General features: G+C 39.3%; 24 protein-coding genes (1 of these 24 running past the window's edge). All 24 read left to right on the top strand.

Translation table 11 applies throughout. The features are described from left to right. Positions 1–50: 50 nt before the first annotated feature. Positions 51–815, top strand: a complete 765-nt coding sequence (locus tag DHD80_RS13185; RefSeq protein ID WP_251741838.1) for an SDR family NAD(P)-dependent oxidoreductase — start codon at positions 51–53, stop codon at positions 813–815. A 291-nt stretch (positions 816–1,106) separates the two neighbouring features. Next, the gene (locus DHD80_RS13180) at positions 1,107–2,207 is read left to right on the top strand and encodes a glycoside hydrolase family protein (RefSeq protein WP_251741834.1); all 1,101 of its coding nucleotides are present in this window, start codon (positions 1,107–1,109) and stop codon (positions 2,205–2,207) included. Between the two features lie 513 nt (positions 2,208–2,720). Beyond that, entirely contained in the window at positions 2,721–3,209 is a 489-nt protein-coding gene (locus tag DHD80_RS13175; protein ID WP_251741833.1) for an alpha/beta hydrolase-fold protein, read from the top strand. Then, on the top strand, positions 3,140–3,532 hold the full coding sequence (locus tag DHD80_RS13170; RefSeq protein ID WP_251741831.1) for an alpha/beta hydrolase-fold protein: 393 nt from the start codon (positions 3,140–3,142) through the stop codon (positions 3,530–3,532). Before DHD80_RS13175 ends, DHD80_RS13170 begins: the two co-directional genes overlap by 70 nt. Before the next feature lie 6 nt (positions 3,533–3,538). Further along, positions 3,539–5,017 (top strand): sulfatase-like hydrolase/transferase, encoded by a 1,479-nt coding sequence (locus tag DHD80_RS13165; RefSeq protein WP_251741829.1) that lies wholly within the window; start codon positions 3,539–3,541, stop codon positions 5,015–5,017. A gap of 122 nt (positions 5,018–5,139) precedes the next feature. Beyond that, positions 5,140–6,801, top strand: a complete 1,662-nt coding sequence (locus tag DHD80_RS13160; protein WP_251741827.1) for a sulfatase — start codon at positions 5,140–5,142, stop codon at positions 6,799–6,801. Between the two features lie 183 nt (positions 6,802–6,984). Then, complete coding sequence (locus DHD80_RS13155; protein ID WP_251741825.1) at positions 6,985–9,783, top strand: heparinase II/III family protein; 2,799 nt, start codon at positions 6,985–6,987, stop codon at positions 9,781–9,783. Positions 9,784–9,790: 7 nt separating this feature from the next. Then, positions 9,791–12,946, top strand: a complete 3,156-nt coding sequence (locus DHD80_RS13150) for an alpha/beta hydrolase fold domain-containing protein (RefSeq protein ID WP_251741823.1) — start codon at positions 9,791–9,793, stop codon at positions 12,944–12,946. 8 nt (positions 12,947–12,954) lie between these two features. After that, entirely contained in the window at positions 12,955–14,355 is a 1,401-nt protein-coding gene (locus DHD80_RS13145) for an alpha-L-fucosidase (RefSeq protein ID WP_251741821.1), read from the top strand. Positions 14,356–14,405: 50 nt separating this feature from the next. Further along, positions 14,406–14,939, top strand: coding sequence for an SGNH/GDSL hydrolase family protein (locus DHD80_RS13140; RefSeq protein ID WP_251741819.1), 534 nt, complete (start codon positions 14,406–14,408; stop codon positions 14,937–14,939). A 319-nt stretch (positions 14,940–15,258) separates the two neighbouring features. Further along, entirely contained in the window at positions 15,259–16,635 is a 1,377-nt protein-coding gene (locus tag DHD80_RS13135; protein ID WP_251741817.1) for a sulfatase, read from the top strand. Positions 16,636–16,831: 196 nt separating this feature from the next. Then, a complete protein-coding gene (locus DHD80_RS13130; RefSeq protein WP_251741815.1) occupies positions 16,832–18,838 on the top strand; it encodes a GDSL-type esterase/lipase family protein in 2,007 nt (668 codons plus the stop codon). Positions 18,839–19,156: 318 nt separating this feature from the next. Beyond that, on the top strand, positions 19,157–20,845 hold the full coding sequence (locus tag DHD80_RS13125; RefSeq protein WP_251741814.1) for an FAD-dependent oxidoreductase: 1,689 nt from the start codon (positions 19,157–19,159) through the stop codon (positions 20,843–20,845). 6 nt (positions 20,846–20,851) lie between these two features. Then, positions 20,852–22,855 (top strand): hypothetical protein, encoded by a 2,004-nt coding sequence (locus tag DHD80_RS13120; protein WP_251741812.1) that lies wholly within the window; start codon positions 20,852–20,854, stop codon positions 22,853–22,855. 39 nt (positions 22,856–22,894) lie between these two features. Further along, positions 22,895–24,253, top strand: coding sequence for a hypothetical protein (locus DHD80_RS13115; RefSeq protein WP_251741810.1), 1,359 nt, complete (start codon positions 22,895–22,897; stop codon positions 24,251–24,253). Positions 24,254–24,289: 36 nt separating this feature from the next. Then, positions 24,290–25,882 carry a sulfatase-like hydrolase/transferase gene (locus tag DHD80_RS13110; RefSeq protein ID WP_251741809.1) on the top strand — a complete coding sequence of 531 codons (1,593 nt, stop codon included), beginning with the start codon at positions 24,290–24,292 and terminating at the stop codon, positions 25,880–25,882. Positions 25,883–25,913: 31 nt separating this feature from the next. Continuing rightward, positions 25,914–27,689, top strand: a complete 1,776-nt coding sequence (locus DHD80_RS13105; protein ID WP_251741807.1) for an alpha-L-fucosidase — start codon at positions 25,914–25,916, stop codon at positions 27,687–27,689. A 12-nt stretch (positions 27,690–27,701) separates the two neighbouring features. After that, entirely contained in the window at positions 27,702–29,171 is a 1,470-nt protein-coding gene (locus DHD80_RS13100; protein WP_251741805.1) for a sulfatase-like hydrolase/transferase, read from the top strand. Then, a complete protein-coding gene (locus DHD80_RS13095) occupies positions 29,168–30,127 on the top strand; it encodes a hypothetical protein (RefSeq protein WP_251741803.1) in 960 nt (319 codons plus the stop codon). Before DHD80_RS13100 ends, DHD80_RS13095 begins: the two co-directional genes overlap by 4 nt. A gap of 10 nt (positions 30,128–30,137) precedes the next feature. After that, positions 30,138–31,805 carry an FAD-dependent oxidoreductase gene (locus DHD80_RS13090; protein ID WP_251741802.1) on the top strand — a complete coding sequence of 556 codons (1,668 nt, stop codon included), beginning with the start codon at positions 30,138–30,140 and terminating at the stop codon, positions 31,803–31,805. A gap of 115 nt (positions 31,806–31,920) precedes the next feature. Next, entirely contained in the window at positions 31,921–32,529 is a 609-nt protein-coding gene (locus DHD80_RS13085; RefSeq protein WP_279347045.1) for an SGNH/GDSL hydrolase family protein, read from the top strand. Between the two features lie 522 nt (positions 32,530–33,051). Further along, positions 33,052–38,118, top strand: a complete 5,067-nt coding sequence (locus DHD80_RS13080; protein ID WP_251741800.1) for a PA14 domain-containing protein — start codon at positions 33,052–33,054, stop codon at positions 38,116–38,118. Positions 38,119–38,235: 117 nt separating this feature from the next. Next, on the top strand, positions 38,236–39,891 hold the full coding sequence (locus tag DHD80_RS13075) for a sialate O-acetylesterase (RefSeq protein ID WP_251741798.1): 1,656 nt from the start codon (positions 38,236–38,238) through the stop codon (positions 39,889–39,891). Positions 39,892–39,929: 38 nt separating this feature from the next. Further along, positions 39,930–41,310, top strand: partial view of a hypothetical protein gene (locus DHD80_RS13070; protein ID WP_251741796.1) — the 5' portion only. Its footprint extends 68 nt past the window's final position; 1,381 of the gene's 1,449 nt are visible here — the first part of the coding sequence; the start codon lies at positions 39,930–39,932; its stop codon lies off the right edge, out of view.

Here is a 41,310-nt window from a genome sequence, read left to right as displayed (position 1 = left end):
GGATTATGGTGATATGGATAAAGTAGCAGTTGACGAATTGAAATAAAGAAATTATGGACTTATTTAAATTAGAAGGAAAAACAGCTTTAGTAACCGGTTGTAAACGCGGAATTGGTTTTGCCATGGCTGAAGCTTTGGCCGAAGCCGGTGCCGATATCCTTGGCGTTTCAGCCAGCCTGGAAACCAAAGGTTCGGAAATCGAAAAAGCCGTTCAGGCTAAAGGAAGAAATTTCAAAGGCTATCAATGTGATTTTTCAGATAGGAAGTCCCTGTATGCATTTATTGACAAGCTGAAATCAGAGAATCCGCAGATTGATATCCTGGTAAATAATGCCGGGACGATTATGCGCAAACCCGCCGCGGAACATCCCGATGAATACTGGGACAAAGTTATTGAAGTAAACCAAAACGCCCAATTTATCCTTTCAAGGGAGCTCGGCAAGGAAATGATAAAAAGAGGGAGTGGAAAAGTGATCTTTACCGCCTCTCTTTTAACTTTTCAGGGAGGAATTACGGTGCCGGGCTATGCCGCTTCAAAAGGAGCCATTGGGCAATTAACTATGGCTTTGTCCAACGAGTGGGCTTCCAAAGGCGTACAGGTAAATGCCATCGCACCCGGCTATATAGCAACCGATAATACCCAGGCCTTAAGAGACAATGAAGAGCGAAGTGAGGCTATACTTGCAAGGATCCCTGCGGACCGGTGGGGTGAGCCCAAAGATTTTAAAGGTCCCATTATTTTTCTGGCTTCTAATGCCAGTGACTATATGAGTGGCGCGATCCTCACCGTAGATGGAGGTTGGATGGGCAGGTAATACGCAAGGTCATTATTGAAAATTTAAAGATAACATGATGGGTTGGATCCAATAAGGAAAAGTATAGCATAAACTTTTATACGCGCCTACCGAATAAATTGGGGATCATGAATATTCCGTGATTGGGCCCTGAGTATTCATGATGACTTGCGTTCATTTTTCATACGGACATTTGTCGCCAGTAGGGGCCAAACTTATAACAATCAAATCTTAAGCAAATTACGGATAGTAAAACTTCCAATTTTGTAAGTACAGATTATTTATTATAAACCAACTTTATGGATTTACAATATGAAATTACTACCTAAGCAAGTTATATATTTATTGCTGTGTTTACTACCTGTTGTGTGCCATGCACAAAATATAATTAGCAATAACCTTCAAGAAGCTCCGGTAAACGGAGGCTTTGAAATGGAAGACTATTGGGTTTGGGGAAGTGCTGTTATAAAGGGGGAGGATGGCAAATATCATATGTATGCCTCACGCTGGCCTAAATATTTGCCTTTTCATCCAGGCTGGATGATTGCTTCAGAAATTGTGCATGCGGTTTCCAATAGACCGGAGGGGCCTTACAAATACGTAGATGTAGCCCTAGGGGCAAGGGGTACCCAATTTTGGGACGGGAGATCCTCTCATAACCCAAAAATTGTAAAATATAAAGACACTTATATCCTCTATTATATGGGCTCTACCCATCCTTTCGAAGAAGTAACCACTGAAAATGTGGATGAGTTCACCCTGGCTAGTAAATGGTGCATTGCGGGGAGGTGGAGGAAACGTATTGGGGTAGCGACCTCTAAAACCCCTTATGGCCCGTGGAAAAGACTGGATGAACCTATTTTGGATGTAGCTCCCAATACATTTTACAGTTTTCTTACTTCCAATCCCTCGCCCTTGATCAAGGAAGATGGTTCGGTGGTCATGCTTTTTAAAGGACGCAGTTATCTTGAAGATGGGATAAAACACGGAGATATGGGCGTTGGTGTGGCCACAGCCCCTTCTTTTGAGGGCCCGTATACCGTACTTGGAGATGCACCTCTATTTTCTATGGATCGTTTTGGGGAAATTGAAGATCCTGCTTTATGGAGTGATAAAAATGGTTTTCATATGCTTGCAAAAGATCAAAGGGGTCTAATTACAGGACATGAAGGCGATGGGCTATTAGCTCATTCAGAAGATGGTATTCATTGGGTTCTTGATAATAATCCCCAGGCGTATACTAAAACTGTAAAATGGGATAACGGAAAAACCATCAAACAAGGACAGTTGGAGCGTCCTTTCGTTCTTGTTGAGAATGGCCAACCAACACACTTATTTTTTGCTACTATGGATGGCCCCGGCGGGTTTGGAAATGGTACTCAAACATGGAATATGGTCATTCCGTTGAAGTAAAAGGTTTAATAGGTTTTTGATGAAAAAATCGGAAATCAATAAAGCGGTGACTAAAAAAGTTGCAAGGCATCAGATCATCTCGACATCTTGAACTTGTTTCAATGTCTCCTCCTGACTTAGTGGGATGCTGAAAAATCCCGATAGCATCGGGACAGCATGACGAAAAATCTGAATATTACTTTTAACTAGTAATATTCAGGCTATTATAATTATTTTATGGGTAAAATGGCTGTTAAGTTAAAGAGCTCGAATTATAATTTATCTATTTTTCCAACTTCAAATTATAGATTGCATGTAAATCACTGTTTTAAATTAATCGTTTTTGAAAATTGAAAAAATGGTATCTATGGAATGGTGATATTGGCTTTAAGTGATAGTTGAAGATCAAAAGGGCAAATAAATGGAAACAGGCTTTAAAATTATTTTTGGGACGTGATGAATTGAGCGGGTTTAACCAAAGGTTAAAGCATTTGAGGAATCAAAGAAAATGATTTTAAAGGAAAACAAATAAGCATGACAAAAGCTATAGTTTTTATAGCAGCTTTCTTTTTTTACGGTAACCTTTTTGCATCGCAGGTAGATACGCTTTTGGTGTATAGCAAGGCCATGAATAAGCAGGTGAAAAATGTGGTGATCACACCAAATTCCTATACAGAAAAAGGAGAAGCTTATGCTGTTGTGTATTTACTCCATGGTGCAGGTGGAGACTATAAAGCGTGGTTAGGAAAAGCGCCAGATATAAAGACCTATGCCGACTTATACAATATTATTAACGTATGTCCAGATGGGGGTAAAACCAGCTGGTATTTCGATAGCCCGGTGGATTCTTCAATGAAATATGAAACATACATTTCAAGAGAATTAGTAACAGAGGTTGATAAAGCCTATAACACTTCAGCAGATAAAAAAGCAGGGCTATCTCGGGCTATAGTATGGGCGGTCACGGTGCATTGTACCTGGCCTTTAAGCATCAGGATATTTGGGGTACAGCGGCAAGCATGAGTGGTGGCGTAGATATTAGGCCTTTTCCAACACGTTGGGACCTCTCTAAACGCTTAGGTGAATATGCTGCACATCCTGAGAATTGGGAGAAAAATACAGTTATTAATTTAGTGCATTTATTAGATGGAAAACAGTTAAAAATCCTTTTCGATTGTGGTGTAGACGACTTTTTTTATGATGCTAATGTAAGGCTTCATAAAAAATTATTACAACGAAATATTCCCCATGATTATATAGAGCGACCAGGCGGCCATACCAATGCCTATTGGAATAATTCAATAAAATATCAAATGCTTTTTTTTAATGATTTTTTTAAACAATAAATACATATGAATTTTAGAGTAATTGGTTTCTTTTTATTTGCTCTAATGTTAGGAAATGTTTCTTGCAAAACAAAAGGAACTGCCAGGCCTAAAGAATCAAATAAGGAAGAAATTGTCAAACAGCCCAACATTGTGGTGCTTTTATGCGATGATTTAGGCTATGGTGATTTAGCATCTTTCGGGCACCCAATCATAAAAACGCCCAATTTAGATAAGTTGGCAGCAACGGGGATTAAACTGACTAATTTTTATTCTACGGCTCCGGTATGTTCTCCGTCGCGAGCAGGCTTACTTACGGGTAGAAGCCCCAATAAAGCTGGTATTTATGATTTTATTCCCGGCTATAAGAAGAGTGAGGATAACCGCGATTTAGTACATCTGCAGGCGCACGAACAAACTATTCCTGCATTATTAAAATCAGTAGGATATGCCACGTGTTTGGTAGGAAAATGGCATTGTAGCTCCAGGTTTAATTCTGATGCCCAGCCGCAACCAGACGATTTCGGATTCGATCACTGGTTTGCCACACATAACAACGCCGCCCCAAGCCATAAAAATCCGGCAAATTTTGTGCGTAACGGAAAAGAAGTGGGGGAAATAGAAGGATTTAGTAGTCAGATCGTTGTGGATGAGGCAATCACATGGCTCGATCAAAAAAAGGATAATAAGCCGTTTTTCCTGGAAGTAGCATTTCACGAACCTCATGAACCCATAGCTTCCCCGGAAGATCTGGTTCAGAAGTATCTTCCGAAATCCAGAAACAGGGAAGAAGCTGAATATTTTGCAAATGTTGAAAATGTAGATCTGGCTGTAGGGCGTTTGATAGCCTATTTTGAAGCTAATAATATTGATAATACCTTGGTGGTATTTAGCTCCGATAACGGTCCGGAAACACTTATGCGATATGATAGGGCCAAACATTCATACGGCTCCCCGGGGGAATTAAAAGGAATGAAATTATGGACCAATGAAGCTGGGTTTAGGGTGCCTGGTATTATCAATTGGATAGGAAAAGAAACTTTTACAGGAACTTCAGATAAAGTGGTTTCAGCCCTGGATTATCTTCCCACATTTGCTGAACTCGCCGGGGCCGATCTGCCTAACAGCGCAATTGATGGGGAATCTTTTACTGCCCTTTTGGAAAATGGTGAATTCGATAGGAGCAAACCTTTGATATGGGTCTTTTACGATGCTATAAATCAGCGTCGTGCAGCGATGCGTAAGGGTGACTGGAAAATCATGGCACGTTTGGTTGCAGATAATGAAGAGCTGCCTCGTATTCATAATTTATACGATGGAAACGAAGAGCTAGTTAAAAATGCCGAATTAACAGATTTTGTACTTTTTAACCTGAAAGACGATATAGATGAATCTGAAGACCTATCTGAGAAGAAACCTGTAGTATTTGCACAGATGAAGCAGGAGTTTCAACAGGAGTATAATGATTTACTGCAGGGAAGCCATATTTGGGTACGTAAAGAATAATATGGAAAATCAATATATTCCATGAAAATGGATTTGGTCTATAATGCCACCGAGAGATATTATAAACTATAACTATTAATGTTAAATACAAAGTCGCTTAAATATCAAATAATAAGATCATTATGAGAAAAATAACAGCTTTTAATATACTTGCTATTTTACTGTTTGCAGGATTCATATCCTGTAAATCAGAAAAGGAATCTGTAAAAAAAACACTCCCTGAAAAGCGACCGAATATCATATTTTTAATGTCTGATGATCATGCATATCAGGCAATTAGTGCCTATAGTGATAAATTAATCCAGACGCCAAATATAGATCGTATTGCAGATGGAGGGATCAAATTCACCAATGCGAGTGTGACCAATTCCATTTGTGCTCCTTCAAGAGCTACGATACTAACTGGGAAGCATGCGCATATACATGGAAAAGTGGATAATGTTTTTCCGTTTGACGAATCGCAATTGACCTTTCCGCAATTGTTACAGGAAGCCGGTTATCAAACAGCAATGTTTGGAAAGTTACATTTTGGAAATAACCCTAAAGGGATTGATGAATTTAAAATTCTTCCCGGGCAGGGTGCCTATTATAACCCCGATTTTAATACCAACGAAGGTCAGATCACCGTGGAGGGTTATGTTACAGATATTATTATGGATATGACTCTGGACTGGCTGGAAAATAGCAGGCAGGAAGATAAACCATTCATGTTATTCTCTATGCAGAAAGCACCGCATAGAGAATGGTTGCCTGCACCCAGACATTTTAAGGAATTCACCAAGAAAAGCTTTAAAGAACCGGAAACCCTGTTCGATGATTATGAAGGACGTGGTACTGCAGCTAAAACTGCGGAAATGAATCTTTTAGAACATATGAACTGGGCCGGGGATTCAAAATTATATCCTGAAATGATGGCTGAACTTGGTATTGAAGATAAGTCGGGATGGGATATTGATGCTTTTGAACGTGAAGTAGGACGTATGAATCCTGAACAGCGTGCCGTATGGGATTCGGTATATAAGCCGATTATGGAAGAATTTAAGGAAAAGTATCCTGAAATGAATGAAACCGAATTGATGAAATGGAGATACCAGCGTTATATGCAGGATTATCTGGGTTCCATCGCTTCGGTTGATGAGAATGTTGGACGTTTACTAGATTACCTGGAAGAAACCGGACTTGATGAAAATACGATCATCGTTTATACTTCAGATCAGGGGTTCTATTTAGGCGAGCACGGTTGGTTTGATAAGCGCTTTGTGTATGACGAATCTTTTAAAACACCTTTGTTGATTAAATGGCCGAACGTTATTACAGCGGGTACTACAAATACCGAAATGGTCCAGAATCTTGATTTTGCCCAGACCATCCTGGAGGCGGCCCATGTTGAAGCACCGTCTGATATGCAGGGGGAAAGTTTAATTCCTCTTTTGCTGGGGAATGAAGAAGAGTGGACCAGGGATGCCGTGTACTATCATTATTACGAATACCCGGGAATTCACATGGTGAAAAGACATTACGCCATTGTAACCCAGGATTATAAACTTATTCACTTCTATTATGATGTAGATGAATGGGAGCTCTATGATAGGAAAAAGGATCCTAACGAAATGAATAACGTGATAGATGATCCGGAATATGCGGAAGTGGTTGTGAAATTGAAAGAGCAACTTGCCGATTTACGTAAACAATATGGTGACAGTTCAGAGCTGGATCAGGAAATACTTAGAAAATATCTGGAAGCAAAAGATAACCCCGATATCGAAACAGTGCCTTTGCATTAAAAATAATGACAGGGAAGCATTATTAAAAAAAAATTGAAACTGAAGATGGGGCTAAAGATTATGGACTATTCTATTAGATAGGTACTATTGCTATTCTTCAGACAAACCAATTATAATTTAAATTAAAAAAAGGAAAAGCAAGAGAATATCCCGCGGGCTATAACATTGAAATTAAATAATTAAATGAAAAGTGTAAAAGTAATTCTAATAGTTTGTTTTTTAATTTGTTCAAATTTCTCTTTTGGTCAGGGAACGGGTCACCCCAGAATTTATATAACAAATGAAGCTAAAAATGATTTTGTAACAAGCATTGAAAAGGTAGCATGGAAGAAGAACCTGGTCGAAAAGAAGCAACAAAACCTGGAGAAATACCTTGAGAGTTGGGAAAAAGATCCAAACTGGCTGGTTTCCAGGTTACAAATGAATTGGAAAACAAAACACGACAAGGTCTACCTAAAAGGCGGTGATTTTTCCCATTCTGAGGGGACAGCGCCAGTAGCGACGGTTAGATACTCAGGGACAAGGGATTGGGCTTCAGATTATAAACGTCCAAAACTTGAAGACGTGGAACCCTATTTTGATGACCCCAGGGGTTTATTTTTAGAAAATAAAAACACGGGTAAAAAAGAATGGATACACCCGTCTCAGGCAGGTTTTGCGATTGAAACAATCAACGAACAAATTATGGGCTTAGCGGAAGATGCCGCTTTTCTGTATTGGCTTACCAATGATGAAAAATATGCGGAATTTGCCGCCCCTATATTTCTAACCTATATGGATGGCATGCATTATAGGGACGCCCCTATAGATTTGGAAAACTCCGTTCAGCAACATATTTCGGGATTAGCAAGCTTTGAGGTGATTCATGAAGGGATTGTAGTGTCGTTGGTATCGACTTACGATTTTTTATATAATTACTTTGAGGCCAATAACACAAGCCTGGATAATGCCGTTGCGGTGTTTCAGAAATGGGGCGACCAAATCATAAAAAATGGTATTCCTGATAATAACTGGAATTTATTTCAGGCTAGATTCCTGACTTATATAGGTCTGGTTTTAGATGAAAATGCTACCTATAAAAATGGAAAAGGCAGGGAGTACTTTTTAGATCATACTTTCAACACCTCCACCGATAGACAGTTAGCCATAAAAGAATCCCTTTTAGTGTATGATCACGAAAATGGTATTTGGCCAGAATCGGCATCTTATTCGGTACATGTGATCACCACGCTTTTAAGAATATTTACATTATTGGACCATGCCACCAACAAAAACGAATTTTTAAATTATCCTATTGTAGAAAAGGCGGCTTTGGCATCTTTTCAATATTTATTCCCTAATGGGTATACCGTGGGTTTTGGAGATTCCAATCATAAAATATTACCTCCGGAAAATTTTGAGCTTTTAATAGCCAATTATAGAAAGTATGATTTACATGAAAAAGAACTCTTGCTTTCTTCTTTATTAAATAAAATTATTTTAGAGGATTTATACACCCGGGAAGCAGATGATTTTTTTCAGTTGTTTTTTTATGTGGATGATTTAAAAACTAATGACAATAAAGAAACTCCTTCCTTAAAAAGCCTCACCTCGCCAACATTTTATGCTTCTAATGTAAGTATGTTTAACCAGAGAATGGGATTGGGCGATGATGCTATTATGGTATCTACCGTAGGCTCCTTTGGGAACCACGCGCATGCCAATGGTATCTCTATAGAGCTATTTGCTAATAATTATGCTTTGGGTGCGGATATGGGTAAAGGACCGAGCTACTGGCATCCAACCCACAGAGAGTTTTACTCCAGGTTTCCCGCGCATAATACGGTGATTGTTGACGGAAAATCAGATTATAGTGCCATGCGTAGCTATAATCCGTTTAAATTAGATAATTCTTATCCCAAATCTGGTGAAACGCCAGATTTTAAAACGCTCACATTTTCCAAAGTATCATTTGTAGAACCGGAAACAGTATCCGATCAGCAACGTTTTACGGCCATTATAAAATCTCATACCGCTAAAAGTTATATGGTAGATATTTTCAGGTCAAAAAAGCAGCAGGCGGGCAACCAGAAACATGAGTATATTTATCATAACCTGGGCCAGTCCCTTAATTTATATGATAAAAAGAATAAGCACTTAGAGCTTGCGCCAACCGAAGAACTTTCTTCGAAAAACGGAGAATTAAAAGGCTACGATTATTTTTCAGATAAGTTTAAAACAGAAACATCACGAGATATACGGGCAATATTCACCTTAAAAAGTGAGGGTAATCCAGATAACTTAATGAAACTATGGATAAAAGGAAGCCCAAATCAAACAATTTATAGTGTTAAATCACCAAAATCAAATGCGCTTAGTAAGGGAACGGCCCCGGCAGAAGTTGTGAACGAACCGCTTCCTACCTTGATATTGAAGAGAAATGAGGCAGCATGGGAAAATCCATTTTCGGTAGTATTTAATCCATATATCGAGGGGAGGGAAAACCCTGTTGAGAATGTGTCTTTTTCGTCATTTGAAAAATATCCTCATACCCAAATAATAAATGTCTTACTGCATGATAAAAAGACAACAGATAGAATAGTGGTAAATGCCTCTGAAAATGATGTGGCGGCAGAAAAATCTTTCCATCAAAAAGGTTTGCTCTCCATCACCCGGCAACTAAATGCAAGGGATACATTTGATTTTCTATTTCTTTCAGGGATGTATAAATATGAAAATAATGGTTGGGATATTGTCTCTTCCGGGGAAGCATTTACCTTGTCTATCGAAAAAACAAAATCGGGCTATTTATTACATAATGATCATCCAATAACCATTAACATGCCGTTTTCAAAAGGAAAAGAACCGGCAGAATTAAGGTTGTATCAGGATGGGAAACTTGTTTCCCAACGAAAGGGAACGACGAACAGAAATAACGCTGAGCAATTGGTGTTCAAGTTGGAAAAAGCTTATGATAAGGCGGTTATTGTTTTTCCTAATTAAAATTAATATGAAACTAAATAATATCATAACAGCAATATTTTTAATAGTTTTTACCACGGCTATTTCACAGGAAAAACCTGGGCCGGTGCCTCAGGAAGCCATTTATAAGATCATCGATGGGGATACCCTGAAGTTACAATTGTATCAGCCTCAAAATTTTAAGGATGATGAAAATTACCCTGCGATTGTATTCTTTTTTGGTGGTGGTTGGAATGGTGGTAGTATCACCCAGTTTAAACCTCAGGCGGAATATTTTGCCTCCCGCGGGATGGTAACTGTTCTGGTGGATTACAGGGTTAAAAACAGGCATGGTACAACCCCTTTTGAGGCCGTAAATGATGCGAAATCTGCCATCCGGTTCCTGAGAATACATACTAAGGACTATCATATAGATCCGAATAAAATCGTGGTCTCAGGCGGTTCTGCAGGCGGACATCTTGCTGCAGCTACCACATTATTACCAGGCTTAAACGAAGAGGGAGAAGATTTATCTATAAGCACAAAAGCAAATGCCTTGATCCTTTATAACCCCGTTATAGATAATGGCCCGGATGGTTACGGATATGAGCGGGTTAAAGAGCGATATAAAGAAATTTCACCGATTCATAATATTGAAAAAGGAGCACCTCCCACCTTGTTTTTATTGGGTAGTGAAGATGCTTTAATCCCGGTTTCTACAGCTTATGAATTTAAAGATAGAATGCAAGCTGTTGGAAGCCAATGTGAAGTTATAATTTATGAGGGGCAGCCACATGGTTTTTTCAACGATTTCAAAAGTATTGAGCATTATAAAAAAACTACCCTTGCCGCAGATAAATTTTTGCAATCCCTGGGATATTTAGAAGGAGAGGCAACCTGTTGTGGACAGAAGGAAGTTGTAAATCTCCTGGTGACTAAAGAGGATATTTCTGAGGATACAAATAATACGACATTTAACCGACTTGAAGCGGCTATTGCCAGGGCCAGGGAACTACGAAAAAATGACCCTGAAATAGAAATTGATATTGAATTGCAAGCGGGCGATTATCATTTAGCTGAACCCATAGTTATACCGGCTGAGCTAAGTGGCATTAGCATCCGCGGGTCTGATGCTTCAGAAGTTAGCATAAAAGGTTCGATTCCTTTAAAACCGGAATGGCGAAAACATAATAAGAATATTTATGTAACTGAGGTAGATGGGAATCTTGATTTTGATCAGCTGATTATCGCCGGAAAAGCCCAAATTTTAGCACGTTATCCAAATTATGATGAAAATGGGCATTACTGGCAGGGGCATGCTGCCGATGCGATTTCAAAAGAACGTTTAGCTTCATGGGAGAATCCTAAAGGAGCATTCTTTCATGCCTTACATAAAGGAAGATGGGGTGGTTACCATTTTAAAATTACAGGAATAAACGATGACGGGACGGCCATTTTAGAAGGCGGACACCAAAATAATCGCCCTTCCAAACCTCACGATGAATACCGCATGGTAGAAAACGTGTTTGAAGAACTGGATAGCCCGGGGGAGTGGTTTTTAGATAAAGAACAACATGCTTTATATTACTGGCCCTCAGAAAATGTAGATATTGCAACGTCTGAAATTGAAGTTTCCGCACTTAAAAATTTGATTCAGGTGGTAGGCACTCTGGAGAATCCGGTGCGAAATGTAAGTATAAGCGATATTTCTTTTGAAAACAGCCGGCGCACGTTTATGGAAGATTATGAACCCTTATTGCGTAGCGACTGGACCATTTACCGGGGGGCAGCTTTATTTTTTGAAGGAACGGAAAATTGTACTGTAAAAAACAGTTCGTTCACGAATTTGGGAGGAAATGTGATTATGGCCAGTAAATACAATAAAGGCCTGGAAATAAAAGGGAATCATATATTCAACTGTGGGGCAAGCGCCGTATCTTTTATCGGGGATCCTTCGGCGGTTAGGTCCCCCTCTTTTAACTATGCTGAATTTGTATCCATGGCCGAAATGGATACCCTGCCCGGTCCCAAGAACGAGTTATACCCGCGCGAATGTTTAGTAGAAAATAACCTTATTCATCGCATAGGAAGGATTGAAAAACAAACGGCTGGAGTACAAATTTCTATGGCTATGGATATTACGGTACGTCATAATAGTATATATGACGTGCCCAGAGCCGGAATAAATATTGGGGATGGTACCTGGGGTGGTCATATTATCGAATTTAATGATGTATTCAATACCGTATTAGAAACCAGTGATCACGGTTCATTCAATTCCTGGGGGCGTGATCGTTTCTGGCTTCCTAATCGCAGGAAAATGGATAGCCTAACCACAGCCAGGCCGGATATGTATAAATGGGATGCGGTTAAAACAACCATTATTAGAAATAACCGTTTTCGTTGTGATCATGGTTGGGATATAGATCTGGACGATGGCTCTTCCAATTACCATATTTATAATAACTTGTTGTTGAATAGCGGACTCAAATTGCGCGAAGGTTTTGATCGTGTAGCCGAAAATAATATTATGGTAAATAATTCCTTGCATCCACATGTCTGGTTTGCTAACAGCCGGGATGTGTTCAGGCATAATATTGTAGGCGATGCTTATCAGGATGTTGGCCTGGTAGGTTGGGGAAAGGAGCTGGATTATAATTTTTTCCCTACGGAAGAAGCTATGCTGAAGTCCCGGATTTATGATAGGGATATGCATAGCAGCTATGGGGATCCCATGTTTAATGATCCTTCAACGCTGGACTTTTCGGTTGCTGAAGATTCTCCCGCATTAGAAATAGGATTTGAAAATTTCCCTATGGATAAATTCGGTGTGCAAAAACCGGGATTAAAAAAGATTGCCAAAACACCGAAGGTACCGGAGATCAAAGACCCTTCAGAAAGTAAAGGCAGCCCGGTAGTTTCCTGGTTGCGAAATAACTTAAAAAGCGTGGACTCCTCGCAGGAGCAGTCGGCATACGGCTTAAATTCAGCCGAAGGGGTCATCGTATTACGTACCTGGAAACCCAGTCCCGCCGTACAAAATGGAGGCATTAAAGAAGGGGATGTAATTCTCCAGGCAGGCGGGAAAAAAGTAAAGGATATTCAGGATTTTTTCAGGATAAATTCAGAAAATAAAACGGATAAACTGGATATTTTAGTCATGAGAAATCAGTCAGAAAAAAAATTAACAATTAACGTGAAATAAGTATTTATATGAAAAGGATAGCTTTAAAAAAATTATTAGTCATTCTGGTTGCAGTGTTTACTGCACAGCTGGGATACCCGCAGGGAGGAGAAAAAGTAGAAAAACTCTCTGATGACGAGCGAATGGAATGGTGGCGTGACGCAAAATTCGGGATGTTTATCCACTGGGGGGCATATTCTATCATTGGAGGGGAACGCGGAGAGCAGATAGCAGGGGGTGGTGCCGAATGGGCCATGGATAAGCTGGACTATACCATTGAAGAATATGAAAAATTCCCCGCTATGTTCAATCCGCAATTGTTTGACGCTGATAAATGGGTGAGCATGGCAAAAGATGCGGGGATGAAATATATTGTTCTCACCTCGAAACACCATGATGGTTTTGCGCTTTGGGATTCGAAGGTATCAGATTATGATATAATGGATGCCTCCCCTTTTAAACGTGATATTGTTAAGGAATTGGCCGAAGCTTGTAGAAAGCAAGACATTAAATTTGGCCTTTATCATTCTATTGTAGATTGGCACCACCCGCAGGCACAGGGGAATTTATTTCCTAATTATAATGCCGGTCAAAAAGATCAATCCGTGGTAAATCCGGAATTCCCAAAGTACTATGAAAATTATTTAAAACCTCAGGTAAAAGAGTTATTGACTAATTATGGAGATGTAGATATCGTTTGGTTTGATGGAGATTGGATTGCCGATTATACTACCGAAATGGGTAAAGATATGTACAGTTTTATACGTGAGATTCAGCCAAATACTATTATTAATAACAGAGTGGATAAAGGCCGAAATGGTATGGAAGGGATGGACCGTGAAGGTAATTTTGCGGGAGATTTTGGTACACCGGAGCAGGAGATTCCTGCAACCGGGATAGATTCAGATTGGGAAGCCTGTATGACCATGAACGGGTCTTGGGGCTACAAACCATCTGATGAAAACTGGAAAAGTAGTGAAGATCTTATTGAGAAGTTAGTTGATATTGTTTCAAAAGGAGGTAATTTCTTATTGAATATTGGTCCTGATGGATATGGAAGATTCCCGGCAGAAAGTATAAAACGTCTTAAAGAGATAGGAGAGTGGACTGATGCAAATGCAGAAGCTATTTATGGAGCCAAAGCAAGTCCGTTCGAAAGACCGGCTTGGGGACGCTATACCGAAAAAGATGGTGTGGTGTACGCACATGTTTTTGACTGGCCTGAAGATGGAAAATTACTTCTTGATAAAGATATTAAACTTAAAAAAGCCTCTTTACTAACGGGTGACCAGTCTAAAATTAAAGGAGAATTGACTTCTGAGGGGCTGGTTGTTAACATACCGGAAGAGGCTCCAAATGCCTATGTCTCGGTTATAAAGTTAGAATTGTTGTCTAAGGAAGACTGGGCTCAAAAAAAAAATACCAACTAGAGAATACTAAACTGGAGAGCTCACCAAAAAAGAATAATAGCGTAGTGTTTATGGGGAATTCCATAACCGAAAAATGGGTGCAGTTTGATCCGGAGTTCTTCAGTAAAAATAATTATATAGGAAGGGGTATTAGTGGGCAAACCACCTCACAAATGTTGGTGAGGTTTAGGCAGGATGTTATTGATCTAAACCCCGAAGTAGTGGTGATTCATGCAGGTACAAATGATATTGCCGGCAACACTGGGCCTATTACAGTTCCCGAAATAGCAGCTAATATTTTTTCTATGGTAGAACTGGCACAAGCCCATGATATAAAAGTAATATTGGCTTCGGTATTGCCTGCGAGCAGTTACTCCTGGAGTCCTTCAATCAATCCAATTGAAAAAATAGGCCAGCTAAATGATTTTATTAAAGACTATGCAAAAAAGAATAATGTAATTTATTTAGATTATTATTCTGCTATGGTAAATGATGAAAAAGGTTTAAAAAAGGAATATGGTAGGGATACGGTACACCCAAGCTTAAAAGGCTATGAAGTAATGGCACCATTGGTTAAAGAAGCTATTAAAAAAGCTTTAAACTAATTGTTGCCACATAAAATATTGAAAACGCCCCATCCTGCTTTTTATTTATGAAATCAGTGTGGGACGTACTATGTATAGATGAACGGGATCAAACTTTTTGATTTGAAGTGAAAATTTTTCATTGTGTGTACAATTGAAGGCATTTTTGTTTTGCCCGGCAGGGCGACGAAAGAAAAAAGGGCGAAAATTGCCGAAAAAAGGTAATTTTTTGACCCATTGAAAAATTTAAACGAGTTTAATTTAATCCTTTAAATTAATGAAGTACAGTATTTTATTGTTGTTCTTGTTAGGGTTGTTTTCATGCCAGAAAGCAACAGAAATGCCCAAAAACGTACTGCTTATTTGTATAGATGATTTGCGCCCTGAATTGAACTCGTTTGGGGCAACCTATATCAAATCTCCAAATATAGACCAATTGGCAGCTAAGGGAGTTTCTTTCAGCAAACATTATGTCAATGCACCCAGTTGCGGCCCCTCCCGTTACACCCTATTAACAGGTCAATATGGTGTTCAATATAGACGGCATTCTAACCGGCCTTTATTTTCCAGGGCTGAAGAAAAACTACGTAAGCCGGGGAAGGTAGCACCCAGTATGCCGGAGTGGTTTAAAAACCATGGTTATACTACGGTTTCAGTTGGAAAAATTTCGCACCATCCCGGAGGCAGGGGTGGCGATAATTGGGATAATGATACCATTATAGAAATGCCGAACACCTGGGATAGGCATTTGATGCCCGTTGGCGATTGGCAGCATCCCAGGGGTGCCATGCATGGGCTTGCCTATGGGAAAATACGAACTCCTGATCAAAGAGATGCAATTGAAACCGTGGATGGTAATGATAAAGCATATCCTGATGGACTTATAGCTGAAGAAGGGCTAAAGCAGTTAGAAGAGCTGGCATCATCCAATCAACCTTTCTTTTTAGCCATAGGATTAATAAAGCCACATTTGCCTTTTGGTGTGCCAAAAAAATATTTGGATTTGTATGAAGGTGTAGAGATGCCTCCCATACAGCACCCAGAAAAACCAGAAGGAGAAACTACCTGGCACCGCTCCGGGGAGTTTATGGCTTACGATCATAAAGGAAAAGACCCCAGGTTAGATATGGAATATGCCATGCAACTAAAACGCTATTATGCGGCCTGTGTGAGTTATGCGGACAAGCACGTGGGCGATATATTGAAAAAACTTAAAGAAACAGGAGCCGATAAAAATACCATTGTTGTGTTGTGGGGCGACCATGGTTGGCATTTAGGAGAACACGCTATCTGGGGAAAGCACAGCTTGTTTGAAGAATCCCTTTTGTCACCCCTTATTATTTATGATCCCGGAATGACAAAAAACAGTCAAAAAATTGATGAGATTGTAGAATCACTGGATGTTTTTCCTACCCTTTCAGAGTTGTGCCAATTGCCCAGGCCGGAGTTTGCAAGTGGTCATTCCCTGGTTCCATTAATGCAGGGGCGAGCAATAGAGAATTTATCAGCCGTAGCTTATACGTCTAGTGCCAGCACCATCAGAACCGAAAAATATCGATTTACGCAGCACGAAAGTGGAACTGAAGAACTCTACGACCATATCAATGATTCAGGTGAAACTAAAAATATAGCCGGGCAAATGCCCGAGCTTGTCAATAGATTGCGGGAAGAACTCAATAAAAAATTAGAAAGTGAAGCTTATAATTGGAATCCCTAATAGAAGGTTTTGTTTCTGCGGAAAGTAAATTCATGTTAATGATGAGATATCAAAACCGAAGATTCAGAAAAATTTATTCTGCACTTTTTTAGATAACCCTAGGAAATTATTTCAAAAAACATGTTTTTGATTTGGTTTCTTTTCACTAAAATCCCCTCCATACAAGAATCAAAATAAAATTTAAAATTTCTACAGAATGAAAAAAATAATTAGCCTGATATTTTTAATAATGGCGGTTTGTTCAGTTAATGCCAAAACTACTTCACGCGATACCATTTTCATCAATTCAGTAGAGAAGTTGGCCGAATATGCCAAAAAAAGCAATGTCCTGGTTAAAATGAAACCCGGCGAATATGCTATAAACTCTATTGAAATCGGAAAGTTAAGTATTTTTAAACGAGAGAAAAGCAGTAAAAAGAAAGGTGATTTTCGTATAGGTTCACTCATTCATTTCTCAGGGAATAATAGTCAATACTATCTATCTGGAGTTACTTTAAATCTCGATGGAAAACTGCATAAACATTATGCAGATAGTGAGTTTAGTGAATTCCTGGTCAGTGGGAATAATAATTATATTGACGGTTTAAAAACAAAAGATATAGGTGATGTGATACCGTCAAACCGTGTACAAATGTTACGCATCATGGGCGATTATAATACCATTAAAAATGCCAATTTATTTGTACAAGGATCTTCGCCGTATGGTTACGGACATTTATTAGGTAAAGGAGGAGGAGCTTTAGTGGCTAACCATAAACATTCAGTGTTATTGGTAGAAGGAACCAATACAAAATTATTAGGTTGTAAAGTGGTTTCTCATGCTTTTGGTCATGGTATTTTTTTGCAAGGCGCTGTGAATACCTTAATAAAAGATTGCTATGTAGAAGGAAAAATGAGAGCTACTAACGAGATGTTGGCAGAGACCTCGGGACCAGCATTTAGTGTGGGCTTTAAAAGCGATTATCCACCAGGGAAAATTCTACCAGATGAAATAAAATCATTATCAGAAGATGGTATTAGAACGTATCCCCAAGGAGGATTAAACGGCAGGAGAACGCAAGGGGTTACGGTTATTAACTGTACCGTGAAAAACATGCGTTCGGGGTTCGATTTAAGTGCCAATTTACCTCCAACTAAAATTGTGGGTTCTACCGCTATAGGTTGTCAGGAAAAAGGATTTTCTATTGGAGATCATGGCGTTATTGAAAATAGTAAAGGTGATGCTATGTACGGACCACTTATCACCTTTGTTGGGAATAATATCAAAAATTGTAAGGTCGATTTAGAATTAGTGGATACCGTTAGCGAGTATGACGTGCCTCGATTGGCAGAAATTAATGGTTCAGGACATAGCATTACTATTCGAAATTATCAAGGAAAAAAACGAAACATCGAATCGCCTATAGTGTTTGGAGAATCGTTTTGGGATGATGTACATCGTTATAGAAATCCCGATAAACCAAGTGGCACTTATGCAGGGGCTAAAAATATTCAGTTATTTAATTACACAGGTATGCCTGTGAAGCTGAACGATTTGGCCGCTAATTGTACGATAACCAATTCAGAAGAAGAAAAAAGTGTAATTAATGCAGGAATTGGAGGGAACACAACCCAAGATTTGTTAAAAAGAATTGATAAAGATGTATTGGCTAAAAGTCCCGATCTAGTCATTTTAATGGTGGGAACCAATGATATGTTGAATTCTAAAAAAATGATCGACTATCCAACCTATACATCCAATTTAAAATCACTAATTAATAAAATTAAGGATAGTGGAAGTGAGTTGTTGTTAATGAATCCTATTCCGGCAGACAGTGCTTATTTGTTTTTAAGACATGATAAAAGCTTGTTTCCAGAAACCCCAAACCAAAAAATAGATAAAGCAGGAAAGATAGTAAAGGAGTTAGCCAGACAGAATAAGCTTTATTTTTACGATTTAAATGCTGAGTTTAAAGCCTTACATATACCACAACACAATCAGGATTTATTAATTCAGAATGAAAAGAATAGTAGGAAGAAAGATGGCGTTCATCCAACTGCCTTGGGTTATCGGTTTATTGCTCAACATGTCTACCAATTTTTAGTTGAAAATAATCTACTAAAAAAGGATCAAAAAATTATATGTTTTGGTGATTCTATTACAAAAGGTAGCACAAAAGCTGCAAATTATCCGGCTTATCTTAATGAACTGATTATACGTTAAGAGACTTCGGTTAAACTTGTGAATCCAGCGAATTCAGAAGTTCATACCCTTCTGTCATTTAATTTTTCTCTTAATCTGAACTCTATACATAGAGAGTCTGAAATATGTAATAAGTTGAACGGGGTTGATACTCACTTTCTGAATTAATACCCATAGTTTATAGATTATGGGTAATGGTTTATATTTTTTCATTGGGTCAATGAGTAGTATTGTAGAGAGGACCCAAATGTTCAATTCAAAAGTCCATTTTATAAGTGGTCTCCAATAATTCAAAGATCAGTTCTAATTAGAAATTATTATATCATAAATAGAGTATCAATGATGAAATGCAGCTCAAGCTTTAATGCGATTTCCAATAATTTAGTACGTTTTCTTCTACTAATGCTTCCCATTCTACTTATGTGTGCATGTGATTCCAATGAAAAGGAAGAGGATTTTGATGCAGACGTGATCATATACGGCGGAACATCAGCAGCGATAACTACCGCCGTACAATTAGAAAAAATGAATAAGTCAGTATTAATTGTTTGCCCTGAAAAACATATTGGCGGCTTATCTGCAAGTGGACTTGGTTTTACTGATCTTGGTAACAAGGAAGTTATTGGAGGGATCTCGAAAGAGTTTTACCATAGGGTTTATAATCATTATCGGGATAAAGATGCCTGGAAATGGCAGCCAAGGGATGAGTATGGAAATGTAGGACAGGGAACTACAGCTATAGACGATAGCCTTAAAACCATGTGGACTTTTGAGCCTCATGTGGCAGAAAATATTTTTGAAAACCTGGTCGAAGAACATGATATTAAAATTTTACGAGATAAATGGCTCGACAGGGAGAACGGAGTTAAAATGGAAGATGGGAACATCGTTTCTATAACTATGCTGGATGGGGAAACCTATACCGGGAAGGTCTTTATTGATGCTACCTATGAAGGTGATCTAATGGCCGCGGCTGGGGTCAATTATCACGTGGGAAGAGAGGCAAACAGCGTGTATGATGAGCAATGGAATGGCGTACAGAAAGGAGTATTTCATCACAGTCATAATTTTGGAGACCTGAACATAAGTCCGTATGTAATTCCAGGTGATTCCACCAGTGGTGTGTTACCGCGTATTTCCACCGCTCCCCCGGGAGAACAAGGTTCTGGTGATAAGCGGGTACAGGCTTATAATTATAGATTATGTACCACAAATGCAGAGGGGAATGTGGTTCCTTTTGAAAAACCAGAAAATTATGACCCGGCAGAATATGAATTGTTGAGAAGGGTATTTAAAGCCGGCAGACATGCCATGTTTGGTGGCGGGAAAATTCCGAATAAGAAAAGGGATGTTAACAATGTAGGGCCTTTTAGTTCAGATAATATCGGGATGAACTATGACTATCCGGAAGCATCTTACGAAGAAAGAGAAAAAATACTGGAAGAACATATCAATTATCATAAAGGCCTCTTATACTTCTGGGGACACGATGAGAGTGTACCAGAAAACCTGAGGGATAATATCAATAAATGGGGATTAGCGAAAGATGAGTTTGTAGATAACGATCACTGGCCGTATCAAATTTATGTAAGAGAGGCTAGAAGAATGGTAGGGGAATTTGTAATGACAGATAACGAAATCCTTGGAAAAAAGGAAGTTTCCCAACCTATTGGGATGGGGTCTTATGCCATGGATTCTCATAATGTTCAGCGTTATATTACCAAAGAAGGTTATGTTCAAAATGAAGGTGATTTAGGTATAGATCCAGATCAACCCTATCAAATTCATTTAGGTACAATTCTTCCGAAGCAAGAGGAATGTAAAAACCTTATTGTTCCCGTGGCTGTATCCAGTTCGCATATTGCATTTGGTTCTATTCGAATGGAGCCCGTATTTATGATCCTGGGACAGAGCGCTGGAACACTGGCAGCTCTGGCCGTTAACGATGAAGTGGGAATTCATGAAGTTCCTTACGAGCAGTTAAAAGATAAGTTGATTGAAGATGGTCAGATTCTGGAATATAAATAGTTTAAAATGAATAGAATAATTTCTTTAGACAAAGCTGGTTTTGGTTATATAAGTGGAAAGAGCCTGATTAGAATGTTTTTTTTAGGCGCATTATTTCTGCTGGCCTTCATAAGCGCTTATGGAGCTGATAATCCTTCCGAAAAGGAAAAAACATCATTGGATATCAGAGCCTACCTGGAAGCGGGTGATAAAGGTGCAATTTATCCAAATAAAATACAGCTTGAAATGTTGAGATCTATTGTTCCGGCTGAAAGATTTCAGCCCGCCCCATCCATAATAAATAGAAATTACTGGGATAAATTTGGAGCGAGTGAGCTTGGAAAAAAGTACTTAAAAGAAGCTTTAAATGCCGTAGAGACAGAGCCGGAAGTACCTATTTCAGATGAGATTTACAGAAGAGCTAATAAAGAAGGGAATAGGAAGATCTATAAACCGCGTTACTACAGGACGATGGATCGCCTGGAGCATTTTATTTTAGCCGAATGTATTACCAATAATGCCAAATTCCTTCCGCAAATTGAAACCTACATCCGCGCCATTATGGATATGAAATCATGGGTGCATCCCAATCATGACGATAGTGAAAATACTGTGCTCGAAGGAAAAAGGGTTACCATAGATCTGGGTGCGAGAAAATTCGGATTGGTATTGGCGCTGGCAGATGAGTTGTTGGAGGACAAACTTTCTGCAGGTCTCAGAAAGGAAATTTCTGAGCAACTGCAATGGCGTATCACAGATTCCTATTTAAAATCTGCCAGAGAGGATGATCCTGAGAGTAATAAATGGATCCGTAGCACCAGCAACTGGAATTCTGTTTGTACCAGTGGTACGCTATTTACGATTTTAACAACTTCAGAAGACAGGGAAAAAAGGATCGCGGCGATAGGCAGTGCTATCAATAGCATGGATTATTACCTTTCCGGTTTTGGCGAAGATGGTTATTGTTCTGAAGGTACGGGCTACTGGAATTATGGCTTTGGGCATTATCTTTACCTCGCGGAAATACTCTATGATTACACCGATGGAAACATTGATCTTTTTACCTTTGACAATCCCGAAAAATTGCAAAAAGTAGCCAATTTCCCCGAAAATTATCAAATCCATCCCGGCCTGTATGCACCATTTTCAGATGGGGTCACCCGGGTAAAAAAGGGGGGTGACAATTTTGCCTATATCATGGCTGCCAAATATTATGGCGCTAAAAAACCGGAAAATTTCGTATCAGACGAGGCTGTTCAATCCCTGATTGTATGGTCAGATATTGAAAAATACACTCAGCAAGACCAGGATTATAGCCCATTACCGCCCGTTACTTATTTTGATGATTATGGAATCGTAATTTCCCGCGGCCAGCAAAGAATACCTTTATCCATTGCTATTAAGGCAGGTCATAATGCCGAGAATCACAATCATAGCGATGTGGGAAGTTACGTAATTGCCTATGGAGATGATATTGTTTCAGGGGATATTGGGGCTCCTTCTTATATAGCCGGCGCTTTTTCTGAAGATAATCCTGCCAGAAGTTCATGGGGGCATCCCGTGCCGAAAATTAATGGTAAGCTGCAATCTAATGGAAAGGAATTCAGGGGAGAAATATTGTCTACTTCTTTCACTGCAACATCTGATAAACTTACTATGAACATTGAACCTGCTTATGAAGTTCCGCAGATAAAAAAGTTGACCCGTTCGGTTGAAAACACGAAGTCAGGCGATGGAAGTATCAGTATTGAAGATCATATACAGGCTTCAGCTCCGGTTAGCTTTGGGATGGCTATTATGACATTATCAGAATATGAGATCGTTGATCCTAATACGATTATTTTAAATGAAAACGGACAAAAATTAAAAGTGTCAATTACTGGAAGTGGCGGCAAATTGAAGATCCAGGATGAAAAAGTTCCCGTGGAACATTTGAGGGAAGGAGGCCCGGCTTTTAGAATTGGGATAGATTTTACCAGGCCTGTTACCGAAGGAACAATAAAGCTTCAATATGAACCGGTAAAAAATTAAAATGAAATTTATTACTGCTTATAGAGCAATTCAAAACACATGAAATTAACTATTAAATATTTCCTGATCACCACCTTCTTTTTTCTATGGAATGCTATGATTGCCAAAGATATAAAGATCAGCAGCCTTGGGGAATTAGCAAATTATGCTTCAAAAAGCGGGAATGTGATAAGTATGGCTCCCGGAACTTATCATTTCAAAGATTATATATCTGAAGAAGCCATGAAAGCAAAGCATGACAATAAGCAGTTTTATTTCATGAAATTCAACGGGAATAACAATATTTTTAAACTGGAGGGCGTCGAGATTATTGTAGATACGAAATTGCGGGAAGCTCTTGATCCGCCCATCCATACTAATGAATTTGTGCTTTCAGGAGGAAACAATACCCTTGAAGGTTTACAAATAAAATATATTGGAAACGGAACTTCCTCCGGAGGGGCAGCTTTTGAAGTTTCAGGCGAGGGAAATGTGCTTAGAAATCTCACTTTATACGTGAAAGGCTCCAGTCCTTACGGCTATGGCGATCTCTTCGGAAAAGGCAGGGATTATGTGATTCGGCACGAAAAACATAGTGGTCTACTGGTAACCGGGAGCAATACTAAACTCTACGGATGCAAACTTTATATGCGTTCTTTTGGACACGGTTTTTTTATTCAGAATAATGCCGAGAATATTTATTTTGAAGACTGTTATGTAGAAGGTGAAGTACGAGAAACAGATGAAATACTGGCCGAAACTTCGGGTCCTGCTTATGATGTAAATTTTAAAACCTGGACTAAAAACCGGGAAGAAAAATACGTTGTCACCCCTGGTTATATGAAATCACTGGTAGAAGATGGTTTTCGCACATACGGCAATATCAAGAATATACATTTTAAGAATTGTACCGCTAAAAATACCCGCGCTGGTTTTGAACTTAGAACAAATGGGGGAGTAAGACTTGAAAATTGCACTACGATAGGTACTGAACGGGCTTACTGGATTGGGGATGATGCGGTGGTAAAAAACTGTAAAGGCGATGCGAATTACGGACCTCTTATGTTTGTTGAAGGCAGTAACGTTGAGGTAGATCTAACGGTAATTCCTGCTGAGTCTGACAGGTTGGTACATGCCCTGGTAACCATTCAGGGAAGCAATAATAAAATCCTATTGAAATCTGAAAACGGGAAAAAAAGGGAGAAAAACCTTCCTATTCTTGTGGGTTATACACATCCTGAGCATGGAGAGGCGATGTCCCCTTACAGTGAAGGAGAAACTAGCAACTTAAATTTAAGAAATGAAACCGGAATGCCTATTGAAATAGGAGCTAAAGTCAGCCACAGTACGATTGAAACCAATGGTGAAATTATCGAAAATAGAAGTGGGTCTACTGAAGTGAAGAAAATTGAAAACTAGTTTTTTTAATCCTGTTAAATATAAAAAATAGAACTTATGCCTGGGACATATATCATATTAATACAAGGCGTCTTCAGTTCTTCTGAAAGAAGTTTACTGAAATGGATTTCCAAATTTTTATTTCTGTTGTTGCTGGTTTTGTATTCAGCCGGGCTTTCTGCACAAACTGCTGAAAGACCTCCTAATATCATTTTTTTAATGACAGATGATCAACGTTGGGACAATATGGGGGCTTATGGTAAACCTGAGTTTAATACACCCAATATCGATAAACTGTCTGAAGAAGGTATTACTTTTGATAAAGCATATTATGCGGTGGCTATCTGTATGCCCAGCCGTGTGACCATGATGACTGGACGGCATATTTCCAGCCACAGGGTCGGGTTTGTAGCTCCCAACGATTATACATTATCACAGGCAGATTTTGCCAAATCTTATCCCGCTATGCTTAAAAATGCCGGTTATCGTACCGGTTTTATAGGTAAGGTTGGTTTCACGGTAACAGAGGAAGCCACACGGCCAAGTACACCTAAGGAACATCATTACAAGAAACAAATGGGAGAGATGTTCGATTTTTTTGCCGGAAGCGAAACCCACGATAGAAATGGAATTGTAATGTGGCCCAAAGATGATCAAAAATTACAGGAGATTTATAAAGAGGGAAGGCAGAATTCGGGAAGAACGCTGAGAACGGGAGAAGCAATGCTCCATTTTCTGGATACGCAGCCAAAAGAACAGCCTTTTTGCCTGTCCGTTAGCTTCTATGCCGTAAAGCATGATAACGATAGGGATGTTTACTGGCCACATTACAAACAATTTGAGGATGCTCAAATGTCTGTTCCGGAGAATTGGGTGGAAGGCGGTAATCCCGATTTACCCGTAGTGGTGAAAGAAAATGCACGGGGTGTGTATCTACACAAACAACGATCATCCACCCCCGAACTATACCAGCGATTGGTGCGTCGTTTTGCCACCCAGGGTTATACGGTAGATGAACAGGTAGGATTGTTAGTGGAGAAGCTAAAGGAAAAAGGAATACTGGAGAATACCGTTATTATCTATACGAGTGATAATGGACGTTTCCATGGCTCCCACGGACTTTTCGATAAAGCCCTGCTCTATGAGGAATCGATAAAAGCGCCTTTGATCGTTTATGATGGGCGCAAACGAGCATCCACTTTTCCGCGCCGTGAGGATGCTTTAATTTCTTCAGTAGATATGGCACCCACGATCGTCTCCATGGCAGGTTTAGAACCGCCAGCGAGTATGCAGGGCAGGGATATTAGTGGGATTTTAAATAAAACTCAGGATATGTCTCAATGGCGAGATGCGGTCTTTATGGAAGATCTGTTTCTTGTGGATATGTTTCAGGAACGCTATAAAAATAATGTTGATGAAATCAATCAAAACCTGATAGATGCTAATAAATCCTACCGGGCCAGGGGAGTACGTACTGAGAGATATAAATATTTTGTCTATTATGAACATGACCCGAAAATCGAGGAATTATATGATCTGGAGAATGACCCGATGGAACAAAATAATCTGGCAGGAAATACGGAGTACTCTGATGTTTTAAAAAACTTGCGTAAACTTACCGAGGAGATCTATTTGGAAGTTGTTCGTTAGAATTTCAGGATTATAATAAAATATTTCGGTAATGAAAATTAAGGATCAAATGAAAAATGTACAAAAATGGCTTATGTTAATAATGGGGATAATCCTGCTTTTTACGAGATGCTCTGAATCTAAAAGCCAGGCTAAAGCAGGACAAAAGGAACCGCTTTCAAAAGAGGAACGCATGGAATGGTGGGAAGAAGCGCGTTTCGGAATGTTTATTCACTGGGGAATTTATTCAGTTCCTGCGGGATTTTACAAAGGCGAGGCACAAACCAATAGTGCCGAGTGGATCATGAATAAAGGCAAAATTCCTATTGCCGAATATGAAAAATTTGCCGATCAATTCAATCCAGCAAAGTTTGATGCCAATAAATTTGTGGCTTTAGCAAAGGAAGCAGGTATGAAATATATGGTGATTACCGCCAAGCATCATGATGGGTTTTCCATGTTCGACTCTAAAGTAAATCCTTATAATGTGGTTGATGCCACGCCGTTTAAACGGGATGTGCTAAAAGAGTTAGCAGAAGCCTGTAAAGAACAGGGATTAAGGTTTGGGTTTTATTATTCGCAAGCCCAGGACTGGCATCACCCGGGAGGCATGGGTAATAATTGGGATGAGGGTATAGAGCGTGTGAGCAGTGATGAATACGTCTATGAAAAAGCGCTTCCGGAAGTTGAACAATTATTAACCGAATACGGGCCTATTTCAATTTTTTGGTGGGATACTCCAAGAAAAATGACCAAAAAGGTGGTTGATAGTTTATACCATATAACCAGCGCCTTACAACCGGGGATTATTACCAACGACCGTTTAGGGGAAGACTATCCGGGCGATCATAAAACATTTGAACGAAAATTACCTAGTGAGAAACCTGAAGATAGATATTGGGAAATTTGCCAGCCTATTAGTGGTAGTTGGGGGTATAGGAGTGATGATGATAATTTTAAATCGATTGAAACACTTATTCGTAATTTGATTGATGCAAGTAGCAAAGGCGGAAATTACCTTTTAAATGTAAGCCCTACACATGAAGGTATATTGAGACCTGAGGCCACCACAAGGCTAAAAGCTATTGGAGCATGGATGGATAAAAATAGCGAATCCATTTATAAAACTCAGGCAAATCCGTGCGAAGAAGAACCGGAATGGGGCAGAATAACGATGAGACAGGAGGGAGAAAATTCGACCTTATATTTACACGTATTTGACTGGAAATCCGGAGCTAAACTTCCCGTAAAATTAAAGAATGAGGTAGTTTCCAGTTATTTGTTAACAGATACCTCCAGAGTTTTTGAAACCACAACTTCTGAAGATGGCATAACAGTTAATATAATGGGGCAGGCTCCAGATTCTATAGCTTCGGTGGTGGTTTTAAAAATTAAAGGAGCTCCAAATGCTATCCCGCGTAAACCAATTAGTCAGGATGAAAAAGGGTCTATTGCTTTGGTCGCACAACGCGCGCAATTTCAAAATTTGCAAGGCCCGGGAGCCGAGTATAATAAATCTAAGGACCATATAGATCACTGGACCAGCGATAAAGCCCGGGTGTACTGGAAGTTTAGGGTAGAAAAGCCCGGTACCTTCAGTATACACTCAGAAATAGCTAATGAAAATGATTCAGAATTATTAGTAACACTTAAGGAGAAATCTGTTCCAGTAAAAATTCCGGCTTCCGGCAGATATGGTGATTTTAATTCAATTGATTTAGGCACATTCACTATAGATAAACCCGGAGACTACGAATTATCCCTTATGCCGGTTTCTGAAAAATGGAATCCTTTGAATTTGAAGAATGTTCAACTTACATGGCAATAAAAATCAACGTTTATGAAATTAATTAAATATTTAGTGATAGCCTTTCTTGTAATGCTTTGCAGTTGTAAAGAAGCCGAAAAAAAACAGGAAAGAAAAAGAAAGCCGAATTTTCTATTCGTATTGGTAGACGATCAGTCACCATTCGATTTACAAACCTACGATTCGAAGTCTATTTTAAAAACCCCAACTATTAGTAAGCTTGCCAAAGAAGGTATTGTAGTAGAGCAAGCACGCCATATGGGGTCTATGAATGGGGCTGTGTGTACACCATCAAGACATATGATCATGACAGGGCGTAGCTTATGGCATTTACCACCTAGCGCAGAATTTCAGCAAGACACCATTCCGAATGAATTAGATGAGCAAACCATTGGTGCTATTTTTAACAGGGCTGGTTATAAAACCATGCGTACCTGTAAAAAAGGCAATTCTTATCCGGGGGCCAATAAACAATTTACAGTGGTGCACGATGCTACAAAACGAGGAGGGACAGAAGAAAGCGGTAGTGCCTGGCACTCGAAACAAGTTTTAAATTATTTAAACGATAGAGAACAGGGAAAAGAAAAAGATCCGTTTTTTATCTATTTTGGCTTTTCACACCCACATGATATGCGTAACGGCACCCCTGAATTGTTAGATAAATACGGTGCTATAAATCATAAAGATGAAAATAGTGTTCCGCCTTTAAATGAAAAACAACCCCAATTACCAGATAATCACCTGTTAAAACACCCATTTTTTCACGGGCATCCGGGATTGCGCGATGAGGAACGCGTAAGTGGTGTTTGGAAAAATAGGGATGAAAATACCATAAGAAATGAACTGGGGCGCGAATATGCATGTTCAGAGAATATTGATATCCAATTGGGTAAAGTATTGAAAAAACTGGAAGAGACCGGCGAATTGGACAATACTTACATTATTTATACCTCCGATCACGGGATGGCAATTGGAAGGCATGGGTTACAAGGCAAACAAAACCTCTATGAACATACATGGCGGGTACCATTTATTATTAAAGGTCCCGGGCTCGAGGCAGGTAAGCGTGTTAAAGGGAATATGTACCTTCTAGATGTGCTGCCTACTTTATGTGAATTAGCAGGAATTGAACCCCCGAACACTGTAGAAGGTAAAAGTGTTGTTTCTGTTTTAGAAGGGGAGCAGGAAGTGGTAAGGGATGTTATGTACGGCGTTTATTCGGGAGGTACAAAACCAGGGATGCGTGCTGTTAAGAAAGGAGATTGGAAATTAATTAAATATGATGTGATGGATGGTGCGGTGAGAGAAACTCAATTGTTCAACTTAGCCGAGAATCCCAATGAATATCTACCTGAACACGCTAAAACAGGTGAAATGGAGACCGATTTAGCCGAAAATCCAAAATATGCCGATAAATTAGCAGAGATGGAAGCACTTTTATTGGAGCAAATGATAGCAAATGAGGACCCGTATCGTTTATGGGATCAGCCTAAAACAGAATGAAATATAGCGTTTTAATACTTTTTTTAATATTGGCAAATCCCCTTTTTTCCAAAGAAATTTTTATTTCCCCTATTGGGAATGATACCGGTGCAGGGACTAAAGAAAGTCCGTATGCCACGATTCCCAGGGTTTTGGAAGAAGTGAAAAAGTTGGCCGGTAAAGAAGCCGTTAGGGTCTGGTTTAGTGAAGGAAGTTATTATCTTGATAAAACCATTGAATTAAGCAGCGATTATTCGGGAACTCCCACAAAGCCGGTAGTTTTCTCAGCCTTACCCGGAGCTAAAGTAAGTATAAAAGGTTCTAGGCGTTTCGAAAATTTGCATTGGAGCACCTATAAAGAGGACATATATGTAACTCAACTGCCGGAAGGGCTGGTATTCGATCAATTGTTTATTAATAATAACAAACAAGTCCGGGCACGCTTTCCAAATTACGATTATCAAAATCCGCTTCGGGATAGCAATGGATATCATCAGGTTACAGACGGAACAAATCAGCGTTATGATAAATGGTTCTCATTTGAACCAAAAAGCTTCACAGATAAGGAATGGAGCAATCCAGAAACGGGAATCGTACATGCTTTTCAGAGCCATAACTGGGGCAATTTGCAGTATAGGATTAAAGAAATCAATCGCAAGGAACATAAAATATACCTTGATGAAGGCGGTTGGCAGTTACAGAGGAGTTATGGTATTGGCGGTAAAGGATCAAAATCGTCATTTTATTTTATTGAAAATATATTTGAAGAATTAGATGTTGCCAGAGAATGGTTTCTGGATACCCAATCTAATTTACTTTACTACTATCCACCGGCAGGAGTAAAGCTTTCGGAAGCTGTGGTGGAAATACCTGTTTTAAAAGACTTAATTCACTTAAAAGGTACAAGCCAGGCTCCCGTAAAAAATATACACTTTAGGGGTTTTCAGTTTACCCACGCTACTTATAAAAATCAATAATATAAAAGTAATGATGCAGAAAAAACCTAAAATTCTAGTACTTATCTTAAACATATTGGTTTTTCAATTAGGATATGGAGTAAACAATCCCCATGGAAAACAGAATGCCGATGTCATCATTTATGGAGGCACATCTGCAGCTATTGCTACGGCCGTACAATTGGCCAGAATGGATAAATCAGTATTAATTGTATGCCCGGAAGAACATATAGGAGGCTTGTCTGCCAGTGGTCTTGGATTTACCGATCTGGGTAACAAAAAAGTGATCGGGGGAATTTCAAAAGAATTTTATCAGGAAGTGTATAAACACTATCAAAATGAAGAAGTTTGGAAATGGCAGCCCAAAGATGAATATGGTAATGTTGGGCAGGGAACCACGGCTATAGATGACCAGTTGCAGACTATGTGGACCTTTGAGCCACACGTAGCGGAACAAATTTTCGAAAAGTTTGTAAAGGAAAATCATATAAAAATACTGCGGAATAAGTGGCTTGATAGGGAAAATGGTGTTAAAATCAAGGATGGTAAAATAGTTTCGATCACCATGTTGGATGGCCAAACATATACGGGTAAAATCTTTATCGACGCCACTTATGAGGGAGACCTTATGGCTGCTGCAGGTATTGGCTATCATGTAGGTCGCGAAGCCAATAGCAAGTATAACGAACAGTGGAATGGTGTACAAAAAGAAGTTTTTCACCATGGACATAATTTTGGGGACAGAAAGATAAGCCCTTATGTAATCGCCGGCGACTCCACCAGTGGGGTATTGCCCCGTATCTCCACAGAGGATCCTGGAGAACAGGGGGAAGGAGACCATCGTGTTCAGGCTTACAATTACAGATTATGCGCGACCAACGCAGAGGGCAATGTGGTACCTTTCCGAAAACCTGAGAGCTATGATCCCTGGCAGTATGAACTTCTGGCAAGGGTCTTCGAAAGTGGCTGGCGAGGGATGTTCGGTGGGGGTAAGATACCCAATAATAAAAGGGATGTTAACAATGCAGGCCCTTTCAGCTCTGATAATATAGGTATGAACTACGATTATCCTGAAGCGTCTTACGAAAGAAGAAAAGAGATTTTGGAGGAACATAAAAACTACCACCAGGGAATGCTGTATTTCTGGCGTACCGATGAACGTGTACCGGCAGATATCAGGAAAAAAATAAATTCCTGGGGACTTGCCAAAGATGAGTTCGGTGATAATGATCATTGGCCCTACCAAATTTATGTGCGGGAAGCCCGGCGTATGATCGGTGAATTTGTAATGACCGAGAACGAGATCATGGGACGTAATAAAGTGGACCAACCTATAGGAATGGGATCGTATACCATGGACTCCCATAATGTGCAAAGGTACATCACCAAAGAGGGATATGTGCAGAACGAAGGGGATCTAGGTGTGGAGCCTGAACAACCTTATCAGATACATCTTAGTTCCATTTTGCCTAAAAGAGAGGAATGTAGCAATCTTATAGTTCCTGTAGCTGTTTCAAGTTCACATATTGCTTTTGGTTCTATTAGGATGGAGCCTGTATTTATGATTTTGGGCCAAAGTGCAGGGACATTGGCAGGTTTGGCTTTGGAAACAGACAATGATATTCACGGAGTGCCCTATAAAGAATTGAGCATGGAACTAATTAAAAACGGACAGATTCTGGAGTATAATGTGGAATAGTTTGCCTACTCTGATAGGAAAAATAGTATTTGTGGTATTACTCATGGTAGTACAGGCATCGGCCGCACAGGTTATAAATGCCGGGGTTAGCGGCCAGTAAGGATCTTCTAAGAGGCTGGATGTTGACGTATTAGAACATCACCCTGATTTAGTAATTGTGATGGTAGTTACTAATGACATGCTTAATTCCAACAAGATGATTTCTTACGAATTATATGAAAGTAATTTGACTAAGATTGTAAACAGAATTAAGGAAAGGAAAAGTAAGGTGCTTTTGATGGCTCCCCCTCCGGTTGATACTACCTATCTGCTCCAAAGACACAATAGGAATGCGTTTCAAGAACTTCCTGTTGAAAAACTGGAAAAAGCAAGAAGAATTGTGTCCAGGCTTGCCCAAAATGAGGAAGTTGAATTTCTTGACCTTTTTCAAATATTCAGGGATAAAAATCTTCCCCGACATAATGAGTACCTGTACTTTAGGAATGAAAAAAATAACGGGGTGCCTGATGGAGTGCACCCAACGAGTTTGGGTTATGGGTTTATTGCAAAAAAAGTCTTCGATTTTCTTAAAGTAAACCAATTGGTCCATAAGGAAATGAAAATTGTCTGTTTTGGCGACTCCATAACCTATGGGACAGGAGTAAAAAAAGGTGGAACCGCCAACGGTAAGAGTTACCCGGCCGTTCTTTCCGGTTTGCTCGATGAGCAATATAACCACAATTGAAAACTATTAAATGTTGGCATAGGTTCCGCTTATTATTTATAGGAAAGACAAATTAAATATAAAAATTCCGGTCCCGAAGAAGTCGAGATGGAACCGGTAAAATACCTGTATGGTTCTGCCTCAAGAAGAGTTGGTTTTAAGAAATTCTTTATTTCCAAGCTGAGCAACAACATTGGCCGATTCAAAATTCTACCCAAGGCCTCTCGATCAGCATGGGCTTAATTCTTTTATTTTTCACAGTCAGAAGCCTGAAAGAAGTAGTTTATAAGAAAAAGGCTTTTAAATTATAATAAAAGCACTATGATTTATAAATCTTCCCCTATATATATAATAATATTATATCACGAAATGAAATTTTTTCAAAGGCATTAACCTTTGGGTATTTTCCTATCAATTGCTGAATACAACGGCAATATATTAACTGTTAGGTGTAAATAACTTTGACCCTCGAAAAATTAACCAGAAAAAGCTAAAATCAACTCAAAGAGTTTGAGGTACTATATAACCAAAACCAATTATTTCATGAAAAACAACTACGTTTTGAAATTTGCAATAATGATTATTGTATTTATTTCTATGCCTAATATGTTGAGGGCATCTGATGAAACAGTCTTGCCGGGAGATGATATTCAAGCGGCCATAGATAACGTTGCTGCTAGTGGGGGAGGTACTGTTACACTTGCTGCTGGAACACATAATATTACTACACCGGTTAGAATGAAAAGCAATGTAACCCTTCAAGGTGAGGGTAATTGGGCGAGTTTACTTAAAACTACGGTAAATATGAAGATGATTATTGCCGATGCCGAAGGGCTGGTAAACCTCACCATTCAAAATCTTGCCATAGAAGGAACAAATGCTTTAAATGGAGGTGGAATCGAAATAGCTTCTTTAGGCGTAGATAATGAAAACATCAAAATTCTAAATGTACACTGCTCTAAAACAGGTTGGGGCGTTCATGTTAAGGGCGCGAAAAATCTTTTAGTTAAAGATTGTTTATTTGAGGAAAATGGAACTGTAGGTAAAGAAGGTTATGCCCATAATATGTATTTGCGAAGAGTTTATGGTGCTGAAGTAAGGGATAGCCAATTTTTGAATTCAATTTCTGCTAATGGCGTCAATATCTCCTATAGTGAGGATATTAAAATTTACAATTGTGAAATGTCCGGTAATTATTTTAGAGGTGTTAGGGCAGCCAATACCGAAGGATATTTAGTATATGATTGTATTGTTGAAAACAATGGAAACGTTGGTATTCTGGCTAATTCTGAAGGGGTACCAACAACTAATATAGATATTAGACGGAATTGTGTTTCCAATAATACCTTGGAAGGGATTCGGGGAGTAAACGGGGTAACAGGAATTGTTGCAGATAACAACTCGTATGCTAATAGTACCGATTATAGCTTGCCAGGTACAGTTACACAATCTGGAAACATCACAGATGCTAGCATAGATTGTGAATATGCAAAAGGCTTAACAAGGGTTTTGCTGAATGCTGATCCAGAAACAGAGGGAGTAAAACTTAGTTGGGTATTTGAAAATATAACGGTAACACGGCAGGATATTTTTAGGGATACAGATTCTAATGCAAGTGGCCGTGCTTTAATAGCCAGTAGAGTAAACGGAACTTCGTTTACAGATAATACAGCTGTAGCAGGAACGCCGTATTGGTATTGGGTGAAGGTAACCGATGCTTCTTCCCAAACTACCAATTCTAATGCAGCAAGTGCTACATTGTCTGGTGGAGATCCTAGTGTAACGCTGAACGCTACATCGGGGGACGGATTTGTTACCTTAAACTGGGATATTGAGAATATTAATGCGGAGGTTGTAGGCCTTTTTAGAGATACCGATGATAATGCGAGTGGGCGTAAATTAGTCGCAAATTATTTAAACGGATCCACCTATACAGATAATTCAGTAGAGAACGGAACTGAATATTGGTATTGGCTTAAAGTAACCGACGATACCTCAACCAACTACCAAAATGATCCGGCAACCTATGCTTTCCCTGGTGCTTCTTCATCTGCCCAGGCGCAATTTGTACATCCGGGTATATCCCATAAAAAATCAGATCTGGATAGAATGAAATATATGGTAGAAGCAGAAATTGATCCTTGGTACACTTCATATCAAAACATGGTTGCAGACTCTAAATCCAGTTATAATTATGAGGTGAGGGGAAATGAAAGTTTTACCGAACTGGGAAGAGATTCCGGAGTCAATTACGGCGCGTGGAATAGTGACATTAGAGCGGCATATTATAATGCCATTAGATGGTATATTACGGGAGATACCAGGCATGCCGATAAAGCTGTCGAAATCTTTAAAGCATGGTCAAATCTTACTTCAGTAACCAGTGGCGGAACTGAATCTTTGAGTGGGGGTGTTGCTTATATTATGATTGAAGCTGCAGAAATTATTAAAAGCACTTATCCCGGGTGGTCTTCCAATGACATTCAGGCATTTAAAGATATGTTGGTATATCCTGGATATTCCAATACAACTGTACCTGAAGATGTTAGGAACAATGCAACTTTCTATTGGAAATCATATCAGGGTGATCCTGTGCGCCATGGAAATCAAGGTCTATCGGGATGGCGTACTGTGATGGCAATGGGGATATTCCTGGATAACGAGATTATGTATGACCGTGCCCTTAGATATATAAAAGGACAACCACATCGTCCGGACGATTTGCCTTATCCTCCCGGACCTAACACGAGTACAACTCTTAAATCTTCGGGGGAGCATGCCGATACTTACAATATTTCTAGAGGCAGCTCGATTGAAGATTATGGTTATAATGAAGTAATGACCAATTATATTTATGAAAACGGACAATCTCAGGAATCTTCAAGAGATCAGGATCATGTGCTTTTTGGTCTGGGATTATTAAGCTCAATGGCTGAAATGGCCTGGAATCAGGGAGAGGATTTATACAGTCATGAAGATAGTAGATTACTAGAAGGATTAGAATTCTCATTGCGCTATAATGTTTCCTATCAGGCTTCCTATCCAGATCAGACTTCTCCCTGGGAACCAACTAATTTTATTCAAGGTTTTGATAGAACAGGCAGGTGGTATTCTAAATCTATGAGTCCTGAGGGCAGAGGTGATTTTACTAAAAATCGACCTAGTTGGGAAATGTCTACCGCACATTATATTGGAAGAGGTATTAAATCTGAAAATGACGCGAAATGGACGCAACGTGCACGTGACAAATCAATAGAAATAGATGGTTACGAAAAAGCTGGATGGACCAATGATGCTATTGGCTGGGGAGGGCTTACTTTCCGAAGACCAGAGGGATGTTATGGGGATCCTATTAGTGGGTTTTCTTCAGGATTTCCCAATTATAATATGAATATCCTGTCAGGTACAATTGAAGCTGAAAATTTTGATTACTCTCCTGTAAGTGGGGAAAGTCGTATTTATAAAGATAATTCCTCAGGGAACTCTGGGGGAGTTTATCGAGCAGATGAGAATGTGGATATAAGCAAACATGCAGAGGGGGGATATATTTTAGAAAATATAGAAGCAGGTGAATGGATAACTTATACGGTATATGTACCTGTAGATGGGACCTACGACATTTCACTAAGATATGCCGCAGCCAATGCTAATGGCAAGATAAAATTCAATTTTGGCGGAACGGATGTTACAGAGGAGCTGGCGATCCCTTATGGTGGATCAAATTCAACCGGCATTTCCAATTGGAAAGATTTTACCGTTGCCAGCGATATAAATTTGACCCAGGGTGTCCAGCCTATGAAGATTATGTTTAGTGGAGAAAGTGAGTCTTTTAACCTTGATAACTTTACAATTTCCTTAACGGGAATCGCATGTCAAACGGCATCTTCTTATGATACACCTGTTTCGGGGATTAATTATCGATATTATGAAGGGAACTGGGATCAACTTCCAGAATTTCAATTTCTTACCCCGGTTAAAACCGGAGTAGCTTCGGCAGTCGACTTAAGTGAAGCGGAACGTACTGATAATTTTGGGTTTGTTTTTGAAGGTTATATTAAGGTTCCAACCAACGGTGATTATACGTTTTATACCACATCTGATGATGGTTCAAGCCTAAGCATTGATGATATTGAAATTGTAGATAATAATGGGGTTCATTCCGCACAGGAAGCTTCAGGGAATATTTGTTTGGATGCAGGATTTCATAAAATAAAAGTAGCATATTTCCAGGCAACTGATAGTCATTCCCTTGGAGTTCAATATGAAGGACCGGGTATTTCAAAAACTACACTTTCCAATCTTTATGCAAGTCCGGTAAATCTGGCGCTCAATGGTATAGCGACCCAATCCTCAACAGCCTATAATGGTCCTCCAGAGCTGGCTATTGACGGTAATATCGATGGAAATTATGGTAATGGCTCGGTAACCCATACCGAGAATGGCACCACGGGTTCAAATACCCTTAAATGGTGGCAGGTAGATTTAGGTGCTGATAAAAATATTACAGAGATAAGAATTTTTAATCGGTCACAACCCTATAGCAATAGGTTAAAGAATATTGTAGTATATGTATACGACTCTAAAGGAGTAGAAAGATTTAAAAAAGTATATACCGACGGCTATTATCCAAATCCAAGCGAAATAATTTATACAGATGGTGTTGTAGGTAAAATTGTGAGAATAGAGAAAACGTCAGACTATGGTATGACACTGGCCGAAGTTGAAGTTTACGGAGGCGCTTTACCTGAATTGGAAGCACAAATTTCGGCTGGGTCAGAGATTATCTGTAATGGTTCTGAAACAGATTTAGCAGCAAAGGTTGAAGGTGGTGTGGTTCCTTATACTTACCTCTGGAGTAATGGGGAGACTACGGAAACAATAACAGGTTTAGGTGCCGGGACATATTCTGTAGAAGTCCAGGATGCACTTGAGAACACCGCGACTGCAGAAATTATTATTGAAGAATTTGAAGCTATTTTTTTTGATTTAGGAGAAGATCAAACCTATTACCAGGGATACGACGATAGTACGATTAGCCTTATGGTAGAAAATATAACCGGTGGTTCAGGAACTTATACCTACCTGTGGAGTACCGGTGCTACCACAAGGAATATTGAGGTAACTCCCGAAGAAACTACCACTTTCACCTTAGAAGTTACTGACGAAAACGGATGTACTGTTTCCGATAATGTAACGGTAAATGTTCAGGATGTGACCTGCGGAAAGAGCAGCGGGGATAAGAAGATAGAAATTTGTTTCAATGGAAATTCTCTTTGTGTAGCCAGGACCGCAATTCCTATATTTTTGAATAAAGGAGCTTCCTTAGGAAACTGTGATGTGGAGAAGCCAGTAGTTATACAGGAATTAGAAGCTTTACCGAATCCAACAAACGGCCCTGTAGAGCTGAAGATCGTTTCCGCAAGAAAAGAAAAGGTATCAATTGAGGTGTATAACCTTTCAGGGATAATGGTAATCCATAACCAAATTCAACTTTTAAAGGGAGAAAATTTACATCATCTCAACCTAGGACATGAGATTAATGGAATTTTCATTGTGTTGGTCAAAGGCTCAGGATTTGTAACAGATGCTGTGAAAATTATAAAGAATTGAATCCAGAAAGGGTAGGATCAAACTTGTGATAGAGATACGTTCTAAAAAAACGGAAATATGATTTGATTTCCTATAAATAGGATATTTTAAGAATACTTTAATCTGAAAATTAATAGAATGATAAATAGATTTAGAGAGTTCAATTGCGATAAAAGAGAGTTTCTGAAAAAGAATTCGATGTATTTATCTCATAAAATAATACTCGTTTTAATAGTAATATTACCTCATACGGTCTTGGCCGATGTGGTGTTGAATACCATATTTTCCGACCACATGGTTATTCAAAGAGAAACGGAAATTCCTATTTGGGGTTGGGCAGATCCCAGCGAGGATATAACTGTTAGCGGGAGCTGGGGTGAAGGGGCTAAAGTGGTTGCCGCAGCAGATGGAACCTGGCGTGTTGACTTAAAGACTCCAAAAGCAGGAGGGCCGTATTCAATTACTATTTCCGGTAAGAACATTATTCATATTAAGGATGTTTTATCGGGTGAAGTCTGGTTGTGTACAGGGCAGTCTAATATGGATTTTGCTCTGGATAAATTTTTAAATGATTCCAGAGAGCCTCAATATCAACCCTTAGTAGAATATATCAGGGAAGAGGTCTCCACTGCTAATGATGACCAGATTCGTCATATAGAAGTCCTGCAAAATACCTCACTCTATGAAAAGAAACCTGATTTTCAGGGGCAATGGATTAGTGCTACTCAGGGACAAATAGGTAAGATTACCGCAACAGGATATTTTTTCGCAAAAGAACTACGAAAGGAGTTAAATGTGCCTATAGGACTGGTAGAATGTTCCTGGGGTGGTACCCGTATTCAACCTTGGATTTCTGCGGAAGCTTATTTAGCAGATGAAAACCTCAAAGATTATTTTAAAGCCAATAGAAAAGAAATTAAAGAAACTATTGAAAGGCTAGATGCTGAAGATTATAGAGACACCATCTATGAGTCTCAATTGGCAAGCTGGAAAGAAAATGGTGAAAAAGGGCGTAAGCCCAGACCAACCGATCATCCAAGAGAAGACAGACAAGTTCCCGCGACCTTATATAATGGGATGTTGAATTCAATAATTCCTTATGCTATAAAAGGAGCCATATGGTACCAGGGGGAAAGTAACGCAGTTTATATGCCAGAGGAGTATGAAGATTTTTTCACCACTATGATAAATAGTTGGAGGGCAGATTGGAACCAGGGCGATTTTTCATTTTACTGGGCTCAATTGGCTGCTTGCCAAAGGGGCAATGAGGAAGCTGATGATGGTTGGGCTACCGTTAATAATGAATTGCGAAAAAGTTTAAAACTTCCAAATACCGGAATGGCGGTTCTACATGATATAGGGGAAGCAAAAGACATACATCCCCATAACAAAATAGATGCTGGAAAACGTTTAGCGCTTTGGGCTCTGGAGAAAGATTATCATAAAAAGGTAGCTGCGGTGAGTGGACCATTATATAATTCTCATAAAGTAAAAGGAGATAAAATTCAGGTGGACTTTAGTGAAGCAGGTTCTGGTTTAATGGTAGGGCATAAACATCTTTTAGATGAAGCGGTTACGGTGAATGAACCATTAAAATGGTTTGAAATCCTTGGACAGAATGGGGAATGGATTCCTGCTGAAGCAAAAATTATTTCTAAAAATATAATAGAAGTCTGGAATTCTTCAGTATCAGATCCCGTACATGTACGTTATGCCTGGTCTGGAAATCCACAAGGAGCAAATTTATATAATAAAGAAGGATTGCCCGCGGCGGTATTTTCAACAGAAGAATAAAGGTTTAGCAATCAGTTTTATTAGAAATAGAAGATAGTATGAACAGTAAAGAATGTTCCTTTAAATTTAAAATAGGATTAAGTCTTAGCCTGTTATTTATTTGTAGTGGTTTGCTGGCTCAGCAAATAGAGTTAATTAGTACCACCCCCGCCAAACGTTGGGATAAAACTAAACGAGCTGCTATAAAAAGCAGTAAAGCTACTAAGGCAGATATTATAATTTATACCGATAGTCTCTTACAGGAGATCGATGGAATTGGAGGAGCATTTAACGAATTGGGATGGGAAGCATTACAATCTTTAGAGGGAGAAAGCTCTAAAGAGGTTATGGATGCAATCTTCTCTGAAGACGGCTGTAATTTTTCTATGTGCCGTATTCCTATTGGGGCTTCAGATTATGCCTTGAGCTATTATTCTCATAACGATGTACTTGGTGACTTTGTTATGCGTGATTTTAATATTGATAGAGATCGGTATATTCTAATTCCATATTTAAAAGCAGCCCTGGAAGTGAATCCTGATCTTCTAATTTGGGCATCGCCATGGACTCCCCCGGCCTGGATGAAAGTAAATGAACACTATTCCCTTAGGGCAGGTGATTGGAATGATAGGGCTAACGGAAACCGAATGGATCCAGGGGCCCAGATTTTAAGCAATGCGACTGCCTTTAAAATGCAGGATCAATATCTAAAAGCATACGCGCTATATTTTTCTAAATTTGTGCAGGCTTATAAAGAAGAGGGAATTGACCTGTTTTCCATTCAGCCGCAAAATGAAATAGCCTATGCGCCAAACTGGCCCAGTTGTACGTGGCGTGCAGAAGATTTTTCAATTTTTATCGGAGAATATCTGGGTCCGCAATTCGATAAAGATGGTCTTGACACCGAGATCTGGTTAGGTACCATCAACTGGAGTGAACCAGAATATGTTAAAACAATTTTAGAGAACGAAAAGGCTTCAGATTATATTAAAGGAGTTGGTTTTCAGTGGGGAGGATCTAAATCTATCCCGAAAATACACCAGGAATACCCTAATTTAAAATATATGCAAACCGAAAATAAATGTGGAGAGGGAGAGAATGACTGGACTTCGGTACAACGTTCCTGGGAAACCCTGGTCCATTTCTTAAATAATGGCGCCGGCTCACATATGTACTGGAATATGATCCTGGATGAAACCGGTAAGAGCGCCTGGGGATGGCCACAAAATTCTATGGTGGTGATAGATAAAGATTCTAAAAAGGTTACTTATACAGATGAATTTTATCTGTTCAAACATCTCTCTCATTTCGTACAACCCGGGGATCATTATTTAAAATCATCGGAAGGAGAAAATCATATTGCTTTTCAATTGAAAGATGGTCGAATTGCAGTGTTGATCAACAACCCATTAGAATCTTCCAGAACATTGAATTTTGAGA

Source organism: Gramella sp. AN32 (assembly GCF_023718305.1).
GTDB lineage: Bacteria > Bacteroidota > Bacteroidia > Flavobacteriales > Flavobacteriaceae > Christiangramia > Christiangramia antarctica.
The sequence above is the reverse complement of the archived record's forward strand: the minus strand, read 5'-3'. Positions and strand labels throughout refer to the sequence as shown.

What these genes read in the sequence shown, in the direction of transcription:
- DHD80_RS13110 (WP_251741809.1), top strand. Translation starts at nt 24,290, where the DNA reads ATGCCTGGGACATATATCATATTAATACAAGGCGTCTTCAGTTCTTCT.
- DHD80_RS13175 (WP_251741833.1), top strand. Translation starts at nt 2,721, where the DNA reads ATGACAAAAGCTATAGTTTTTATAGCAGCTTTCTTTTTTTACGGTAAC.
- DHD80_RS13105 (WP_251741807.1), top strand. Translation starts at nt 25,914, where the DNA reads ATGAAAATTAAGGATCAAATGAAAAATGTACAAAAATGGCTTATGTTA.
- DHD80_RS13100 (WP_251741805.1), top strand. Translation starts at nt 27,702, where the DNA reads ATGAAATTAATTAAATATTTAGTGATAGCCTTTCTTGTAATGCTTTGC.
- DHD80_RS13170 (WP_251741831.1), top strand. Translation starts at nt 3,140, where the DNA reads ATGGGCGGTCACGGTGCATTGTACCTGGCCTTTAAGCATCAGGATATT.
- DHD80_RS13075 (WP_251741798.1), top strand. Translation starts at nt 38,236, where the DNA reads ATGATAAATAGATTTAGAGAGTTCAATTGCGATAAAAGAGAGTTTCTG.
- DHD80_RS13120 (WP_251741812.1), top strand. Translation starts at nt 20,852, where the DNA reads ATGAATAGAATAATTTCTTTAGACAAAGCTGGTTTTGGTTATATAAGT.
- DHD80_RS13135 (WP_251741817.1), top strand. Translation starts at nt 15,259, where the DNA reads ATGCCCAAAAACGTACTGCTTATTTGTATAGATGATTTGCGCCCTGAA.
- DHD80_RS13090 (WP_251741802.1), top strand. Translation starts at nt 30,138, where the DNA reads ATGATGCAGAAAAAACCTAAAATTCTAGTACTTATCTTAAACATATTG.
- DHD80_RS13080 (WP_251741800.1), top strand. Translation starts at nt 33,052, where the DNA reads ATGAAAAACAACTACGTTTTGAAATTTGCAATAATGATTATTGTATTT.
- DHD80_RS13165 (WP_251741829.1), top strand. Translation starts at nt 3,539, where the DNA reads ATGAATTTTAGAGTAATTGGTTTCTTTTTATTTGCTCTAATGTTAGGA.
- DHD80_RS13150 (WP_251741823.1), top strand. Translation starts at nt 9,791, where the DNA reads ATGAAACTAAATAATATCATAACAGCAATATTTTTAATAGTTTTTACC.
- DHD80_RS13115 (WP_251741810.1), top strand. Translation starts at nt 22,895, where the DNA reads ATGAAATTAACTATTAAATATTTCCTGATCACCACCTTCTTTTTTCTA.
- DHD80_RS13125 (WP_251741814.1), top strand. Translation starts at nt 19,157, where the DNA reads ATGATGAAATGCAGCTCAAGCTTTAATGCGATTTCCAATAATTTAGTA.
- DHD80_RS13180 (WP_251741834.1), top strand. Translation starts at nt 1,107, where the DNA reads ATGAAATTACTACCTAAGCAAGTTATATATTTATTGCTGTGTTTACTA.
- DHD80_RS13155 (WP_251741825.1), top strand. Translation starts at nt 6,985, where the DNA reads ATGAAAAGTGTAAAAGTAATTCTAATAGTTTGTTTTTTAATTTGTTCA.
- DHD80_RS13130 (WP_251741815.1), top strand. Translation starts at nt 16,832, where the DNA reads ATGAAAAAAATAATTAGCCTGATATTTTTAATAATGGCGGTTTGTTCA.
- DHD80_RS13140 (WP_251741819.1), top strand. Translation starts at nt 14,406, where the DNA reads ATGGGGAATTCCATAACCGAAAAATGGGTGCAGTTTGATCCGGAGTTC.
- DHD80_RS13145 (WP_251741821.1), top strand. Translation starts at nt 12,955, where the DNA reads ATGAAAAGGATAGCTTTAAAAAAATTATTAGTCATTCTGGTTGCAGTG.
- DHD80_RS13160 (WP_251741827.1), top strand. Translation starts at nt 5,140, where the DNA reads ATGAGAAAAATAACAGCTTTTAATATACTTGCTATTTTACTGTTTGCA.
- DHD80_RS13095 (WP_251741803.1), top strand. Translation starts at nt 29,168, where the DNA reads ATGAAATATAGCGTTTTAATACTTTTTTTAATATTGGCAAATCCCCTT.